Source organism: Taibaiella soli, from assembly GCF_003236175.1.
Lineage (GTDB): Bacteria > Bacteroidota > Bacteroidia > Chitinophagales > Chitinophagaceae > QKTW01.
In genome coordinates, this window is the sequence record NZ_QKTW01000016.1 from 66,482 (window position 1) to 124,152 (window position 57,671).

Genomic DNA, 57,671 nt, shown 5'->3' on the forward strand with positions numbered 1-57,671 from the left:
TTCTCGGGATGGGTCACAAACCTCGCAGGTCATTCCGAGGAGGTACGACGTGGGAATCTGATTTCGCGTTGTGTTTATCCAAATGAGTTTAGGAAAACGACATTGAATCATCAAGGTAAAAAGTAAAATGTCAAACGATAAAATTTACGTAGTTCTACAATAACGTATTTACGACCCCAAAAAAATCGCGCTGTAACAATCTTTAGAGATGGGGCATATGCATTATCAATAAAAAAATGACGTTTTTATTTTAATAAATATCACGCTATGCTTCGATTTCGGAGCGGTTTTTGATTTGACAGATTAAAATCTATTTATTTATGGCACAATCAAATCAAATTTCTGCCGCTATTTCAAACGAAACAAAGAGCGCTGTCGACAACGGACTGAACACAGTAGCCACCGCTCTGAAAGACATGCTGATCTTTAATCTCACACCAGACCAGCGTGCCGGCATGCTGAAAATGGGTGACAAAACACTGGCTTTTGTAGATAAGTCACTCGAGTACGCTCGCCAAAATCCGGCATTAGTACCACAATTCGTAGATATTGCAGAAGCAGAAAAAGACCTGACACTCACCCGCGATCTGTTCCATATCTACCAGAAACTTACAGCACTTACACGCTCAGTAGAAGACGCGATGATGGTGGCGGGCGGTGAAGCTTACGAAGCTTCTCTGATTTTTTACAATTCAGTAAAAGCCGCCAGCCGCAGTAATTCTGCCGGCAGCCAGGCCATTTATGAAGAAATGAGCAAACGTTTTCCCGGCCGCGGCAAAAAAGCGGTAGCAAACACAGACGAAAGCGCTAACTCATAACTGAAACTATTAGAAACAGACTTACAATCCCGGCCCTTGTGCCGGGATTTTTTATTCCCCTCGCTAATTACAGCTCTGAGCTAGAAAAAGCTAGCTTAAAGCTGAAACATTGCACCTCAAAGCAGAAAAAAGGTACCTCAGAGCAGGAACATTGCACCCCTGAGGTAGCAAAAGCTAGCTCAAAGCTGAAACATTGCACCTCGGAGCTAGAAAAAGGTACCTCCAGGCAGGAACATTGCAGCTTTGAGGTACAAAAAGCTAGCTCAGAGCTGCAAATTGCTGCTCAAAGCAGGAAAAAGAGATTAAGCACTGCCCAGGCGCTTATTTTTTTGACTGAAAATCCGGCGTCAAAAATCAGCCATTCCGAGACCATGATATAAACTATTTTTACATTTATCCAAACCAGGCCAATATGGCTCATCTTCAGTTACTTATCACAAAATGTTGGGAGACGATTTCCGTTTTTCATCAGTAAAAAAATACCGTCTAATAACCCGGTTTTTCAATTAATCACTCCCATACCTTTAGTCTTCAATGTGATAGCTACGCATAATCATCCTATTTATCCTGTCATTTCTTTATTGATCGTAAGCAGATTCCAATTTTTTGAAGCCCTTGGCATTTTGCAGTCGCGAAGCAAAACGCCGTTCCTCCCAAACAACCATTTTTAACAATGGCAGGTGCTCTTGTTCCTGCATTAATACCCTTTTTAAAAATTATGAAATACACACATTCAAAACTATCGCGGTTACTTAAAGCCGCCGGACTAATGCTATTGTATTTATCCACCCCAAATCATTTAAAGGCTCAAAATAGCGGATCGGTTTCCACGACTGAGATAATGACCATCAGTCGTTCCTTTGATGGTTATTCAGAGACGCTTAATTGTAATAATGACCCAAGTGTAAATGCCTGCGCAAAAACCTTCGTCTTTAATCTCTATGAAGATGACACTTTAAATATTGACTGGGATTTTTCTGGTTCTTTAAATTATTATGTGATATCACAAAGAGAATACCAAATGTGGCTGGTAAGGCCGGGCCAGGTCGATAGTCTGGTAAGGCCTGATTTTTTCTTGGGAACACCACCTTACTACCCACAAATAAGAATTCCGATGAGCAGTTTGGGCACAGGAAATTTTAGAATTCGGTTTGATTATTTTGATGTGAGCTGGGTTCCTGAAATATTCATCGATTTTAACGTGGTAAAACACATTGATAAAGTTTGGGTGGAAGCGCCTTCTATCTGCCTGAATGATTTTATTAATGCGCACCAGGACTACCACTTTAACATCCAGACCTCTCCAAATTCCGTAAACGATTTCATGTCCAATTTACCCAAAGCAAACTGGTATGTAAATGGCCAAGGTTTTTGCATTGGTCGGGAACAAAAGGAGATCATTATGGAATCACAAACTTTTGGTCCTTTGCTACACGGAGTAACGGATTTGATAGGTAGTACCTTTGATCCTGCCACTGCTGCCAATCCGGTAGACCATTACATTACGTACAATGATCTGTTGCCTTATCTTAATGCCGGGAACCCATCGCTTCCGCTTAACATTCACTACAATGATGGCATCCGGGATTTCACATTTTCTGCTCCGATTATTTTCAATAATAATTCGTCTGGAGGCACTGTTAACTCGCCATCTGCGGCCTATCACTACTATGACTACACAGTGCAGGGCAATGAAACCTGGGATCCGCAACACAACCCAGCCTATGGCGCCGGCAATACACTGCGCATCGAGCATCGTCTGTATATACCGGCCGGGGCTACGCTCAACATCGGCAATATGAATATTGAATTCGGCCCTGATGCAGATGTGTGGATAGACGCAGCAGGCGACCCAACACAGCGTGGCGGTTACCTGAATCTTGAGGGCACCACATTAACGGCCTTTGCACCTTGTGATGCACCACAAAGTAACTGGAAAGGTATAGTAGCAGTGGGTAACAACAATTACGACCAGGCAGGCAACCACTATCCGCTCTTCTCTTATCTACAGGGGCGTGTACGGTTGTACAACAGTACCATTTCCTATGCAACGGAAGCATTCCGCAATGGTGACCCTGCCGATCCTGTGCACAAAAACGGCGGTATACTTTATGCCTACAATTCCCATTTCTACAACAACGAGCATTCAGCCCGCTTTATGCCGTACCTGTATAGTCCTCAATCAGGGCTTTACGACTCCTATGCCGGCACCTTTAGTAACTGCGACTTCACGGTAGACCAGGGCAACTTTGGTGGATTTATTTACGGACAGGAAGTACGCGGACTGGATATCTCCGGATGTTCTTTTACAGCGCCTAACACCAGCTGGCAGCTGGCCAATGGTATTGAAGGGGTAGACTTTGGTGTGATTGTACACGAATATACAGGAGTGCCAGGTGCGCATACACCCTGCTCTTTCAACAACCTGAACAACGCCATTTCTATCGGGCAGACCAACCCAATGTATACCCTTATGCGTGTAACAAACGCCAGCTTCAACAATAACAAAATTGGCGTGCTGGCACAAAACATCACAGCGCCTATGATTCAGTACAACCAATTCTACATTCCTCAGGGATCAGCAGGCCCGCATACCAATGCCTGCGGTGTAGAAGTATTTGGCGGCAGTGGCTACCATGTATCTGAAAACAAAATGCAGGGTATGGGTTTTGGCAACGCTTATAATATTGGTGCATTAGCCTGGGCTACGGGCAGTGGTGACAATGTCATTAAGCGGAATAATTATACGGGACTGGGTACGGCGAGTTTGAGTAACTATGCGAATACGAACAATAACGTAAACAACCCGCATGGACTTCAATTTCTTTGTAACCAGAACAGTGGCAATACCAATGACATCGCCGCTAGAGGCAGCAATACAGCAACAGACGGTATGGCGCCGAATCAAGGTGCAATTAATTTTGCCGCTGGCAATACATTTTCTCATACATCAGGTGGCTGGGATATTTATAATCCGGCTACTGAGGTTGGTGCTATTAAATATTATTATGCGAATGGTGGCATACCAACCACATACTCAGGTGGGGTTTCCAGAACCTACGTGAGTAATAATGGCAATACCTGTCCTGAAGATATTATTCCAAGCGGAACAGTTAGCTCAGACAATGGGCAGTTTAGTCCGCTGGACCGGACGATCCGCAACCTTCAGTTCTACCAGTTCAACGATAAGGGCCAACTGGACCTAACCAATCTGAGAGCAACCCTGGCGCAATGGAGCGACCCGCATGCCGACCTGACAACTGCTGATCTGATGATAGAAACAGGCCAGTGGGAAGAAGCCAATAATCTGTATAACCAGATTGTTACTAAATATGGCTTGCAAGGTCAAGAAGCCAATGAATTCAGTACCTTCGGACGTCAACTGTTAGACCTCCGAATTCGCCAGGTGCAAAATGGGCAGTCCTCTACCCAGCTTGAAAAAGCAGATATAGACCTATTGCAAACCGTTGCTGCTAATTCTGCGATGTGGCCAAAATTACGCGCGCAAAGCTGGCTGCAGAAATACGATGGCCGCGTAATACAGAATACAGTGCTATACCCTGACCAGGCGAGCAATCCCGACTTGGTTGTGACACCATATCGTACCGTAGAAGCAACAGCAGATGTCAATACCGTGTACCCTAACCCTGCTACAGATATGCTAATGGTACAATACACAGCTGTAGGAACAGATGCTCCAGTATTTGAACTTATGACTGTTGATGGTAAAACAGTACGTAGTGCTGAACTCATTGGTTGCAATCAGCAGGTGTCTCTACAAGGACTTGCCGCTGGCCTGTATCAATACCGTGTACTGGAAAACGGCAAGACGATGATGCAAGGCAAAATCACCAAACAATAAGCAGGTTTTATTTTTAACTTTAGAAGCGAGTGGCGAACATTTATCCGTTCGCACTCGTTTCTTTCAATACAGGGTAATGAAAAGATTTTTTCTGGCATTGTTAATACTGCTGATAAGTGCTACAAATATGTACGCGCAGTACTTTAACGTACGCGATCCGTTTCATTCCGTCGCTACCATTGTTACATCTGTAGTGCCTTATCATGATAAGTACTATTGTACAGGTATTGCATTAGATAGCATGAATACTTTTGGCAATAATCAGACATGGAACAGATGGGGTATCAAATTTGCTATTTTCGATAACTATGGCAATAAACTAAAAGACACTATTTATCAGCGCAATGACAAATTCAGTTTTGATAGCTGGAGTAACAATCTGAAGCCAATGCCCGGTGGTCGTTTCTTGCTAATGACCGAAAGCCAGGACACAGCCACAGGCGCTAATTACACTCCTTACGATTTTCATTCTAACTTATTTGTTTTTGATAGTTTAGGCCACGTACTGTGGCAAACAGAATATAACTTACCGGTTAGCTGCGCAGTGTTTTTTAATGCCGTAGATTTTAAGCCGGATAGCAATGGCAACTGGCTGCTGCTATCTACAATATCCTGCAACGGTGGCCACAACCAGATGAATCTTATGAAACTAGACAGCGGATTTCATTTGTTGTGGAACAAACAATATGGAAGTAATATCAGCGATGTCGCAACCAAAATTTTAGTAGATAAAGACGGCGGCTATATTTTGGCTGGAGCAAGAAATGATGTACCCTTAATTTCCAAAAACTTTACCGCCCATGCCTTACTAATAAAAACCGATACAGGAGGAAATAAACTCTGGGAATATACGAGTGCTTATGGACAACTAACTGGAGCAGCTAATGATATAATCCGTACACAAGACGGGGGATACCTATATTGTGGCACAGGTAACGGATATGAATACCTTTCCGCCGATGGCTCATCATCCCAAGTAATGTGGCGTGGTTGGGTAGAAAAAATGGATAGCAATCGGCACGTACTTTGGAATCATGTATTCGGTTTCATGAATACAAATGCAGGCACAAACGACCAAAATGTGTTGCGTGAGCTACCTAATAAAGATATCATGATAGCAGGCACGATCATCGCTCCTATTTGGTTAGCAGGTGCCGATACAGCAGGTGTAGCCAATGGCTCTCTAATAAAAATGGACGCCAATGGTAATGTTTTATGGCAGCACAAATACCAAACGCCGCAAACTGATACTTTTTTTTATTTTGCCATCTACGATATGAAGCCTACACCAGACGGTGGTTTCATTATGGTGGGTCAAGCAAATGATTATCGAAGCATCTACGGCAGCCCCACTCAACAAGGCTGGATTATCAAAGTAGACAGCAATGGCTGCAGTGGTCCTAATGATCCGCAATGCTGGCCGCTGGCGGTTTCTAATACTATAAAAAACTGTCAGGACGTTACATTATATCCTAATCCCGTCAATGATATTTTGCAGATCAATAGTCCGCTTACATCTACTGCAACAATACAACTCACAGATATCACCGGCAAAATTTTACTACAACAAACTTTACCAAAAGGCCATTCAGAAATTTCACTGCAATCATTTCCACCCAGCATCTTCCTTTACAGAATTATAGGTATTGATGGTTATTTGCAGCAAGGGAAATTGGTGAAACAATAGTGTCGTGAATGGTGAATGACAAGTGGTAAATGTTCATATTATAAAGCTGAACACTCGCGCTGGTAGTCCTCCTCCTTCGGAGGAGCTAGAGGAGGCCGTTATGATGCAGGGCAAGATTAATAAGCAATAGTCTATTTGCTTAATTTTAAAACAACAGATGGGAACGGATATGACATTCGTCCCATCTGTTTCAATAATCGCTTATGAGAAAAAGCACACTACTGGTAGCGGTTTTATTAACAGTATTTACTGCGTACGGACAATACTTTAATATACGTGATCCATTTCACTCATTTGCCACAATATTAACTTCTGTAGTCCCTTATAACGGAAATTACTACTGCACTGGCATTGCATGGGACAGTAGCAACTATTTAGGAAATGGACAAGGAGCAAATAAATGGGGTATCAAGTTTACAATTTTCAATGGCAATGGCGATAAATTAAAAGATACGATCTACCAGCGAGACGATAAATTTAATCTTGATGGCTGGAGCAATAACTTAAAACCAATGCCAGGTGGCCATTTTTTATTAATGACAGGAAGTAAAGACACTGCATATTCTGCTTATAACCTTCACTCAAATCTGTTTCTTTTTGACAGCTCCGGAAAGGTACTTTGGCAAACAGAATATAACTTACCGGTTAGCTGCGCAGTTTTTTTTAATGCCGTAGATTTTAAGCCGGACAGCAATGGCAACTGGCTACTGCTGTCTACTATTTCTTGCAACGGTGGCCACAACCAGATGAATCTTATGAAACTAGACAGCGGCTTTCATCTGTTGTGGAACAAACAATATGGAAGCAACGTCAGCGATGCAGCAACCAAAATTTTAGTAGATAAAGATGGTGGTTATATTTTGGCTGGCACGCGTAGTAATATTCCATTGATTTACCAAAATTTTAGTTCCTATGCTTGCTAATCAAAACTGATACTTCGGGCAATAAACTTTGGGAATATACAAGTGCATATGGGAAACTAACCGGAGCTGCTAACGATATTATCCGAACACAAGACGGAGGCTATGTGTACTGCGGTAGTGGCGCAGGAAGAGAGGATATCAATCCAGACTTAACCTCTTCCACCCTTTCCTTTAAGGGATGGGTGGAAAAGATAGATGGCAACCAACATGTGGTATGGAACCACGCTATCGGCCTCATGAACTTGACCTCTAATGCAAACGATCAAAATATTTTAAAAGAACTACCGAACGGTGATATAGCAATGGCTGGAAACATTGTGGGGCCGGTTTGGCTAGCAGGGACAGACACTGCAGGCATTGCCAACGGCTCACTTATAAAAATGGATGCTAATGGTAATATCTTATGGCAACATACATACCATACACCACAATCTGATTCATTTTTTTCTTATGGCATTTACGACATGAAGCCTACACCAGATGGCGGTTTTGTTATGGTGGGTCAGGCCACCGATTATAGAAATACATTTGGTGACCCTGTACAACAAGGTTGGATTATCAAAGTAGACAGCAATGGCTGCAGTGGCCCTGATGACCCGCAATGCTGGCCGCTGGCGGTTTCCAATATCATAAAAAACAGTCAGGACGTTACATTATATCCGAATCCCGTCAATGATATTTTGCAGATCAATAGTCCGCTTACATCTACTGCAACAATACAACTCACAGATATCACCGGCAAAATTTTACTACACCAAACTTTACCAAAAGGCCATTCAGAAATTTCACTGCAATCATTTCCCCCCGGCATCTTCCTTTACAGAATTATAGGTATTGAGGGCTATTTGCAGCAAGGGAAATTGGTGAAGCAATAGTGTCGTGAATGGTAAATGGTAAGTGCCACCGACAATCAAAAGAGAATGACAGCTAATTAGTTCATGTCACCGCGGGATCCTTCTTTCATCAGGATGCCAAACCTGATAAAATCCAATGCGAGTCACTGTCAATTGAGTTAAATGTCATTTCGACGAAGGAGAAATCCCGCGAAAAAATAGACCTACCGCTGGAAGTTCTCCTCCTTTGGAGGAGTTAGAGTAGGCTTTCAGCGACTCAATTTCTTCTCGCCCCAAAACCTGATCCCCAAACCTTCCCGTCCACTGATCTTTACCACACCGTTATCATAAGTAAGTCCTTCCGCTACGTTTTCCTTGAGCAATAACGGACCATCAATATCCATTTCATCCAGTACGGGTGCCATGTTCGCTACTGCCGCTGCGCCGATCGTACTTTCATTCATTGAGCCCATCATTACTTTAAGGCCGGTCTTGCGTGCTTCACCAATCATACGGATAGCTGGTGTAATGCCGCCGCATTTGGTCAGCTTAATATTGATACCATGAAACGCATCCACACATTTCGCTACATCGTGTTCTTCCACACAACTTTCATCTGCAAATAACGGGATAGACGACAGTTGTTTCAATTCCTTCATGGCGTCCCATTCTGTTTTCGCCAGCGGCTGTTCCAAAAACGTTACACCTAGTTCCTTTAATTCGGGCAGTAATTTCTTTGCATCATCAAATGCCAGCGCCTCATTCGCATCTACCCGGAACGGCGCTTCGGTATGCCCCCGCAACGTACGTATCAGGTCAATATCATCGGCCTTGCCGATCTTTATTTTATACATCGGCCAGGGATGTGCCTGCATTTTGGCCACCATTTTCTCCGGCGTATCGATGCCTAATGTATAGTCGGTAACCGGCAGTTTGGTAAAATTCATCTGCAGCAAACGGTACAACGGCATTCTTCTGATTTGCGCAAAAAGATCCCAGCCGGCAATATCCAGCGCCGCAATCAAAAAGTTTTCTCCCGGAATAAGATGATGCAGAAAATGCCAGAAACGCATCGGGTCGGTAAGTGCATAGCGCTCTATCATACCACGTTTTTCATCCAGCACCGCCTGCATATGCTCCACGGTCACATTATAATAACTAATCGCGGTGGCTTCGCCGAAACCAACCAGCCGGGGCCCAACACCAAGCGAAACGATTAATGTGGGCTGATGTGTTTTAGTGCCTTTGGCTATCGTGAAAGGGTATTCAAATTCCAGATCAAACGAATATGATTTTAATTGCAGCATACGTTAAAATTGCAACTATTTTTGCTACTGGAAAATTTCATTATGCCAAAAGTCCCAGCCTGGGTATTCGTACTCTTAGCCATATTGCTGTTCTCTGCCGTTCGTGTTGATATCATGGACATCGATGCCGCGCAGTATTCTGAAATCAGCAGAGAAATGATGCATAGCGGCGATTACCTGCATATATATGATCGCGGTGCCAATTATCTCGACAAGCCGCCTTTCTTATTTTGGGTAAGTTCGCTGAGCATGAAATTTTTCGGCGCTACGAATTTTGGCTATCGGCTGCCTTCTATATTATTTGCGCTCTGGGCCATGTTTGCTACATACAAGCTGGCCAAGAAGCTATATGATGAAAATACCGGACGGATGGCTGCGCTCATTCTCGGCTGTTGTCAGGGCATGTTTCTGATGACGAATGATGTGCGCTGCGATACAATTCTCATGAGCTGGGTGATCACCGCGGTATGGATGATCAAAGAAGCGACCGACCAACGAAAATGGTATTATGTGCTCGGCGGCACGCTCAGCATCGCCTGCGGCATGATGACGAAAGGGCCGATTGCGCTGATGGTGCCACTGTTCTGTTTTGGTAGTGAATGGGTGATTAAACGTCAATGGAAAAACATTTTTAACCCTCGTCATATTATCGACATTGTATTGATCGGGCTCTTTCTGATACCGATGTGTATTGGCTTGTACCAGCAATATGATATTCATCCGGAGAAATGGATTGATGGAAAACAAGGAACCAGTGGTCTGCGTTTCTTCTTCTGGACACAAAGCTTTGGTCGTATCACCGGTGAAAATACCTGGGAAAACGGCGCCGATATTTCATTTCTGCTGGTGAATATGCTCTGGTCATTCCTCCCGTGGATTTTCCTGTTTCTGCCGGCATTGTTTGTCAATGTCCGCGAACTGATCCTGCAAAAATTCCGCCTCCGCCCCGATCAGGAATTTATTACTACCGGAGGTTTTATTCTGGCTTATCTCGCATTGGGAATGTCGCACTACCAGCTGCCACACTATATTTTCGTGGCGTTTCCGCTGGCCGCGATTATGACGGCTAAGTTGCTGCGCGATTTTCTGGCTTTAGGGAAATATCAAAAGCTATACAAAGTAATGCGCACATTCATGTTTGTGGTTGGCGCCCTGCTTTGGGTAGGCGTGCTCTTGATTCTCACGGTTACGTTCCCTGCGGGATGGATCGGCATTGCGGCCTGGGTGATCAGCGTGGGTATCTGGCTGTATATCGCACTAAAAAAGCAGTTGCAGGGCAAAATATTATACGCCACCACTGCATCAATTATGCTGGTGAATATTTTCCTTACGCATCATTTTTATTACACATTGTTGCATTATCAGGTAGGCACTGTGGTAGGAAATTATATTCAGGAACATGATATTCCGCAGGATAAAATCATGACTTACCGGGTGCATGATCCGCTCAATTCACTGCATTTTTACGCAGGCAGAGTAATCCGCATTTTTGAAAACGGCTATCTGCCGGCTCAGAGCGGTGATTACATACTCACGCAAGACGATGGACTGAAAGACCTACAACAGCGCGGTTATCAATACAGTGTTGCGCTAGAAGGACAACTGTTTAAAGTAAGTGAACTAACACCTGATTTCTTAGGCAAAAGCAGCAGACATAAAGCGACTTCAGCATACTATCTGGTAAAAATAAATTAGTGTGAGTGGTGTGTTGTCAATTGTGAGCGACCAAAATTAATGGGCAGCCCATACTATCTTAAAGGTTTCACGCAAAGCTTTTCTTATCATGCTGAGCGGAGTCGAAGCATCTCACGGCGATCACAACGGCGCAAAGCCTTTCCTGTCATGCAGAGCGGAGTCGAAGCATCTCACGACGCTCGCAGCGGCACAAAGTTTGTAGTGCTCACGAAAATCCACAACGGACCACACATTACTTATCAAACTTCTTGCAATAATACTTATACACCCCATCGTCAAAGATCAGCTCCGTACCGTCACATTTCAATACTTTGAGCGTACGGTCGTCTTTCCCTTTGCAGTAGATCGTGCTGTTTTCAAACTTGTCAATAAACCATGACGGGGCACTTTCCGCGTCATTTGCCGCGTACACGAAACCTTTTTTACCGTCCTGACTATTGGCAGGAATTACAATCATCTTTATGATTCGGGAGTAATCTACATCCTTCACAGCGCCTTCTCTTTTATAATTCTGCCAGCGGCCTTTCAGCACGTTAAAGTCCGTAACATCGGCGTAGTTTTCCTTCGTCAGCAATCGCGCACCGCCTTGTGCCTTACTGTCATCCTCTTTCAGGGACGCTTCTGTAAAACGTACAAATTTGTAGATCTTATCTTCTGTTTTCAGCGTCATGCTGTCATGATTATACTGTTGTACATCAAATGCAATCATGCCCAGATCAATTGTTTTTTTGTTTGCAGTGTAATACCCACGCATGCCGAGACCATCCCCTTTTTTCCAGACATACTCAGTTGGCGATGTAAATTTCATTACAATCGTATCGGTAAAGGCAAGTGGCTGCTTGCTGAGATTCATCTCTTTTACTTCCTTCCAATTTCCGGTGATATTAATTGACGTATTTTTATCGTCGCTAAACGCTTTCAATGAAAGCAAAAGGCAGCCGAAGATCAATAGAGGTTTCATATGCATTCGTTTATATTATAAAATAAATTTACCAAATTTTCTGGTTGCAATTTCTATGCCAGATTTCAAAATTCAAGTTCATCCATGCTCTATATAAGTCTCATTCAGCCAAATATTATTTGGGAAGACAAAGCCGCAAATCTGGCCGAGTACGAGAAAACGATTGAAGGCATCGCTGCCAAGAAAGAAGTAATCATCCTTCCGGAAATGTTCAGCACAGGATTTAGTATGGCGCCAGAACGGTTAGCAGAAACGATGGATGGCCCTACAGTAGCCTGGATGAAAAATATGTCGCGAAAACATCGTTGTATTATTACAGGCAGTCTTATCATTGAAGAAAACGGACATTATTACAACCGGTTAATCTGGATGCAGCCTGATGGAAATTTCGGCATCTATGACAAACGCCATCTTTTCGGATATGCCAAAGAAAATGATCATTACAGTCCGGGCGAGAAAAGATTGATTGCACAGGTAAAAGGAATCCGCATCTGTCTGCAGGTTTGCTATGACCTGCGATTTCCTGTTTGGGCGCGCAACCAGGGCGATGAATATGATGTGCTCATTTATGTGGCCAACTGGCCGGAGCGCCGCAATCTTGCCTGGAAAACGCTACTGCAGGCACGCGCTATTGAAAATCTCAGTTACGTGATTGGGGTAAACAGGGTCGGGGAAGACGGCAATGGCATTTACCACAGTGGCGATAGCAGTGTTTTTGGTCCTACCGGCGAACTGATCTGGCAGGAAGCTCATGAAGCGACTGTCTTTTCTTTTATCGTGGATAAGGAAGTCGTACAAAATACACGGGAGCATTTTCCTTTCTTAAACGATGCTGATAAGTTTTTATTTCTAGATTAATTCGATCAAAAATGCGGCTGCCAACGTTCCCAATCCTTATTACATTAATATTATTTTTTTCACTTTCTTCATGCAAATCAAAAAAGGATAGCCATGCTTGTCCGACAATGATTCCGGCCGTCGACAATTTACGTTTCCGACTAGTCGACAAACAATCCGGAAAGGATTTATTATTGGACAGTATGAGTACCAGCTATTACAATCCAGACTCCATAAAAGCATCACAACCTTGCAGCGGCAGCAGCAACGCAGCCTCAAAATATGTTGTTTACAAGATTCCAGGCGAGGGTTACTATGCCTGTTGCTTCTGGTTTCCTTCACTTGGCAATCCAGATCAATATGCCAGTTCCGATTGCTTTCAGGTTTTCCTGCACTGGAACAAACAGGACATGGATACCTTGCAATGGCAATATTATACCGATCTGGCCGATCCTTGCAAACCCCAGATCATGCTTTCAGTGAGTTTTAATGGCACGGTTTTGCCCAAACCTAACTACGACGGCGCGTATCAATATTACCTGCTACAGAAGTAAGTGGGCATTATTCGTTACTTTTGCCGCCATATTTCGTTATAAATCATGTGGCATAAAATAGCAACCTTCGTTATTAAGTTTCGCGTAGCTCTATTACTGATTCTGTTGGTGGCAACAGGTGTAATGGGTTACTTCGCCAGCAAGGTGGAACTTAGTTATGAATTCACCAACGCAATTCCTACCGACAATCCTAAATACATTGAATATCAGAATTTCAGGAAACAGTTTGGCGAGGATGGCAATATGATGGTGGTCGGCGTGCAGACCGATAAATTCTTCGAACAGGGATTTTTCAATGATTATACCGCGCTTTCGCAAGATCTTTCCAAGGTAAAAGGCGTTATCAATATCCTGAGTGTTCCTAATGCAATCAACCTGGTAAAAGATACAGCTACTGGTCAGCTAAAGGCTGAAAAGCTAGTTACTCCCGGCAGCGTTCCGAATGTAGATAGCGTTAAAAATGTTTTTTACAATCTTCCGTTCTATCGTGGCCTCCTCTACAATCCAGCTACCAATACTTATTTAATGGCGGTGAGCATCGATAAACAAATGCTCAATTCCAAACACCGCACTGATGTAGTATTCGGCATCACAAAACTCGGCGATGCTTTTGGACAGAAGCACAATGTAGAAATGCATTATTCCGGTCTTCCGTTTATCCGGACTAATATGGCCACTAGTGTGCAGTCTGAGATGAAGTTGTTCTTGATCTTATCATTCGTGCTCACCGCGGTGATCCTGATGCTGTTCTTCCGTTCATTGACTGCGGTACTGGCTTCGATGCTTGTAGTGGCTGTGGGCGTAGTTTGGTCAATGGCAACTATTGTACTCCTTGGTTATAAAATCACTTTGCTAACGGCATTGATTCCGCCATTGATCGTAGTTATCGGTATTCCAAACTGTGTTTACTTCCTCAATAAATATCACGCAGAATACAATCATCATCAGAATAAACCGAAATCATTGTTGCTGATGGTAGAGCGTATGGGTGTTGTGACTTTGTTTACCAACCTTACGGCTGCTATCGGTTTTGGCGTATTCTTCTTTACAAAAAGTGCTTTGCTGAAAGAGTTTGGTCTCGTTGCCGGACTTAATATCATGGCAATCTTCTTTATTTCGCTCATTTTCATTCCAGCTTTATTTAGCTATCTGCCTGCACCAAAAGGAAAGCACACCAGCTACCTCGATTCCCCGTGGATGCACAAATTGCTGAACGTACTCACCTCTTGGGTGTTTAGCCACAGACTCTGGATTTATTTAGCCACCATCGTCGCTTGCGCTGTTTCTGTAATGGGCGTGATGCGTTTGAAAAACGTGGGCCATATCGTAGATGATCTTCCGAAGTCAGATAAGGTGTACCAGGATCTGAAATTTTTTGAAAAGAATTTTAAGGGGGTAATGCCGCTTGAGATTGTCATAGATACAAAACGTAAAAACGGAGCGGTTTCGCTGCCAGTACTGCAGAAGATGGACGAGCTGATCAACTATATGGAACAGTATCCAGAAATCGGACATTCGCTGTCTATTGTAAATGGCATCAAATTTGCAAAACAAGCTTATTATGATGGTGACAGTACCAACTATGCCGTTCCAAATATGTTTGATGGCGCATTTATTCAGCCGTATCTGCGTGCGAAAGGTGGCGACAAATCAAGTATGATGAGTAAGCTGGTTAATTCATTTATGGATAGTACGCGTCAGAAAACGCGCATCAGCATCAACATGGCTGACGTTGGTTCTGTGCGTCTGCCGCAGTTACTCGATAGCATTCGTCCAAAAGCAAATGCATTATTCGACAGTACGAAATATAACATCACTTACACCGGTACCAGCATTGTGTTCCTTGAAGGCTCCAAATTCATAATCAATAGTCTTCGAGACAGCTTGATCCTAGCCTTCATCATGATCTTCGGCTGTATGATATTCCTGTTCCGTTCCTGGCGCATTTTGTTGATCTCGGTAGTCGTAAATATTGTTCCGCTGCTGATCACTGCCGGCATTATGGGTTGGGCAAATATTCCAATCAAACCATCAACTGTACTGGTATTTAGTGTGGCACTGGGCATAACCATTGACGTAACGATCCGTTTCCTGGTGAATTTCAAACAAGAGCTGAGCCGTCACGAAGAAGATGTGGCCGTTACCGTACGTCGTACCATTCATGATACAGGCCTGAGCATTATTTACACCTCATTGATTCTCATTGCCGGTTTTGGTGTGTTCGCACTTTCAAAATTCGACGGTACAAAATCTCTGGGTTACCTGACTTCTATAACGCTTTTCCTTGCCATGATCACCAACCTCACATTGCAACCAGCGCTCCTGTTGTGGATGGATAAAATTTTAAAAAAGACAAAAACACCGGAATGGCTGCAAGAGGAATCTGATGAGGAAAAATGAAAAGATTAATTATCTTTAATTGTATCCGAAAGACCGACTACTATGCATTTTGAAAAAATTAAGAACAAAGGACAGGCACGCTTATTTAAGAGTGATTACATGGAGATGATGACCAAAACACATCCCGTTGTTATCTATAGCATTTATCTTCCTGTAATTGGCTTTATGCTGTATTACGGCGCTTCTTACAAAGGACTTAGTATTGGTTGGGAAATCTTGTTATTTGCGTTGGGTGCTCTTAGCTGGTCCTTATTTGAATACATCATGCACAGAAAGCTTTTTCACATGATTGTGGAAAGCCCGAAAGCGCAAAAATTCGTATATACCATGCACGGCGTGCACCATGAATATCCGCGCGACAAAGAACGTCTGTTTATGCCGCCGGTACCAAGTTTAGTGGTGGCTACCATCATATTCATGATCATGCGCTTGTCGATGGGCTGGAACGCGCTTGCTTTTTTTCCGGGCTTTTTATTTGGCTACCTGATGTATGGTTCCATGCACTTCGCCATCCATGCATTTGCACCGCCGAAAATGATGAAAGCACTTTGGCGCAATCACCATCTGCATCACTACAAAACTGACCACATGGGCTTCGGCGTTAGCTCCACCCTCTGGGATCGTATATTCGGCACCATGTTTGATCTCAAAAACGAAAAAGACGATAAAGAAAAAGCGAAGGAGCTAATGTTTTAAGATGTGGCAATGTGAAAATGTGAGGAACGTAATCAATACGCTTTTCAACGTTACCAATAAAAGGAAAAGAGCAATCGGAACACCGATTGCTCTTTTCCTTTCCAATATTTTTTGTGTCATTACACGAAAGAAAACACATTCCCCACATTAATCGCATTCCCAAATTTCATTAATCACATTACCCAAATTACCGCGTTATCGCATCATTCCACACAGCCTCCAACTCTGACAACATCATCGCTGTAGCGCCCCAGATAATGGGCTTGCCCGCTAATTGATACGCCGGCACCTCAAGCACCAGATCTGGCCTTGACGAAGGTCGCACTTCTGTTTTTATTTTAGCGGAAGGAGCAAATAACTCAGCCAACGGAACTTCCAGGACAGAAGCCACTTCCCGCTCACTCAAAATATACGTTGCTGGTGGCGCACTCAAGCCCACGAATGGGTACACGTTGAAATTACTTACTGGAATATACAAACAGGAAAGCGCACCCAGCACTTCAATTGTATCACTGCCAATACCAATCTCTTCTTTGGTTTCGCGGAGTGCCGTTGCCTCAAGATCCTTATCTGTTTGTTCATAACGGCCACCGGGAAATGCTACCTGCCCGCTGTGCTTGCCACCATCAATCGCTCGTTCAATGAGCAAAAGATTCAACTCCTCCTGTTTGGGAAACAACAATGCCAATACTCCACTCGATCGCGCATTTTTAGGAATTTCATCCGGCATTGGCAATACACGCGCTGCCATTAATTCCTGGAAACTTCTTCCCGGCAATGGTTCCTGCAGGCGTTTTTTTAATCGTTCTATCTGTTCTGAATAAGTCAATTTTAATGTCTGATTTTCTGATCACTGATGCCTGATTTGTACTCGTTTGTTGCCCTGACTAATTATTCCACTCCGTGGCTTAGACGGTCCCTTGATTGAGCTTTATTGCTACTGTGCTGCCAAACTAAGAGCCTTGAAATTGAACTCATTTCCTAAATGTGTCATTGGCACGTAGGAAGGGTCCCGCGTAATATGGATTTATTCGCGTTGGGAATTCTCTTCCTTCAGAAGAGTTAGAGGATGCTTACAGATCATCCTTAAAACCAACACGGACATGACTGCCGTCGCAAAATGGTTTGTTGTGCGATTGTCCGCAACGACAAAAAGCAGTCACCCTGTTTTTCTTTTCTTCATGACCTTTGTGATCGCGAACGGTAATATTCCCATACACCATCAGCGGGCCATTTTTCATTGTTTCTACGATAGTATCCACTTCTGTCTCTACATGTTCTGCCTGCCCTTTTGTTTCATTCATTATGTAACTCAGCGCACCGGACGGACAGCGATCTACTTGTTTCATTATTGCTTCGCTTTCCGCACCAGAAATAGTAACCCAAGGCTTTTTCCTCGGATCAAAAACAGTAGATAATCCACGCCAGCAAATGGTTGAATGAATACACTTACCAGGTTGCCAGATCACCGTTATATCATCATTGCTGTATCGCTTTTCTATGTTATTTAAGTCCATCGTATTACTATTTCAAAAGTTTTCAATTGACAGTGGACAGCGCCCACATTAATCACATTTCCCCATTCATTATCGCATAAAAAACACATTCCTCACATTCAATCACATTGCCCACATTAACCTTTTACCCCATTACCATTACTCCCGTTCGCCTTCTTCTGAATCTGCTCAATAAAATCAATCTGAATCATCATCATTTCCATCATATGCTGATGTTGATGCGAAAGAATATGATCCAGCTTATCGTGCAACAAACGAATTTCCGTTTCCGCCTTCATATTCACCTTAAAATCGTATTCGGCATGCTCCCTGTCCTTATCTTCCTGCCGGTTCTGGCTCATCATAATAATTGGCGCCTGTATCGCCGCAAGACAAGATAAGATCAGATTAAGCAAGATATACGGATAAGGATCAAAGGCTGCTTTTTTCAGGATAAATGAATTGAAGAACATCCATATGACCAGAAAAATAAGAAACATCGAAATAAACGGCCAGCTTCCGCCAAACGCGGCAATAGCGTCTGCGAGCTGTTCCCCCAGTGTTCTTCTATGATCTGGATTTACAACATGAAGTGGCTTGAGTGTCTCATCCGTCTTCATCTGCTTTTTCACTTTTTCCTCCAGATGCTTATGTTCCTTTAATTCTTCTGCCGCAACACTGGCAATGTATTTTTTCATTACATCGTTGAACGCCTGATAGGAGATAAAACTGTCTTCATTCCAGTCAACTTCCATTTTTTTTAGAAACCGTTGTAAAGACGGGCGCAGACTATTCCACATAACGCCTTCCGTGTCCGGGTACATTTGCCCATTGATGCTGCATTTCCGTTGCATACCTAAAAATACGAAAGTCCGGCTATCAATTACCTCACCGGCACTTCCAGCAGCAGCAAATCAGAGGCGCCTAATGCTTCAATATGAATCGTGTCAGTATCTGTAATACCAAATCCATCTCTGGTGCGCATTTCCTGACCGTTTATTTTTACATTACCATTTATCAGAAATGCATAAAGGCCGCTTTCAGGACGTTTCAGCGTTAAGTCAATCGCTTTTCCTGCATCCAGATCCGTACGGTAAATCCATGCATTTTGATGAATTTTCAAACCATTGTCGTCATTATGAACAGGCGAGACCAACGTCTGCAATTGATTTTTCCTCTCGGCAGCATCAAACATCTTTTGGTCGTAGCGTGGCGTTACATTGCGTTCATCAGGGAATATCCAGATCTGAAGAAATTTGACTTTCCGGTCTTTGTTGTGGTTGTACTCGCTGTGTGCTACACCCGTTCCGGCGCTCATTACCTGCACTTCGCCAGCAGGCATTGCCTGTGTATTTCCCATAGAATCCTTGTGTTCCAATGCGCCATCCAGCACAATCGAAATGATTTCCATATTATCATGCGGATGACGTCCAAAACCTTCACCACCGCTTACTGTATCATCATTTAATACGCGAAGCGCACCAAAATGTACCCGCTCCGGATTGTGATAACCAGCAAAGCTGAATGTGTGAAAACTATCTAACCAGCCGTGGCTCGCATGACCGCGCGTGGTTGCTTCGTGAAAAATATTCTGACTCATAATTGATTCCCTTAAAGGTTATTATGCTTAGTACAACAAATATGCCGATGCGTTCACCTGACAAAAAAGCGGTCGAAATGGCATAGAAAAGATGTGGTTATAAAAAATCAATAAAATGGTAATTTGGGGGTGAAATATTTTGAGCAAGATGTCTATTATAAAAAACAGTCTTTTTATCTGTTCCCTTTTTCTCTTTTCTGAAGCAAATGCACAAACGAAAGTAGATACACTTCGCAGGAAAGATGCAGGAGGATGGGAATTTGTACAGGTTCGCGATCAAAAACATGTAATCAGCGAAGCCTACTATCACGATGGCAAACTGGATGGCGTATACACTATGTACCGCGATAATGGCTTTCCGATGTCGATGGTTACCTACCGTGAAGGCAAACGTGACGGATTAACCATTGAATACACGTCTACAGGCTTTACTTCCATGATTGAAAATTATAAAAACGATGAGCTGAATGGCCCCCGCAGATTATATGCACCAAGCCAGATGCTTATGGAAGAAGCTTATTATTCCGACGGAAAAAAACACGGCAGTTATGTCCATTTTTTTAACAGCGGCATCAAACAAGAAGAAAGCAATTACAACAACGACCAGCGCGACGGAAGAACAATCTGGTATTATGAAAACGGCAAAAAAGCTGCAGACTATATGTATCGCAGCGGGCAGATAGACGGAGATGCAACCGTATTTCATAACACAGGCGAAGTAGCAGAAATGGGTCAATACAAAATGGGAATCCAGACAGGTATGTGGCGCGAGTTTTATCCGACAGGTCAGCTAAGAGCAGAAGGGAAGTATGATAATGGCGAAAAAGAAGGTGCGTGGAAAGAATATGACAAAGACGGAAAAAACCCTAAAACGGTAAAATATCACAAAGGCGAATTAGTCAGCAAATAGTTAACGGTCCGTTATCATTACCGATAAATAAAATTTTAGGCACAATTATTGCGAAGTCGTCTATAGAAATTTAAGTGAATAAGATTTAGCATGGCAAAAACAATACTCGTAATCGACGACGAAAAAGCAATCAGAAGCACACTGTCTGAAATCCTTAGTTTTGAGGGATTTGTGATAGAAGAAGCTACTGACGGGATGGAAGGTGCAAAAAAGATAAAGGAAAACAATTACGATTGTATCCTTTGCGACATCAAAATGCCCAAAATGGATGGCCTTGAGGTATTGGAAGTTGTACGTGAATTTAAACCCGACACGCCCTTTATTCTCATCTCCGGCCACGGCAATATAGAAACTGCAGTCGAAGCGGTGAAAAAAGGCGCTTTTGACTATATTTCCAAACCACCGGATCTCAATCGCTTATTGATTACGATCCGTAACGCAATGGAAAAGAAATCGCTTGTAACAGAAACAAAACATCTGCGCAAGCGCATCTCTAAAGGTCTGGAAATGATCGGCACTTCAGAAGGGATGAGCAAGATCAATGAAACGATCGCGAAGGTTGCACCAACTGATGCACGCGTACTCATTACCGGCGAAAATGGTGTTGGTAAAGAACTCGTTGCCCGTCGTATTCATGAGCTAAGCAACCGTAGCAACGGCCCGCTAATTGAAGTAAACTGCGCAGCAATACCGTCTGAATTAATTGAAAGTGAGCTTTTTGGTCACGAAAAAGGTTCTTTTACTTCAGCAATCAAGCAACGCATCGGCAAGTTTGAACAGGCAAGCGGCGGCACATTGTTTCTAGACGAGATTGGCGACATGAGTCTGGAAGCACAGGCGAAAGTGTTACGGGCATTACAGGAGGGGAAAATCACTCGCGTCGGTGGCGAAAAAGAAATCAAAGTAGATGTGCGCGTCATTGCGGCAACAAACAAAGATCTGATGGAAGAGGTAAATGCTAAGAAATTCCGCCTCGACTTATATCACAGACTGGGTGTTATTCTTATCCATGTACCGTCACTCAATAATCGCAGAGCTGATATACCCATGTTGATCGATCACTTCCTGAATGAAATCAGCCAGGACTACAATCAGCCGGTGAAGCCAATTGATAAAGACGCAATCACTGCGTTACAGGAATACAACTGGACTGGTAACATTCGCGAGCTGCGTAACGTAGTAGAACGACTGGTGATTCTTTCAGATAAAAAGATTTCCAAAAACGATGTAGAGAGCTACATTATTATGAAATAGTTCAAGATCGCCGATGTGTGATTTCATCTAAAATAAACAGAAACGGGCTTGAGTTTTTCAAGCCCGTTTTCATTTAAAGTATATGATGAATATTGTACACTCGCATTTGCCCCTCGGCACAGCCCACCCACAACTCGCAAAAATCAGCAATCAGCCATCTACACGTGTTCTTTCACGATCTGCTGCAATTGTTTTGCAGGTACTACGCCGGCCTGACGCCAAAGCACCTTGCCGTTTTTAAACAATATAAGTGTAGGAATACTCTGAATACCTAATGACTGGGCTGCATCCGGATTGCGATCTACATCCACTTTCAGAATCGTCAATTCATCTTTCATTTCGCCTTTTACCTCTTCCAGTATCGGCTTCATCATTTTACAAGGACCACACCAGTCTGCATAAAAATCGACGAGCACCGGTTTGTCTGATTGTATTATTTCTTGAAAGCTAGCCATAATCTTACCTTTTTATATAATAGTTCAATAACTGTGCCGTCACACACAACTGTCAGTAAAGCGTATTTTTGACTGTTAATAAAACACTAAAACGTCAATTATTCAGTTCTTAAAACACATTCCGTCACAAAATATACACTGCCACGTGTGGAATTGAATATGTTTTTGAATCCTGTTTATGAAATCAATCATTTTAACGATGAACCGATACCTGCTTTTGCTATTCATGTGCCTGCCATTCGCAGTGCACGCCCAAACAAACACCCGTTCCGAAATGAAAAACAACTATGAAAAACAATGGCACAAAGCCGATTCACTCATGAGCCGGTCGTTGCCACAATCTGCAGAGAAAATAATCAAGACTATTTACGAGGATGCATTAAAAAATGGCAATCAGGTTCAAGTTTTAAAATCTGAGATTTATTTTCTGAAGATCAATACACAGACAAAAGAAAATTCGGAACAAGAAAATATCCTTACTGCCGAAGAAGAAATCAAAAAAACATCATTCCCGAATAAAGCCGTATGGCAAAGCCTTTGCGCAGAGCTTTACTGGAATTATTATACCAACAACCGCTGGCAGATTCTAAATAGAACTACAGTAGCAAATCAAACATCTGATGATTTTGAAGCCTGGGATGCCAACCATTTTTACAAAAAAGTAACAGATTTGTATCTAGCTTCCATTGCAGATAAAGAAGCACTAAAAAAAATAAAGATCAACGAGTTCAATGCGGTCTTGCAAAAAGGTAATACCGACAAATTGCGCCCTACATTGTACGATTTGCTTGTGTTTCGCGCCATTGATCATTTCACCAACGAAGAAAAAGAATTGACGCAACCGGCTTATCAGTTTCAGATAAAAGAAGCGCAGGCCTTTGCTGCTGCTAGTGAATTTGCAGCTTACCGCTTTGAGTCAAAAGACAGTATGTCATTGCAATTGCAGGCGTTAAAACTGTACCAGCAGATTATTGCATTTCATTTGCAGGATGCGAGCCCGGACGCATTAATAGATGCAGATATTCAACGGTTGAATTTTGTTTATCGCAAAAGCATCGCTCCAAATAAAAAACAACTGTACCTCGACGCACTGCATCATATCTCGTCAAAATATGCCAGCAGTCCGGCTTCTGCAGAAGCGAGCTATCTATATTATACCACACAGTATGATGCGCCGCAAACAGATTATTCCTACAGAAGAAAAATCGTCGGGCCATCGGTAAAAAAACCTGATGTCAATTATCCGTTGCTAAAAGAGAAGCTGGAAGAAATTGTAAAACATTTTCCAGAGAGCGAAGGTGGCATACACGCACAAAACAGAATTACGCAACTGGAAATTCCACTGCTGAATGTCCAGGCAGAAGAAAACATTTTGCCAAACGAAGCTTCCAAAGTCCTGGTTACTTACACGAATACTCCGAATGCCTATTTCAGAGTGTATTCTGTAACCATGAAAGAATACAACAACGGACGCAATTTTTACGATACAGGTTTCATCAATAAACTGCTGCGCAAAAAACCATTGCAAAGCTGGAGCGAAAAACTACCTGGAACAGAAGATTATGAACAACACAGCGCTGAAGTAAAAGTAGATGCGTTACCGGAAGGCCATTATTGGATTTTGACCAGTACCGATGAAAAATTCGCAACAGAAAAGAATTTACTTGTAGCGACAAAACTGCAGGTAACTCATATCGCTTTCATCGATCTTGCAAGCAATAATGATGTGCCTAAAGGGTATATGCTAGATCGCCAAAGCGGCCAGCCGCTGACGAATGCTAAGGTAGATTTGATGGCTGTTACGGGAAATGAGGATCGTTATACCGTGTTGCGTAATACAACAACCGCCGCAGATGGGTCTTTCAACCTGGATAAAGACGAACGCTTCGCTGGCATCGCTGTTCATCACGATGGACAAGACGCATTTTTTTCCTGGTATTATTACAATTATGCAAACAATCGTACGCCAAAAGAAACACGTACTATATTTTTTACTGACCGCTCCATCTATCGCCCGGGACAAACGGTCTACTTCAAAGCAATTCGTTTTAACTCCGATAGCAACAGACGAAAAAATACCGTAGTTCCAAACCAATCCATACAAATAACATTCTTCGACGTTAACGGTCAAGAGATCGCATCACAAACATTAACCACGAATGAGTTTGGTTCGGTACAAGGATCATTTAAAGCGCCAGAAAGCGGCCTCACAGGACAAATGCGCCTATCAGACGGCGTTGGCGATGCCTATGTTTCCGTAGAAGAATACAAACGGCCCAAATTCTTTGTTCAGTTTGATACGTTGAAGTCGAACTATGCACTCAATGAAACAATCCACTTAAAAGGCAAAGCGCAGGCTTATGCGGGCAGCAACATTGACGGCGCAACCGTAAAATACCGCGTAATACGAAACACCATCTTCCCATATTCATGGCGCAGCTTTTATTGGGGATACCCGAGTTCGTCAACCAAAGAAATGGGCAATGGAACTGCAACAACAGATGCTAATGGAAATTTCACTGTAGATTTTCAGGCAGCCCCGGATGAAACAGTCAATAAAGAAACAGATCCGGTGTTCACCTATAATGTTTATGCCGACGTAACCGATATCAACGGCGAAACGCACAGTGGTACCCAGTCTGTCAGCGTGGGTTATCATTCTTTTAAAATAACAGCTGATATTCCAACTCATTCAGCCGCTGAACGACTAGACTCATTGCAGATCACCACCGAAAATCTAAACAATCAATTTATCCCGAGAGAAATTAACGTACGGGTTTCATTGCTGAAATCGCCGCCAGTCGTCTATCGCAAACGTATATGGGATACTCCGGATCAATTCGTCATGGACGAAGCAACCTTTCACAAATACTTACCGCTCGATGAATACAAAAACGAAAGCGATCCGACCCAATGGCCGGTAGCCGCACAAGTATTCAATCAAGCTTTTACCACAATCGTTAATGGCAAGATTGCTGTACCGGCTAAAACCTGGACGCAAACAGGATACTACGAAATTTTAATCACCGCAAAAGACAAAAACGGCGACACCATTACCGAGAAAAAATATGTGCTGGTTTGGAACAAAGCGAGTCAAAACGCAATTCCTGCATCCGACATTGTAATAGACGAAAACAAAAATTACGAGCCGGGCAATACGGCATCAGTGTATTTGCTTTCCGGTTTGGGCAAAACCAACTGGATGCAGATTGAAAAATCAGCCGATGAAAAAACAATATTTAGTAATCACGCAGCTGGTAGCGATTTAACCTGGACAAAAAACATTACGGACAAAGACATCGGAACAACAGAACTGGATTGGATTACGGTAAAAGACAACCGGTTTTACCACGCCACAGCTTCCATCAATGTACCTGCGCAAAATAACCTGGACATTAGCTGGGAAACGCATCGTGATAAATTGATGCCAGGCCAGAAAGAAAGCTGGACAATGATTGTACGCGGACCTAAAAAAGAAAAGCTGGCTGCGGAAATGGTGGCAACACTATATGATGCTTCGCTGGATGCATTGAATATGCATGACTGGAGCGGCACGGCGAATATGCTCAGGGAAATTTACACCAGTTACCTACAATCCAATGCCGTTGGTTTTGGCCCAATTGGAGGCGTTTCGCTTGCAAGTCGCCAATCTCTGGCATATCTAAGCTTTGTAAAAGTTTATGATCAACTCCTGAATTCTAATTCATACGAAAGATACTATGCGATGGAAGATAGAGTGATGGCGAGTAGTGCTCCATCTCCGGGTAAATTAAATATTGCCGGAGGACGTGCCAGCGGCAAACTTTATGAGGTGAGCAACATGGCTCCGCCTTTTCCGAATTTAAGAAAAGAAGAAAGCGCTAATGATGAGCAACATCAAAATGACTCCTCAGAAGGAATTACTTCTACAGCGAATAGAGAAACAGCGCCACCTATCCGCAAAAACTTACAAGAAACAGCCTTCTTCTATCCGCAACTAAAAACAGATGCAGAAGGTAATATCCGCATTCAATTTACGATCCCGGAAGCACTGACAGAATGGAAACTCATGGCTTTTGCGCACACCAAAGATTTGAAATTCGGACAGCTGCAGGGAAAAGTAAAAACGCAGAAAGACCTGATGGTGGTACCGGGCTTGCCACGTTTCTTCCGTCAGGGTGACGATATTACTATCACCGCGAAAATCAATAACCTCAGTGATCATGATCTGAAAGGAACTGCGAAACTCGAAATCGTAGATGCGCAAACAGAGAAAGATCAGAATCTTCCGTTCCGCATTGAAAATGCAAGCACTACTTTTGAAGTAGTAAAAGGTCAAAGCACTGTTGCAACCTGGAAGATTCACATACCGGAAAGTCGCTACGAACCAGTACTGGCACGCATTTCAGCACAGGCAGGAAACTTTACCGATGGCGAAGAGAATATGATGCCAGTGATTACCAATCGCATGCTTGTTACGGAAACATTGCCTTTCTGGATGAATGGTAACGGCACTAAAGAATATCATTTCGATAAGCTCCTGCATTCCGATAGCAGCAAAACATTAGCACAGCACCGCCTTACTTTGGAATATACAGGTAATCCTGCATGGTATGCGGTACAATCGCTGCCTTATCTGATGGAATATCCGTACGAATGTGCAGAGCAAACATTCAACCGTTATTATGCGAATTCACTCGCTGCACACATCCTGAAAAATGCACCGAAAGTAAAAGCCATCTTCGATAAATGGCAGACGACTGATACAACAGCATTGCTTTCTAACCTCGAGAAAAATCAGGAGTTAAAATCTGCATTGCTCGAAGAAACACCTTGGGTAATGGCAGCGCAAAATGAGACAGAACAAAAGCATCGCATCGCAATGTTGTTTGAAACCAATAAGCTGAGTAACAGCCTCACAAAGGCGATGAATAAACTCAATGATATGGTTTTACCAGAAGGTGGCTTCCCTTGGTTTAAAGGTGGTGAATCTGATCGTTACATTACGCAATACATTACTACCGGCCTTGGTCGTTTGCATCATCTCGGCGTGATTGAAGAAGGAAACGCACAAAATAATCTGCTGAATAAAACGCTTCCATATCTTGATCGCAAGCTGAAAGAGGATTATGATCAACTGGTAAAAAGCAAAGCAGATCTTACTGCGCAAAACATCAGCTATTTCGAAATTCAGTATCTCTATATGCGCAGCTTCTTCATCGGCAGAGATGCAGACGCTGGCGTTACCAAAGCAATCGATTACTATCGCGGCCAGGCAGCGAAATACTGGCCTTCGTTCAATGCTTATATGAAGGGTATGATTGCATTAGACGCTTTCAGAAACGGCGATAAAAAGACTGCAAATGAAATTTTGCAATCGCTTCGCGAAACGGCGCAACACAAAGAAGAAATGGGTATGTACTGGACTAAAAATGGTGGCAGCTACTGGTGGTACGATGCGCCTGTGGAAACACAATCTTTGATGATCGAATGTTTTAAAGAAGTAGCCAACGATACAAAGAGTGTAGATGAAATGAAACGCTGGTTGCTGAAACAAAAACAAACACAAAATTGGGCTACTACTAAATCTACTGCCGATGCTTGTTATGCACTCCTATTGCAAGGAACGCAATGGCTGAATGAAGAACCACAAGTAACAATCAAAGTCGGCGATAAAACCATTCGTAACACCGATCAGAAAGCAGAAGCGGGCACTGGTTATTTCAAAACCAATTTCACAGGAAAGGATATCAAACCAGAAATGGGTAATATTTCATTGAACGTTGCTTCGTCCAACAGCAGCGCACCGTCATGGGGCGCGGTTTACTGGCAGTACTTTGAAAACCTCGACAAAATTACCGCCGCGGCAACTCCACTCTCTATCAAAAAGCAATTATTTGTGGAACACAATGGCGACCGCGGACCAGAACTGGTAGCAATTACAGAAAACAGTCCGCTGCAGGTTGGTGATAAAGTAAAAATCCGCATTGAGCTTTCCGTAGATCGTGATATGGAATATGTGCACCTGAAAGATATGCGTGGCGCCTGTTTCGAGCCGCAGAATGTACTGAGCGGCTATCGCTGGCAAGGTGGTTTAGGTTATTACGAAAGCACAAAAGATGTTTCTTCCAATTTCTTCTTTAGCTATCTACCGAAAGGAAAATATGTGTTTGAATATCCTGTTTTCGTAACGAATAAAGGTTCTTTCTCGAATGGCATCGCAACGATTCAGTGTATGTATGCGCCTGAGTTCAGCGCGCATAGTGAAGGTATTCGTGTAATGGTAAAATAATTAATAACTGGCGCAGGAGCGCTACACTAACTCCTGCGTCTATTATGTGGCCAGTCTGTGACTGGCGAGTCGTCAGTCACAGACTGACAACTTATCTAAACACGAGTCACCCTTCGGAAGACTTACGCCGAAAAGAAACAGCGGAGCGTGATCTTTCAGATCACGCTCCGCTTAGAATATAAAAGCAAAACTTTTGACTTTTGACTTTTGACTTTTGACTTTAAAAAAATAAAACCGGCTTTCACCGGTTTTATTTTTTTAAACACCTACCATCAGTGGCATCAGCAACATCAGCACATCCTCATGCTCCACTTTCTCTACCGGCCTGAAGATACCGGCCCGTGTTGGTGTACTCAATTCGATATTCAATTCGCCGCCGTCCATGTTATTCACCATTTCAATCATCAATTTCGCGTTAAAAGCGATCTTCATGTCTTCACCAGTGTATTGGCAGCTCAGCATTTCTTTACCTTCAAAAGAAAAGTCAATATCCTGGGCGCTCAACTGTAATGCATTCCCATTAATATCAAGAACAACCTGGTTGGTTGTTTTGTTGGCGAAAATGCTCACACGACGCAGCGCGCTGATAAAATCAGCTCGGTTAATCGTGAGGCGGTATGGATTGTCTGCAGGAATTACTGCTTTGTAATCAGGGAAACGAGCGTCGATCAGACGGCAACTCATGCTCAGACGATTGTTCGTCACGAACAGGTGGCTACCATTGTAGCTCAGTTCAAGGCGTGTTTCATCTGCAGAAAGCGTAGAACGCAATTGCTGCAGCGGCTTTTTAGGCACTACGAAACCATCTTGTTGCGGACAGCTAACATCTTCGCGGCGGAAACGTACGAGGCGGTGTGCATCTGTAGACACCAGCGTAATGCTGTCCGTCATCAATTCAAAATAAACACCCGTCATCGCCGGACGCAGCGTATCGTTACTTACAGCAAATAAAGTTTTGTTGATACTTTCTATCAGTGCTATCGAAGACATGCTGAATGAAGTAGTATCACCCGGAGCTGGTTCTTTCGGAAAATCATCCGCTTTTTCACCGCCGATCTTGTATTTACCTACATCGCTCGACATTTCAATAGAAAGGTCTTGCTCATTGATGCTGAAAGTGATCGGTTGTTCCGGCAGGTTTTTCAGATAATCCAGCAGAATTTTAGAAGGAATACAAATGCGACCGTCGCCCTGAGCGTCATTCACATCCAACTGCACGCGCATCATGGTTTCCAGATCGGTGGCAGTAAGCGTCAATGTGTTCCCTTTCAGCTCAAACAGGAAATCTTCCAGCACAGAGAGTACAGTATTGGCGCTAATTACGCCGCTGATTTGCTGTAGGTTTTTAAGAAGTGCAGTAGAGGTTACTATAAAACGCATCGGATTAAAGTATTTGGCTCCAAAGATAATCGTTTAACCCATTTAGCATCATAGAAAAAATACCTAATTCGCCCCGCTGTGGAAAAGATTTCAAACCTTGTTAATACTCATAAAAATGACAAGGATTAAATTTTAAACAACCACGTAGTACCTTTGCTTTTCAAAATTTATCAAAATGGGTTTACAAGATAAACTGCGTGACATGATGGGTCAAAAAGCAGAAGAAGGCAAAAAATTCCTGGAAGAAAATGGCAAACGCCCAGAAGTGGTAACGCTTCCTTCAGGTCTGCAATATGAAATCCTTACTGAGGGTGAAGGTCCGAAACCCGGCCCTACCAGCATGGTAACCGTACATTACGAAGGTCGCCTGACAAATGGTAACGTGTTTGACAGTTCTTACAAACGCAACCAGCCAGCTACTTTTGGTGTTCATCAGGTTATTTCAGGCTGGACAGAAGGTCTGCAACTCATGTCTAAAGGTTCAAAATGGCGTTTGTACATCCCTTCTGAACTCGGTTACGGTTCACGCGGTGCAGGTGGTGCTATTCCGCCGCACTCGGCGCTGATCTTCGATGTAGAACTGATCGATTTCCGCTAGTAAATAAAATCACTCCTAAAAGAAAAGCTCCTCCCGCACAATCAAGCGGGGAGGAGCTTTTACTTTAAATGTCTTTCGTATTACAGCTTTATCAGATCATCCGTTTTCAGATCATAAAACTGGTATTGCGTCATCGGCATATCGGTGTTAGATACCACTTTCAACTTCATTTTATACGTTCTCGACCATTTCGCCTGAATCGAGTTGAAGAAGAAACCTTTAGTGAGATAAGCTTCCAGAATCGGATGCACATGTAGTGCCAGATGTCTGTGGCCCTGGTTCACCAGGTATCTCAGGTCTTTTTCGATATCATCGGCCAGCAAAATAGATGGTCCGATTTTTCCGGTGCCTTTACACGTTGGGCAAACTTCAGCTGTTGAAATGTTCAGCTCAGGACGCAGACGTTGGCGGGTAATCTGCATCAGCCCAAATTTGGAAATCGGGAGAATGGTATGCCGCGCGCGGTCATTGGTCATAAAACCTTCCATTGCATCCAGCAATTTCTTTTTATTATCCGGCAACTTCATATCAATGAAGTCGATGATAATGATACCGCCCAGATCGCGTAATCGCATCTGGCGGGCAATTTCTTTTGCAGCTTCCAGGTTGGTGGCAAGTGCGTTTTGCTCTTGTCCTATATCTGCACTTCTTGTTCCGCTGTTTACATCAATCACGTGCAGGGCTTCCGTATGCTCAATGATGAGATACGCGCCGCTGTCGAGATTGACCGTTTTGCCAAATGAAGCTTTTACCTGTTTGCTGATACCGTATGTATCGAAAATCGCCTGGTTTGCGCTATGAAACGAAACGATCTCTTGCTGTTCAGGTGCAATTCTTCCAATGTATTCACGCGTTTCGGTCGCCAGTTTTTTATCGTTTACAACAATACGCTGAAAACTTTCACTGAGCAAATCACGCAGAATAGAGGTCGTCTTGTCCTGTTCGCTTAATACAATCTTTGGCGCTTTGGCGCCTTTCAGATTCTGCTGAATATTTTGCCACATTTTGGCAAGATCCAGCATATCGGTATGCAGTTCCTCTGTGTTTTTCCCTTCTGCCGCGGTTCTTACAATTACACCGAAGTTTTTCGGTTTAATGCTTTCCACGATGCGCTGCAAACGTTTGCGTTCATCTGCCGAATGTATTTTCCGGGAGATTGCAACGACATCATTGAAAGGCGTAAGTACCAGAAAACGGCCTGGCAGGGAGATTTCACAACTGAGGCGCGGTCCTTTGGAAGAAATGGGTTCTTTCAGAATCTGGACCAGCACTTCGGGCCGCTGATTGAGGACTTCCGTGATTTTGCCGGTCTTTACGATCTCGGCTTCATTCGGAAATTTCCCAAAATCAGATCCCCAGGTAATATTGCCATCAATGGCAAGTCTTGTAAATTTCAGCAAAGAACGGAAGTACGGACTCAGATCAGTATAGTGCAGGAAAGCATCTTTTTCGTAGCCAACATCTACAAAGGCAGCATTAAGGCCTGGCATCAGTTTTTTAACCTTACCAAGATATAAGTCACCTACCGCAAATTCATTCTGGCCCGTTTCATAATGCAACTCCACTAACTGCTTGTCTTCGAGCAGGGCAATTTCTACACCTTCTCCTGAAGCATTAATTATGAGTTCTTTGTTCATTCTACCGTCTTTTATCCAAACTACACTGGTTGACACACAAATCTCGTGGATGTCAAAAACAAATCATCTTCAAATCAAACTTACATCCAGCAATGACGAAATCCCACACCTTTTGCCAGCATTACACTGCACTGCAAAAGGTGTAAGGATTGCCAACACTATAAGATAAGCAGGCCGAGACCAGCTTAGTTCTTATCTATTTTTTTTCTTATGACGGTTCTTTCTAAGACGTTTTTTACGTTTGTGCGTAGCAATTTTATGTCTTTTTCTCTTCTTACCACAAGGCATAATTCGAGTGTTTTATTTGTTATTTAAAAGAATTAATATACTGATCTACATCCTTACTAAAGTCCGGTTTGTTTACTAACTCTTTACATTTTGTAAGGAGCTCAATAGCCTTTTGCTTATCGCCTTTATTTTTATACGCTTCCGCCAGGAAATACATGGCTTCAGTATTGTTTGGCTCTACGCTCAGCACTTTTTCAAAACGGCTGACGGCTTTATCAAACTGTCCGGATTGCAAGGACATTTTACCCAACATCAGGTTTGCAGGAATATTATCCGGTTTTTCCGCTACAATTCCTCTCAGAATCGTTACACCTTGCATCAACTCACCGGTACCTTCTATATAACCTGCGGCCATTGCCAGTTTTACTGTATCGTTCTTTGGATTTATCTCCAGCGAACGCTCAAAACAAGCAATTGCCTGCTGACCTTCCCAGACCTGCACACCGGACGACCCGGCATCATGCAATTGGTCCAAAAATAATTGGCCTGCAAAATTGAGCTTTTTTTCGGAATTATCCAATTTTGCCGATTTCGCATAATAAAAAGCTGCAATAGGCAGCTGTTTATGCTGTTGCCATTCCTTAGCCAGATCTGCATACAATGGCGCCATTGCAGCGGAATCTTTTGTTTCGGAAATCTTTTTTTCGATTGCGCCAATTTCGGCGCGCGCATGATCCGGCAATTGTTTGCGTGATGCAACAAGAATAGAATCAAAGGAGGCCGGTTCAGCCATTGGTGTAGAAGGCATACCTCCTGCCATAGGCGGAGTCGATCCCGCGCCGGCAGCCATAGGCGGCTTGGCGGGAGGTATGGTATTTACACCCTTATAAAGAAGTATTATCAGCAGAAGAGCTACGGCAATCGTGATATAATGTACTAAACGCAAGGAATTTCAAATTTCCGTGCAAAGGTAGGCCAAAATCAGATTAGCCGGCCTGATTAATCGTGTTCTTCCTCGTTGCCGCTGTGTTCTGCCAGCTTATGCTTAGATTCTTTTACCGCCTGAACAAACTCTTTTGCGGGTTTGAATGCAGGAATGTAGTGTTCCGGAATTTCTACAGCAATGTTCTTTTTAATGTTGCGCCCTATTTTCGCAGCTCTTTTTTTCAGGATAAAACTACCAAAACCACGCACATACACAGGTTCCCCCTCTACCAATGATGTTTTTACTTCTTTAAAAAACGCTTCGAGCGCCACCAGGATGTCGACTTTGGGAATTCCTGTTTTTTCAGCAATGCTGCTTACTACGTCTGCTTTTCTCATATTGGTTAGCTTTTTGAAAAATTATTTTTATTGCTTTCAAAAAATGTTGCTAGATCTTATCAATCAACCATCAAATAACAACAATCATCTATATCAAATGGGCGCCTTTTTTTACCACTATTTAGTCTAAAAAAATCGCGTTCCAGGCTGCATTGCGGCCGTTTTCTAACTATTGCAATTTTCGTACCAATTTCCTAACAAAAATAATTTCTAAATGAATATATATACTTACTGTTGAAGCAAATATACCATTTTGTCGTAAAAACAAGTGTTATATGATGTATTTTAAATGAAATTTATTCAGAATATTTTACCTTATTAAAAACAATTAAATCCCAATAAATATAAGAAATTTATCTTTTTACCACAAATTTGCACCCCTGTGGGGCATTTTTTGCACAAATTGCCTGGGTTGCAATCACTTAGATTTTTTTTGCCTTATCTGTGAAATTTGATTGTCCTGCATAAAGATTTCCCTCAATCGTGGCGTAAACGGCCCGATGCCGTACTTTTGTGCCCAAATTGAAAATTTGTGCAGTCCCAGACTATTTTTTCCGGCCAAAACACTGGTTTTGATGCATTAGAACGCAGAAAGAAAAAAGCTGTAGCTTATTGGCTGCTGGCGGGTGTTATAATGATCATGATACAGGTTTTGCTCGGCGGCATTACACGACTTACAGGTTCTGGTCTTTCTATAGCCGAATGGAACCCGATCCTTGGTGCTGTACCGCCAATGAACGGAAAACAATGGGATGCCGCCTTCGAATTATATAAACAAAAAGCTGCGGGACAATTTGTTTTCCAAAACAGCGACTTTACACTTAGCGATTTTAAATCTATCTATTTCTGGGAATGGCTACACAGGGAATGGGCCCGATTGATGGGCGGCGTTTTCGTAGTTGGCTTCGTTTATTTTCTATTAAAAAAGGCGTTTGACAAACAAATGATCGTGCCATTTGTGATTCTTTTTGTGTTAGGAGGACTGCAAGGTGGCGTAGGGTGGATTATGGTCGCTAGTGGCTTAAACCCCGAAGACACGCACGTAAGCCACATTAAACTGGCATTGCACTTCATGGCGGCATTAATCTTATTGTGCTATGTACTTTGGTTTGCGTTGCAATTATTGATTCCAAAAGATAACCTGGTTCGCGATAATCATTTACATCGCTATACGATCGTTACAATCGGTTTGCTTGTTATTCAATTAATGTACGGTGCATTTATGGCTGGCTTGAAAGCCGCACCTGCAGCACCAACATGGCCAAAGATCAACGGTAGCTGGCTGCCGCAAAATCTAGAAACTTACGCTGGCAATTCTTATTCAGGCGTTCATCTCATCGCAGATCAGCCTATTATGATCCACCTTATTCACCGAACCCTGGCTTATACATTGTTTTTTGTGATCATTGTATGGGGTGCATGGGCGTTGAAAGTAGCGGCAAAAAGTAATTCTTCTTTACTGAAAAAAGCAAGCTACTGGCCGGTTGTTCTTGTTTTACTCCAGGTATTGCTCGGCATCTTTACAGTGCTGAATGCGCCATTGATGACACAAAATAAATTCGGGCGCTTTGAAATTATCGCCGAGATGCATCAGCTTGTTGCCATGTTTTTACTGATGTCGCTGATGGTGAATATCTACATCATTCGCAGGCAAAAAGCCTAGACATGTATTAGATTATTTTTTTGAGCATAAGGAGGCAAGGCAGGATTTTTTTAGTAGCTTAAAGTAATAAACTGATCTTGACCCACATGCACCGCATCCTGAAAGGAATTTTCCGGTTTCTGCCTGTACAGCTGCTGTTTTTACATTTTCGTAAATATCAGTTGCTACTAATCTTTTGGGTCATTATCCTTGCCACCGTTACGGGAAATTTTGCCGCACATTTTGGTGCAGTGTCCCTTTTTCTCGCACCTGAATACCTCGGCGAAATCAATTTCGTCAGTATGTTTTTGCTTGGTGGTTCAATTGCAGTCTTTGTAATGGCCTGGCACATTACCACTTTTATTATCCACAGCCACCGCATCCCATTTATGGGTGCTTTACGACAGGCATTCCTTAAGTATTGTATCAACAACTCTATTTTACCGCTTGCGTTCCTGATTTTTTATTCTGTTGTAAGTATCAGGTATCAATGGATTAACGAACATGCACCGGGTACTAAAATTCTCCGGCTGCAACTTGGCTTTTACCTTGGCTTTCTGCTGTTGATTTTTCTTTCGTTTGCCTATTTTTTCCGTGTAGACAGAGATCTACTGAAGACCGTAATTTCGAAAATTACCAATCCTTCCCGCATCCGTGAAATCATCCCGTATGATACACTTGACTATGAATATGATCTGATCAGGGCTGACACTTATGTAACAGAAACCTTTAGCATCGAGCACCTCAGCAAACTTGAAACTTATCCACCGAGACTGCTGCGCACTGTACTAAGGCGTCATCACAGAAATGCAATCACCGCTACGTTATTCGCATATATCACGCTCTTGCTGCTTGGTATCTTTATGGAAGAACCAATCCTGCGTATTCCTGCAGGAGCTGGCTTTTTGATTTTGTTTGCAGTAGCAATGGGGCTTGTTGGTGCGATTAAATATTTTCTGAAAAGCTGGGAGCTGATCGGCTGGATGTGTATCGCTCTGATTGGTGCAATGTTGGTTAACTATAAGGTGATTGATCTTCGCAGCATTGCTTATGGTCTCAATTACCATTTACCGGAAAAAGACCGGCCGCAATACAACTATCGCTACCTGCGTCATGTTTTTAGTCAGCAACGATATTATGATGATAAGCGACTGGGTGAGCAGCGACTGAATAACTGGAAGAAGAAAAAATCTTTGGGCGGAGCAACAAAGCCACCGTTAATCTTGCTTTGCATCAGCGGTGGCGGCTCGCGTGCGGCATATTGGACATTCAGAAGCCTGCAGTATATCGACAGCACGTCTAAAGGCAGCTTGTTTAATCATACAGTGCTGATCAGCGGCGCTTCGGGCGGTATGCTCGGAGCCAGCTACTGGCGGGCAGTACATGATGCTTATCAGCAGGGAAAAATTCCAGACCCTTATGCGGCGCGTTACCAGGACAACATTGGCAAGGACTTACTGAATGCGATTATTTTTTCTTTCGTGAGTGTGGATTTGATTTCTCCTTTTAACAAGATTTCCATCGGCGGCTATAACTACACCAAAGACCGCGGCTATGCCATGGAGCAGGAATTGATCAGAAACACAGAAGGCTTGCTCGACCAAAAAATCGGCGATTACCGTCAGGCAGAATGGGAAGGCTCTATACCGCAGCTGATCGTAAGCGGCACCATTGTAAATGATGGCCGCAAACTTATGGTATCTGCCCAGCCAATTACCTTCATGACGCAACCGGAGTATTCATCTAAAGACTCCATGCATGCGCCGATCGACGCGATCGACTTCGCAACATTTTTCTCCAAACAGAATCCCTACAACATGCGGCTGACATCAGCCCTGCGCATGAATGCTACATTTCCATACGTATTACCTGTTGTAAAATTACCATCGGTTCCGGCGATGAATGTCATGGATGCAGGTATGCGCGATAATTTTGGCATGGATATCACGCTCCGATATTTGTTTGTATTCCGGGAATGGCTAAAGGAAAACGTCGGTGATGTGATCGTATTGCAGGTCCGGGACACGAAAGAGTCCAATATATCTAGCCCGACGGACCAGAACAGTCTTCCGAAAATGCTTAGCGACCCTTTGTTTGTCATTCAAACCAAATGGGAAGCTTTTCAATCGTATACACAGACTTACCTGAAAGACTACGCACCTAATTTCATCTCAAACAAAATGCATTTTATCACGCTGCAGTATATTCCGCAACAGGCGGGCAACGCCGCAGCTCTTAATTTCCACCTGACAGAAAAAGAAAAAACCGACCTCTACCAATCGATCTATAACCCGCTGAATCAGCGCCAGATTGATACATTAGCTCATTTGCTGCAATAGTCGCTTCCAATCGGGAATAACCGGAATCCAGCGTTTACGGCGCATCTTGTTCCATCCATTACGATTTTGGTAGAAACTGCATTTGTCCTGCATCGGTGCATGCCACTGTATCAGTTCGGTATGTTTCACCAAATCGCTCCAGGAATCCTTTTCAAAAAATTGGAAGAAAGAAGAAAGGTAGTTGCGCATTTCCTTAAAGTGCCAGTAATGGAATATTTCTCTGGCCGCGCTGTGAATGAAAGATGTATTCTGAAAATAAAAAGAGAAAGCAAACTGCTCTACCACATGTTTGTGGAATTGCGTGTACACATCATCCGTAAACTGCAAAACTTGATCCAGCAGATGTGCATACTTTGTATGAAAACCAAGCACCCCGGCATTCCACATCACGGATTCGGTAGAAACATTCAACGGTTTGCCGTTTACCTGCAAAGGATTATTCTTTACCAGGAATTTATGCAGCTTCGCAAAAACAGGATTGCCATCGTCTTTGATAACACTTTCCTGAATGTGCATATATAATTTACCCGCCTGGATTTCCTGCAGCATATGCATTACAGGATTCAAAAACCAGACGTCAGTATCAAGGTATAAAATGGCGCCGGAAACGGTTTTCGCCATATCGCGCAATACTTCAATTTTTACACGATGTACGAAATCAATTTCGCCGCGCCATTTTTTTAAATCATCACCATTTATAGTACGAAACTTCAGGGGCAGGCTGCTGCCTTTACATTTGTCCCGGAACCATTTTTCCTGATCGGTATAAATGTATATTTCCACGTCAGCCAATTCAGCTGCAATGTGTTGTTTTGAAATAGACAGCAAGGCAAAAAGGCATTCCTGAAGAATACTTTCATTGCCATAAGCCTGAAAAACTATAAATGAAGATGCTTGCATTACTTATTGATCCAATTTGCAGGGTCTTGGTTTAAAAATTGTTCCGCAATTATAAGATCATCGTGCAAAATCCGGTCTTTATCCATGAAAGAAACCTTGCTGCGCAGATCACTCCACAGTTGTTCCAGCGCTGGAGACGATTTTTCCGGATGACGGAAATCCAAAGCCTGAGCGGCCGTAAGTAACTCAATGCCGAGCACGCGCTGCACGTTTTGCAACACACGACGCAGTTTGGTAGCGGCATTAGCGCCCATGCTCACGTGATCTTCCTGACCATTGCTACTCACGATGCTATCTACGGAAGCCGGCATACACAGTTGTTTATTCTGACTTACAATAGAAGCTGCGGTATATTGAGCGATCATAAAGCCACTGTTCAAACCCGCATCAGGAGCCAGGAACGGAGGTAAATTACGCTGCCCGCTAATCAACAGGTAAGTTCTTCTTTCTGAAATATTTGCCAGTTCTGCCATTGCAATCGCTAAAAAGTCGAGGTGCAAAGCCAGCGGCTGACCGTGGAAATTACCGCCACTCACAATCGCATCTTCATCATGGAATACAATTGGATTGTCCGTAACAGAATTAATTTCTACTTCTACTACATTAGTCACAGTATCGATCACATCTTTCGTAGCGCCATGTACTTGTGGCATGCAACGGAAAGAGTACGGATCCTGAACCTGTTGTTTGGGCAAAGCCTGAATGGCGCTGCCTTGCAGATAGCTCAAAATATTTTGTGCCGTTGCGATTTGACCTTTATGCGGTCTTACACGATGAATCGGATGTCCAAATGGCTCATTTTTAGCCATAAATGCATCCGCAGAAAGTGCACCGATAAGATCAGCCCACTGAGATAATTTTTTTGATTGCAGCAAAGACCAGGTTGCATAACTACTCATAAACTGAGTACCGTTCAACAGCGCCAGTCCTTCTTTTGCAGCCAGTGGCAATGGTTCCAAGCCATTTTCTTTCAACACGGAAGCTGCATCACGCTTTTCACCTTTGTAATGAACAAGTCCTTTACCGAAAATGGGCAGCGATAAATGCGCCAGTGGGGCAAGGTCGCCTGAAGCGCCCAGAGAGCCTTGTTCATACACAACAGGAATAATACCGAGGTTGTAAAAATCCACCAGGCGTTGTACAATCTCTTTACGAACACCACTATATCCCTGACTCAATCCATGCACTTTCAACAAAAGCATCCAACGTACAATTTCGACGGGCACTTCATCGCCCATACCACAAGCATGTGAACATACAAGGTTTTCCTGCAGTTGCGACAGTTCATTGTCTTCAATACGCACATTACAAAGCGAACCAAACCCTGTGTTGATGCCATAATAAGTATCTCCTTTCTTCAGGATATCATCAAGATAAGCTCTGTTGTGTGCAATACGTTGTACAGCGTCGCCCGAAAGAGCAAGCGCTTCATTGTTCCAACTCTTCAGGTATTCGATAGAAATATGTTCTGGCAATTCCATAAGACTCGTTTAATTAAGCCCGCAAACCTACAAGAAAAAGCTGAGACCCCTAGTCTTTCAGGTCATAGGGCAAGTGATTATAATATTACAAAAAGCACACTTTCTATAATATTGGCACGTTTTAAGCGTTGTTTATTATATTTATTACCTCTTTTAAAACTTGTATTTCGATGAAATTCCAAAAATTCCTGATCCCCTGTTTTGCGGTTCCGCTACTGATGGGCGGCCTCGCAGCGCAGGCCCAAAAGAAATCCGCTACTCCTTCAAAAGCTACGAAACCGGCAGCCGGCGCTCCCGTTAAAGTTACCAGCGTAGAAGGTATTACTGAATACCGCCTCCCGAATGGGCTGCGTGTATTGCTGTTTCCAGATCCATCGAAACCAAAAATAACGGTAAACATTACCTACCTCGTAGGCTCCCGTATGGAAGGCTATGGGGAAACGGGCATGGCGCACCTTTTGGAACATATGATGTTTAAAGGGTCAACCAAACACACGAATGTACCTCAGGAACTGACCACACACGGTGCATCACCAAACGGTACTACTTCCTATGATCGTACTAACTATTTCGAATCATTTACAGCTACAGACGAAAATCTGAATTGGGCGCTCGATCTGGAATCTGATCGTATGCTGAATTCTTTCATCGCCGATAAAGACCTGAAAAGTGAATTCAGTGTAGTGCGCAATGAGTTTGAATCCGGAGAAAATAGCCCATCAAATGTATTGATGGAACGCGTGTTGTCTTCAGCTTATTTATGGCATAACTATGGTAAATCAACCATCGGATCTAAAGAGGATATTGAACGCGTGCCGATCAAAAATCTGCAGGCATTTTATAAAAAATACTACCAACCCGACAATGCAATCTTACTTGTTGCCGGTAAAATTGATGAAGCAAAAACATTGGCTTTAGTCAACAAATATTTCGGCGGCCTGGCAAAACCTACCCGTGTTATTGATCCTACTTACACGGTAGAACCAACACAGGACGGCGAACGCACGGTAGAGCTGCGCCGCGTTGGCGACGTACAATCAATGGCGGTAGCTTACCACATGGTTTCTGGCTCACACCCCGATTATGCAACCTTCGATTTCCTGAATGAAATTCTGACCAACGAACCAAACGGACGTTTGTATCAGGCATTGGTGAAACCGGGCAAAGCAAGCAGCCTCTGGGCTTATGATCCGGGATTGAAGGACCCAAGCTTCTTTTACATCAACGCAGATGTGCCGAAAGAACGCTCTCTGGACAGCGCACAGGACATCATGTACAAGGTGATCGATGAACTGAAAACGAAACCAGTGACCGCTGATGAAGTAGAGAAGGCGCGCGCCAAGCTTCTGAAAAACTATGATGAAGTTTATCGAAATACAGAATACACAGGTCTTACATTGAGTGAGTTTATGGCCGCCGGCGACTGGAGACTGGCATTCATCTACCGCGATAATCTGAAAAAAGTAACGGCTGATGATGTAAATCGTGTAGTGAAAAATTACATCATGAAATCGAACCGCACAGCGGGCGTTTTCATCCCTTCAACAAATCCGAAACGTGCTGAAATTCCTGCATCTCCGAATGTAGACAGCATGGTGCAAAACTACAAAGGTCAAGAAGCGCTCGCAACAGCTGAAGCTTTTGATCCAACACCGGCTAACATCGAAAAACGTGTAGTACGTGGCGAAATCGCCGGCGGAGCTAAATATGCGATGTTGTCTAAAACAACGCGTGGCAATACCGTGGAAGCGCGCATCACACTGCGCATGGGCGATGAAAAATCGCTGACTGGCAAATCCACCGTTGCTTCTATGACTGCTGATATGCTGAAACGTGGCACGAAGAATAAGTCTATGGCGCAGATCAATGAAACGCTCGACAAGCTTTCTTCTTCCCTGAATATTTACAGCACTGGTCAAGTCGTGGTATTGATGATTCAGTCTACCAAACAAAATCTTCCTCAGGTACTGGATCTTGTTGATGAAATCCTCCACCAGCCTGCATTCCCGGATGCTGAGTTTGCAACGCTTTCTACAGAACGTCTCACGGGTTTCGACCAGGAACGTTCCGAACCACAATCTATCGCAGGACGCGAATTCAACAAAGTAGAAAATCCTTTCCCTAAAGATGATTTCCACTATGTGATGACGTTGGATGAAGAAGTAGCGGCAACAAAAGCAACTACGGTAAACGATGTAAAACAATTCTACAAAGACTATTACAACGGTGTTAATGCTACTGCAGGTCTTGTAGGTGATATGGACGAAGCAGCAGTAAAAGAAAAGTTGAATAAAATGCTCGGCAACTGGACTGCACCTAAAAGCTATACACGCGTTCCGGAAAAATATGTAGACGTAACACCGGCAGATAAAGAATATAAAACGCCGGATAAGAAAAACGCTATGCTGATGGCGGGCATGAACCTGAAGCTGCGCGATGATAATCCTGATTATCCGGCGCTGATGATGGGCGACTTTATCTTCGGCGGAGGCTTCCTGAACTCACGTCTGGCAACACGTATCCGTCAGAAAGAAGGTATCAGCTATGGTGTCGGCTCATGGCTGCAGGCTGAAAGCTGGGATGAAAGCGGTTCTTTCGGTTCTTATGCAATCTACAATCCGGAAAATAAAGACAAGCTGATTGCTGCTTATAAAGATGAAATGACGAAGATGCTGACGAATGGTTTCACTGAAGACGAACTGAAACAAGCGAAAAGCGGTATCGTTCAATATCGTCAGAACAGTCGTACGAATGATGGCAATCTGGCCGGCAAACTGGCAAGCTATCTGCGTCTTGATCGTACGATGGCTTGGGATCAATCTTTTGACGACAAACTGCAAAAACTCACTGTTGCAGACGTAAATGCAGCGATGAAAAAATACCTCGACGTGAACAAAATTTCGTTCATTAAAGCAGGCGATTTTAAATAGGCTTTCAGACAAAGGCAAATATCAAAAAACCCCAACAGTACTGTTGGGGTTTTATTTTTGCCGCGTAGCAACATGAGCCGGCGAATGCAAATACAATAGATAAAATGAGAAGATCGTATTACCTATAACCAACAACACTAGCAGCCAAACAATCAACGTACCGGTGTTATTCTTCCTTCTCGGCCATTTATCAAATTCACGGAAATATTTTCGCCAGAGTTTTTTGTTTCTGAAGCAGACAATGTTGAATACAAATATGGATAGACCAACGCCTATAAAAATTAGAAAAAAACAATCATCTCCTAACGAAGTATCGGTGAGTATTGCGTAATGCATAAACAGCGAAAACAGCGCAAGCATTTCTAGCATTGCAATACTCGAAGCGGCGTTTATATCTGGATATTGTTTGCGAAAACCGAGATCTGTTATTACGAAGAATCTATACAGTTTATAAAACAAATAGTAATAGGCTTTTCTGATGGTCATGACTTAAATTTTTGCCAGCCTAGATGCGCCCAAACCTGACGTACAAAAAATAAATGGACACAATGAGATTCACCAAAATCAGAACTATGCCAGACCATACAATCAAACCACCCAATCGATTCTTTTTCGGAGGCCATTTTTCAAATTCGCGAACATGTTTTTTCCAATCTCCATTCCGATCAAAAGCAAAATAGTTTACTGCAAAAACGACAACCAAGGGAATGAACATATATGGCTTAGTCAACATTATCGGCGTTTTCGCCTTTGTTATTCCCACATAATAACTGACCCGAGAGAAGTAAAACCAGATTTCGAGCGCTCCGATAGAAATAATTGCTTTCTGATCACTCATCCAAACAGAAGGTCCGGCCTCATAAAAACGGTATAGTTTGTAGAACAGGTAGTAGTAAGCCCGTTTCATAGCCATCTTTTGTCCCTAAGTTTGATAAAACAAATAAATAACAAAAACCAAATTTGCCGCAATCATTAAAATTGAAGCCCATACGATTATTCCACCTATTCTATTTTTTCTTTTAGGCCACTGTTCAAATTCATGCACATATTTTCTCGATACGTCGCTTCTGCCGAAAGCAAAATATTTGACACACAGAATAACCACCAATATACTATAGGTCCATACCCCACCTAATACCGATTCTGAGTTCTGAGGATTAACAATCGCTACATAATACCCTAGCAACGTAAAGAAAAACCAAATTTCAAGGACGATGAGAGAGAGAATTGCCTTCCAATCGCTCATCCGTACATCTGGACAATTTTCGTAAAATTTGTACAGCTTATAGAATAAATAATAGTAGACCCCTGGGATCGTCATTCTCGAATGCATATTTACTATATCATTTAGCACCAAAAGGAATTAATCTTATCATATTCGGTCCTGCATTCGAAATTTGATCTATTTCATGTTGAAAAGTCGTCTCATCCATAAAAAATCCGGGATGTTCTGCGTCTCCAAACAACCCACCAGGGTAAAATGCGTCTACGCCAAAATATACCAAACCGACAGGCGAACAAATTGCCAAAGCATACAGGCTTACCCCAGTGTTAATCGAAGCTTTAATTGGCGTCACCGCATTCGGATCATTCGGATGATGCCGCCAAATTATTACCCCTCGAATATCTGCGATGACACCAATTCCGATGCCAGTCCATCCTGCCAATTTCCCGATGTTACTCACATTAAAGGTCTTGATCCTAGCGGTACTGCCACCTCGCCAAGCTGAGGAATACCATTTAGGGCTAAAGTTCGTAAACGTTCTACCCCCATAAAATGCTCCTTTAAATAGTCTAAAGGATGCCTTAGTTGCTTCCCCTATAGATGCCACAGTCCCAAAAACAGCATTAGCTTTTCCCAGTGGTCCATACCAGTTCAAGCTGTCATTTTTAACCTTGCCGCCAATATTGCCTCCAAAAGATTTATCCATTCCAAAGCCCAGTTGCATATGTGGAATCATTCTTCTGCTCTGATCCATGGCATATAGCTGCAATGGTCCGCTGAGATAAGAAGGAAGGGCATGAGTTTTCTTCACGGGCTTATGTTGCTGCACAGAATGCTTTGGCGTTAATTTTTGCAATGCAGCTGCTCTTTCTGCTTCATCCAGTCGATTACGTTCTTCAAAAAAATTGGCGACACAACAGATATTGCGCAGAATCGCCTCTTGAACGAGGTCGTCCAGTGTGCTGTTATTTCGATACATAGGGCTGTGGCTTATTGTTGCGTAGATACACCGTTCAGACTCAACGTCCGCGCACTGATGACGAATGAAGAGATCAAAGCCCCCGACTGATGTTGCTCACCATCAAACGTATTGCAGAAATGCACGCAAAATGCTTCTGTAAATTCCAATACCTGATGGGTTCCCACACTGCTGTTTACTTCATAGAAGCGCACCTCACCATCTTTTCTGTCATTAGGATTAGCTACCCATTGCAGGATTTCTTTGGGCGCCGGATTTTCTAATATCAACGAAACAATACCACCCAAAACTGCGGATTTAGGACGACCGTCATCATTTATATTTTGCCGGCATTCGAAAGAACAGTGTCTCAGACGATACACTTGTCCGTCAATAATAAGTTCTGCATTAAAGGAACTCATAGTATGTACTTGCTTTTAGTGTTTACAAAACATCTTTTCGTTTAAAACAAGACATCGGGGCTTATAGCTATGAGATAGCCAGCAAGTCTAAACACATTTTCCGGTTTCAGCAAAAATTATTCTGTTGAAACTATTACCAGCACTGCATTTCAACTTAATAAAAACATTCAGGAGTCGCCATTATAGCCACACTCGAAGATTAACAAATGACAGTTTAAATTAAAAGAACGGACAAAAAAAATGGTCCCAACAATACTGTTGAGACCATTCTAAATTTTATACTTTAAGAAGCAGCGATAATCAGCCATCTATTTGCCTGAAGCCGCTTCCTGTTTTTCTATATCAGGCTGAATGATATTTACCAGATCTTTTTCTACAGATTTCTTTGTCAGCTCTACAATACGGCCAATTTCCATGTGATTGCGATACACAATAACCGTTGGCACTTTATCAAGCTTGTACAACTTATGCTCTACATATTTTGCAGTTTTAGCACGATCCACGCCATACATTGAGTAGAGGTTCATCGGATAACCTGTTACCTGGAGTACTTTGTACAGCTTTGGAATCATGATATGCGAATCATCGCACCAGGTACCCATCAACACTACAATCTCATAATTCGGCAGATTTTTTTTCAGATACTTTATCGCCACAGAATCCGGCGTATAAGCATCCGCGCCGCGTTTCACCCAATCGAAACTAGGTTCTTTGGCCAAATCTGCAAAAGTGATCTGACCTTTATAAACGACTGCACCATTCTCTTTGTCTTTTGATACATCATAATCAGATTGTGCAAATGTATTTACACTGATTAGTAAGGCTAGCGCCAAAAGCATTTTTTTCATTCCTTGAAGATTGTTTAGGCAAGCTGATTGCGGATAAGCAGCAACTGATTGCGCAGGTGTAATAATGATTCTTTGAGATCTAACGCTACTACAGACAATACCGGACCATCCTTTAGTTTGGTTTTGGCGCCGCTAATAGTGAATCCCCTCTCTTTTACAAGATGGTATATAGCACGCAACTCTTTTATATCATCCGGAGCATAGAGCCGGTCGCCCTTTTTAGTGGTGCGGACTTTGAGCTCAAATTCATTTGTCCAGAAACGTATATGTGATGTTTTTACTTTAAAAAGCTCTGCTACTTCCCCGATCGAGTAATACTGTTTATCGGCTTCCCAACCGCGCAGAATCTGTGGTTCCACATCTTTGGGCGCCGCCTTCGGAGCCTTTGCCTCTTTGGGTTTCGCTTCTTTGGCTTTCTTTTTGGGAGCACGCACTTTACCCGCAGTATTCAACTGCTCAGGCACCACTTCTTCACCAAATAATGTCAGGATTACAGCACTCATCGAAGCCCCAAGTTAGTTAAAATAGGCGATTGAAGCCTTTTGCAGGTTGTGAAAAATATTCGAAAATCTTCAAACAGTTGATTCTACACCGGCCGAAGGTTTTATTTATACCCATAGAAGGCTTTTTATGCTAAATTTGTGCTTCCAAATATTATCATTTCATGCAATTAGCAGAACTGTATGAACGCGCACTGCGGTTTGAGTTTTTAAGTGTAGAAGAAGGCGTGTTCCTTTTCAAAAATGCCCCGCTTACAGAGCTGATGTATGTGGCGAATGAGCTACGCAAAGTACAGGTTCCGCACGGTAAAGTTACCTGGATCATTGACCGCAATATGAACACGACCAATGTTTGTCTTGCCAACTGTAAATTCTGTAATTTCTACCGCATTCCAGGCCATGCCGAAGCTTATATAACGGATATCGAAACTTACAAACGTAAGATTGAGGAAACATTCCGCTATGGCGGCGAACAGCTCTTGTTGCAAGGTGGCCACCACCCTGAATTAGGTCTTGCTTATTATGTAGATCTCTTCAAACAGCTGAAAGAACTTTATCCAAATCTGAAACTCCATGCGCTCGGTCCACCAGAAGTAGCGCATATCTGTAAAATCTCAGGCGTTACGCACCGCGAGGCTTTGCTGGCGCTGAAAGAAGCTGGTATGGACAGCATGCCTGGTCCCGGTGCTGAAATCCTCGACGACCGTGTACGCCGCCTGATCTCTAAAGGAAAATGTGGTGCACAGGAATGGCTGGATATCATGCACGAAGCGCATAAAATCGGACTGACCACAACGGCTACGATGATGTTTGGTCACGTAGAAACACTTGAAGAACGCTTTGAGCACCTTGTGAAAATCCGTGAAGTGCAGGCGAAAAAACCGGAAGGATCAAAAGGCTTTATTGCTTTTATCCCGTGGACATTCCAGGATGTAGATACATTGCTCCGTCGTATTCGTGGCACTAAAAACATGACGACTGCCGAGGAGTATATCCGCATGATTGCCATGAGCCGCATCATGTTGCCAAACGTGAAAAACGTAGCAGCATCATGGCTCACCGTTGGTAAACAAGTGGCGCAACTTTGTATGCACGCCGGCGCCAACGATTTCGGTTCTATCATGATCGAAGAAAACGTAGTAAGCGCTGCAGGTGCACCACACCGGTTTACGGCAAGTGGTATTCAGGCTGCCATCCGCGAAGCCGGTTTCGAGCCGCAGCTTCGTAATCAACAATATGAATTCCGTGCGATGCCGGAAGTAATGGAAGAACAAGTCATCAATTACTAAGCTTATCTTTTTATAACAAAGACCTCGTCGTTTCGCGAGGTCTTTGTTTTTTTATAAATTACGTGTCGGACTCACGTTGAGAATCCTCCTCCTTTGGAGGAGTTAGAGGAGGCTTGTATGACATTACTATTATCGCTTTGTTTCTTTGCTTTCCTCGCCGGTTTCGTAGACGCGATTGTTGGCGGCGGCGGACTCGTACAACTTCCTGCATTCTTTATATTACAGCCGCAGCTTGCATTAGCACAAACATTAGCAACCAACAAAACAGCTTCTTTTCTCGGCACTTCCGTCGCAGCAGTACGCTATCTCAAGCGTGTGAAGATGGATTGGAAACATTTACTGCCAGCAATCATTGCTGCGTTGGTTGGCGCATTTAGCGGTGCACTGCTTGTTAGTTTCATACACAAGGAACAGTTTATGCCGGTGATCATTACGGCGCTGGTCCTGGTGCTTATTTACACGTTATTCAAAAAAGAATTGGGCTTACACCACGTAGAGAAAAACCTTACCGCGCGCAAAGCCTTTATCTATTCGTTACTCACCGGCGGCTTCATTGGCTTCTACGATGGATTAATCGGACCCGGAACGGGTTCCTTTCTGATCTTCGCTTACGTCGTTGTATTTGGTTATGATTTTCTGCGTTCTTCCGCGAATGCCAAGCTAATTAACTGCGTCACGAATATCTCCGCGTTGTCGTTCTTTCTGGCAAAAGGTTTTATCGTCTGGAAACTCGCCGTACCGGTTGGCGCGGCAAATATGCTCGGAAACTATGCGGGCTCGCATCTGGCACTAAAGAAAGGTAGTGGTTTTGTACGAACGGCATTCATCGTTATTGTCCTCGCATTGATCGCGAAGCTTGCTTATGACTATTTTTTAAAAAACTAAAAGCTTAACGCCTAAAGCAGAAAGCTTTCCCACGCGAGGGGTTTACCTCTCGCAACGACACAAAGACACAGTGTTTTTCGCAAAGGCACAAAATTTCATTTACACAGCACTAAGTTTTAAAGACGCCCTAAAAAACAATCAGACGACTCAAAGCCGTCCAATTATTTGTAGCGCCGTAGTGCCTCCGCGAGAAAACCTCTTGCTCGCGTTTTAGCTCCCCTTCAGGGGTTGGGCTGAAATGTCCCAATCTCTGCGAGCTTCTCCACTGCGCTGCTCAGCGTTTCTTCTTTTTTCGCGAAGCAAAAACGAATTAGTTTATCATCTTTCCGGTTACTGTAAAATGCGCTTACAGGAATAGTCGCGACACCGTATTCTTTCGTAAGCCACTGGGCGAATTCTGTGTCCGGCAAGTCAGAAATATTTTCGTAGCTGGCGAGCTGAAAATAACTGCCACCTGCAGGTTGTAAAATTGTAAAAGGTGTTTCCTTCATCAATCCCAGAAAGTAATCGCGCTTGCTTTGCAACATGATATTTACCGGCTCCTGTATGCCATTCTCCAAATAGGCTGCCAGTGCATATTGCGCCGGAGTATTAATTGAAAAAGCAACGAACTGATGCAGCTTTCTAAATGCTTGTGTGAATGCTGGCGGAGCAATGCAATACCCAATCTTCCAGCCGGTATTATGAAATACTTTCCCGAAAGAATACAATGCAAAACTACGCTCGCGCAATTCGGGATGCTGCAATACCGAGTAGTGTGGCTTACCGTCATAAACCAGTTGCTCATACACTTCATCAGACAGAATAATAATGTCTGTATTACGAACAATTTCCGCCAGCGCGTCCCAGTCTTCCTTATTCCAGGTCGCTCCGGTCGGGTTGTGCGGCGTGTTAACTATAATTGCTTTTGTCTTTGCTGTAATCGCTGCTTTTACTAAATCCCAATCTACTTCGAATGTCGGCGCTTTCAATGCCACAGGCACTACTTTACCTCCGTTCATTTCAATGTTAGGAATATAACTATCGTAGGCAGGCTCCAAAACAATCACTTCGTCGCCCGGCTGCAAAATAGCCGTAAACGCGGTATAGATCGCATAAGTGGCGCCAGGCGTAATTGTAATTTCCGTATCAGGATTAATGTCTATTCCGTGGCGCTGCTGGAAATTTTTTGCAACAGCATTGCGCAACATCGGTAAGCCAGGCATTGGCGCATACTGATTCCAGCCATTTTGCGCAGCCTCTGACAAATAATTTCCAAGTTGCGCATCAATCGGAAAATCAGGAAATCCCTGCGAAAGATTAATAGCATTGTATTGTTGTGCCAATGCCGACATGACTGTAAAAATGGTCGTATCTGCGGCACTGTGTTTCTTTGGCAGATTCATGCTTACAGGTATTTTTCGCCTTTGTTACGTTTTACTTCTGCCACGTATTCTTTGATCTGTTGCTCACGGCTGCGTTCGCACACTAGCAACACGTCTGGCGTATCAATTACTATAAAGTTTTCCAAACCCTGCAGCAAGACCAGTTTGTCGTTCGGTGCTTTGATCATGCATTCTGTTGCGTCGATCACCATTACATTATCGCCATAAACAGCGTTGCCCAGATAATCTTTATTTGAATTTTCATAGGCAGATTCCCAGGTTCCAAGATCACACCAGCCGAAGTACGATGGGATGACGAATACATTTTTCGCTTTCTCCATAATGCCGTAATCAATAGAAATATTGGTACAAAGCGGATACAGCTGACTGATCATACTGTATTCCTGCGGCGTATTGTATGCGTCTTTCGCTTGCAAAAACACTTCGTGCATTTCCGGCAGATACTTCGCCAGCGCTTCCATAATTGTTTTTACATTCCAAACAAAAATCCCAGAATTCCAGAGGAAATCGCCGCTTTTCAAAAATGTTCTCGCTAATTCCAACGATGGCTTTTCTGTAAATGTTTTTACGCGGTATACTTTGTCGAGCTCTTCTTCTACATCGTATTGAATATAACCGTAGCCAGTATCAGGCCGTGTCGGTTTAATACCCAATGTGAGCAATGCATCGTGATGTGCTACAAAATCAAGCGCGTCATAGCAGGTACGTTCAAAAGCACGCTCATCCATAATCAGGTGATCTGCCGGCGACATAATGATGTTTGCTTTCGGATTCAGCTGACTGATTTTATGCGCGAAATAAGCAGCACAGGGCGCTGTGTTTTTCCGAGAAGGCTCACTGATTATATTTGCCTCATCTACTTCCGGAATCTGTTCTTTCAGCGTACTGATATAACTCTGGTTGGTGATGAAGTATATGTTTTCCTTCGGACAAATATTTTTGAAACGGAAGTATGTCCACTGAATCAGCGAACGGCCCGTGCCGAGGATATCTAAAAACTGTTTCGGATACTGGGTACGGCTGATTGGCCAGAAACGGCTACCAATGCCGCCTGCCATAATTACCACATAATTATCTTGAATGCTCATGACAAAAATCGAAAGGTTCGGAAAGAGTGGTGCTAAAGATAAACAAAACAAAAGCATCCGCGATGAACGGATGCTTTATAAAAATTTGAATGATTTGTTTGAATTATTCTGACTCAGCCACAACTTCTTTCACTTCCGGAATCATACGCTTCATCATACCTTCAATACCTGCTTTCAGCGTAATCATAGAAGATGGGCAACCGGAGCAAGAACCTTGCATCATCAGGGATACTACGCCATCATTATAACCACGGAAACTAATAGCGCCGCCATCCATTTCTACAGCTGGTTTTACATAATTTTCGAGCAGTTCTTTGATGCGTTTTACCACATCGCTATCATCTGCATTTACAGTATTATCAGCAGGTTTTACTACGATTTCACTTTCGTTGATCACAGTTTTACCTTCTTCGAGATATTGTTTTAAAAATTCGCGGATGCTAGGAATTACTTCATCCCATTGTGTATCCGATGTTTTGGTAAGCGTCACAAAATTGCTGGCGATAAAAACGCTGCGGATAAATGGAAATGCGAATAATTCTTTAGCCAAAGGTGAAGGGGTTGCGCTCGCTTCATCCGGAAAATCAATGCTTTTGCCTGGATACAAAAGTTTGTTTGCCACAAACTTCATCGTTTCCGGGTTGGGCGTCATTTCCGTATAAATACTCACGATGGTATTTCCTGTTTTCAGCATTTTCTCAATTTTGCACAAAAATACTTAATTATCATCCAACCGCGAATCAATTCCCTAAATATTGCCAGAAATGAAAACAATAGGCACATCGCCCTTCTCTATTGGCACATTTTTTTAATTACTATGGGTAAAAACCATACTTTATGAAAAAGCTAGTTCAATACTGCCTGCTTATAATGAGTATTTTCTTATATACAGTCAATGTTGCCGGTGCACAGCAACCAAGCAGCAAAAAGCATAGCCACATGAAATCGCATTCCCCTTCAAAATCCAAAACACCGCCTGCAAAATCTGAAGATGACGGCACCACGGGTGTGATGGGAAAAGACACTGTTAAATTAAACGGAAAAGGGATGGAACGGAATCTGAATGCGAATACCGGCGTTCCGTTACCACCGAATTCGGGAAGCGGGACGAAGAAATAATGGCTGATTTTGTGAGTGGTGAGTTGTGAGTGCCCATGTTCTTCTATAACTGATTTTCTGATGTCACCCTCTGGGCGGAGTCGAAGGGTGAGTGCCCGCACGATTTGTGCATTGACCGTTCACCATTCACCATTGACCATTCACAACATAAATCTGCCATCGACCATAAAAAAGCGGCCCACACAGATAAATGTGAAGGCCGCTTTTGTCTTTTTATACGGTTCTTAACCTAAACTGCGAAGCTTTCTCCGCATCCGCAGGAGCGGCTCGCATTAGGATTAATGAAGTGGAATCCTTTACCGTTGAGTCCGTCAGAAAAATCTAACGTAGTGTCACAGAGATACAGAAAGCTTTTCAGGTCAGTGACCAGTTTTACTCCCTTATCTTCAAATACCTGATCGTTTGGCTGCTCTTCATTGTCGAAATCCAATTTATAGGAAAGACCTGAACAACCGCCACCCACAACGCTTACTCGCAAAAAATAGTCATCTGTAAGATTCGAATCTCTTTTGAGCTTAGCAACTTTCTCTACCGCTTTATCACTGATATATATCATACACAACACCTTTATGCAAGGTCCTCTTTTTTACTTCAAAAATTATTTTCCCCGAATATATATTTAGTGTTTCTTGCCTTCGAGTTCCAGTTCAGGCATGCCGTTTTTTACACGGTAGTCATTGATCGCTGCTTTGATCGCATCTTCAGCCAATACAGAGCAGTGAATTTTTACAGGAGGCAGATTCAGTTCTTCTACGATATCCATATTGTCAATTGCCAGCGCCTGATCAACTGTCTTACCTTTCAGCCATTCTGTGGCCAGAGAAGAAGAAGCGATTGCAGAACCACAACCGAATGTTTTGAATTTGGCATCGCTGATAAGACCTGTAGCTTCATCAACCTCAATCTGGAGACGCATTACGTCACCACACTCAGGAGCGCCCACCAGGCCGGTTCCTACGTTTGTTTTTGATTTATCAAGCGTACCAACATTCTTCGGATGCTGATAATGGTCAATGAGTTTTTCTGAATATGACATTTCTAAATAATTTGATAATTAGTTAATTCGGCAAAGCCGGTTTTAATTTTGGCTAATCTGAAATTAAGTAAGTGGGTAGCATTATCGCATTCCTCACATTACCGCATGCTCACATCAGACTAGTGGTGCGCCCACTCAATTGCGTTCAAATCGATACCTTCTTTGAACATTTCCCACAGCGGGCTCATTTCACGCAGTTTAATCACTGTTTCAGAAACCGCTTTGATGGTATAATCAATTTGTTCTTCTGTAGTGAAACGACCCAGACCGAAACGCAGGGAGCTATGTGCGAGATCATCGCCCAGACCCAGTGCTTTCAGGACATAAGATGGTTCCAGAGAAGCTGAAGTACAAGCAGAACCACTTGAAAGCGCGATGTTCTTGTTGAAGCCCATCATCAAACCTTCACCTTCTACGTATTTGAAAGAGATATTCGCAACGTGCGGCAGACGATGTTCGATGCTACCATTAACGTAAGCTTCTTCCAGTGCCATCAAACCGTTTTGCAGTTTGTCGCGGAGAATGCTCAGGCGTTTACCTTCTTCTTCCATTTCATTCATGCAGATTTCGCAAGCCTTACCCAGACCAACAATACCCGGAACGTTGAGGGTACCACTGCGCATACCGCGTTCGTGGCCACCGCCGTCCATTTGAGCAGTTACTTTTACACGTGGATTTTTACGACGCACGTACAGAGCACCAACACCTTTAGGACCGTACATCTTGTGACCGCTGAATGTCATCAGATCAATTCCGTCAGCCAGTACATCCACAGGGATTTTACCTACAGCCTGCGTAGCATCTGTAAAGAACAGAACACCATGTTTGCGGGCGATAGCGCTGATTTCACGAACCGGTTGAATAACACCAACTTCATTATTTCCGTACATGATTGCGATCAGGATCGTTTTTGACGTAATTGCTTTTTCCAGCTCAGCCAGATCAACCAGACCGTTTTCCTGTACCGGCAGGTAAGTTACCTCACCGCCTTGTTTTTCGATATGTTTGCAAGTGTCGAGTACTGCTTTATGCTCAGTAACACAAGTAATGATGTGGTTACCTTTTGAAGCGTACATTTCGAAAACACCTTTAATTGCCAGGTTATCACCTTCTGTGGCGCCAGACGTAAAAATGATTTCTTTAGGATCGGCGTTGATCAGTTTAGCAACCTGCTCACGAGCATAGTCAACGGCTTCTTCTGCAGCCCAGCCAAATGCGTGGCTACGGCTGGCAGCATTACCAAATTTTTCAGTAAAATAAGGTAGCATAGCTTCCAGCACGCGCGGATCCATCGGCGTGGTCGCATTGTTGTCGAGATATATCGGCAATTTCAATTCCATACGAGTTCTACAAAAAACTTTAATAAGTGTTTTTCGGCCACAAAGTTATATCAAATGTGCTACTTTAGCGACTTTTAGCCTCATTATAGCTTTAAATATTGTCATTTATAAAACTTATTCATACATGCTGAAAATCGAGCACTTAGGTATAGCGGTAAAAAAATTACAAGATTCTGTCCCTTTATTTGAACAATTACTGAACACTCCTTGCTATAAAACCGAGGGAGTGGAGAGTGAGGGCGTAATGACCGCATTCTTTCAAACCGGTGATTCTAAGATAGAATTGCTGGAAGCAACCAAACCGGAAAGTCCGATTGCCAAATTCGTAGAGAAAAAAGGTGAGGGTATTCATCATATTGCCTTCGAAGTGGAAAATATCGAGGCGGAAATGAAGCGTCTGGCAGCTTTGGGTTTTGAACTACTCAATGAAGTGCCGAAAAATGGCGCAGATAATAAACTGGTTTGTTTTTTACATCCCAAAACGACCAATGGGGTGTTAATTGAGTTGTGCCAGGAGAAGCGTGGCTAATTCAAAAGTCAAAATTAAAAAGTCAAAAGCTCATATTTTTATTCATTTTCAATACATTAAAAAGCCCGCCGTCTGATTTCGGTGGGCTTTTTGAATTTTTACTTTTGAATTTTGACTTTATCAAAACCATTTTTTCCTTTTAAAATAAACCAGCATCAGTATTGGAATCACAAACATCGCCGCCACAGAAACGATAAATCCGTCGCGATTATGTAGCCCCGGAATGGCATCAAAGTTCATCCCAAAAATGCCACCGATTACTGTTGCTGGCGCCAGCAGCAAAGCCACCATTGTAAAAATTTTCATCACTTCATTCATCCGCAGATTAATCTGGTTCATGTACAGATCCTGCAGGTTCATGAGCATGTCACGAAGGTTTTCACAGTATTCATTAGCCTGAATAATGTGATCGGAAACATCCTTGAAATATTTCACATCGCGTTCATCCACTAGCTTATGATCGGTTTTAATAAAATGGTTGATCAATTCGCGCACCGGACCAATAGTGCGTTTCATGATCATTACTTCGCGGCGCAAGGTTGCTATGCGCGCTAACGCGCCATCTTCCACCCGGGCAATCAGGTCATCTTCCAGTTTTTCAATGTGTGAACGGAGATGATCGATAATATTAAAATAACTGTCGACAATTTCATCCAGCAGCGAATAACAGAGATAGTCGGACCCACTGACGCGCAAACGGCTGTTGTTGCCACGCAGTCTATCACGGACCGGATCAAAAACGTCACGCTCCGGGTCTTCCTGAAACGAAATAAGAAATTGCGGCCCTACCACAATACTTACCTGCTCTGACTCCACTTCTACCGTTTCTTCATTGAAATAGAGCATGGATAAAAGACAGAAAATAATATCGCCGACTTCGTCCACCTTTGCGCGCTGCCCTACGGTAAGAATATCTTCTACCAGCAGCGGGTGTACATTGTATTGCTGACAGAGTTTTTCTACTTCGGTTTTATTCAACCCATCCACATTAATCCAGGTCATATGGCCAGTTTCCCGGAAGACCGCACATTTTGATTCTTCTACGAATTTATGTTCCGCAACCGTGTTTTCGTTGTAATCAAAAACAGCATAGACCGGCTGGGCTGTTTCTTTAAGCTGATCTATGCCCCGCGACGGATTGTATGGCGTTACCGGCTCCTTTCGCACAATCCAATGTGGAATATAACGAGAGAGGCGTTTTCTAGTTTTCCCCATGAAGTATTTTTCTCGCGGCTAAATTATAGCTTTTGAAGATCTGTGCACCTATCCTGCTCCGCCAAAAAAAGGTTAATACATAACGGCTTCTGCCTTAATTTTGATGCATCCACAAAAAATATTTTCCCGTTATGACATCGTACGAGCAAATTTTTGAAAACAATAAAAAATGGGTGGCTGATAATAAAGCTGCCGATCCGGATTTCTTTAACAAGCTCGCCCAGGACCAGAATCCGGACTACTTATATATCGGCTGTTCTGATAGTCGCGTACCGGCCAACGAAATTATGGGTCTTGCCCCAGGCGAAGTATTTGTGCATCGCAATATCGCCAATATGGTGGTGAGTACAGATCTCAACGTGATGTCGGTGATCAATTACGCAGTAGTACATCTGAAAGTAAAACACATCATTGTTTGTGGCCACTACGATTGCGGCGGCGTGAAAGCTGCGATGCAACCTAAAGACATGGGCATTCTGAACCCATGGCTGCGCCAAATCCGTGACGTGTATCGTTTTCACCACGAAGAACTGAATGCAATTGAAGATGAAAGAGCCCGCTACAACCGTCTTGTAGAGCTAAATGTGCAAGAGCAGTGTGTGAACGTAATTAAGATTGCGGACGTACAGAAAGCTTACCTTAAAGATGGCTTCCCACAAGTACACGGTTGGGTATTCTCATTGCGTGATGGTCTGCTGAATGATCTGAACATTCAGTTTGAATCTATTCTTAAAGACATCCAGCGCATCTATGATTTGTCCGACAACAGTATGTTTGGACATTAATTAAAGATCTTTTTACATTATCTTATACAG

General features: G+C 43.1%; 50 protein-coding genes. 23 read left to right on the top strand and 27 right to left on the bottom strand.

All coding sequences use genetic code 11. From position 1 onward, the window contains the following. The first annotated feature begins 320 nt into the window (after positions 1-320). The 6 genes from DN068_RS10385 (at position 321) to DN068_RS10405 (ending at position 8,165) form a co-directional block, all read left to right on the top strand. On the top strand, positions 321-818 hold the full coding sequence (locus DN068_RS10385; protein ID WP_110998849.1) for a hypothetical protein: 498 nt from the start codon (positions 321-323) through the stop codon (positions 816-818). Between the two features lie 38 nt (positions 819-856). Next, entirely contained in the window at positions 857-1,198 is a 342-nt protein-coding gene (locus DN068_RS21960) for a hypothetical protein (protein WP_123985306.1), read from the top strand. 461 nt (positions 1,199-1,659) lie between these two features. Continuing rightward, on the top strand, positions 1,660-4,680 hold the full coding sequence (locus DN068_RS10390; protein ID WP_165836355.1) for a T9SS type A sorting domain-containing protein: 3,021 nt from the start codon (positions 1,660-1,662) through the stop codon (positions 4,678-4,680). Positions 4,681-4,756: 76 nt separating this feature from the next. Beyond that, entirely contained in the window at positions 4,757-6,367 is a 1,611-nt protein-coding gene (locus DN068_RS10395; protein WP_110998851.1) for a T9SS type A sorting domain-containing protein, read from the top strand. 203 nt (positions 6,368-6,570) lie between these two features. Next, positions 6,571-7,290: a hypothetical protein gene (locus tag DN068_RS10400; RefSeq protein ID WP_110998852.1), complete on the top strand. Its 720-nt coding sequence runs from the start codon at positions 6,571-6,573 to the stop codon at positions 7,288-7,290. Then, the gene (locus DN068_RS10405) at positions 7,284-8,165 is read left to right on the top strand and encodes a T9SS type A sorting domain-containing protein (protein WP_110998853.1); all 882 of its coding nucleotides are present in this window, start codon (positions 7,284-7,286) and stop codon (positions 8,163-8,165) included. Before DN068_RS10400 ends, DN068_RS10405 begins: the two co-directional genes overlap by 7 nt. A gap of 227 nt (positions 8,166-8,392) precedes the next feature. Here the strand turns inward: DN068_RS10405 and DN068_RS10410 are convergent, their stop codons facing one another. Then, complete coding sequence (locus tag DN068_RS10410; RefSeq protein WP_243630209.1) at positions 8,393-9,430, bottom strand: dipeptide epimerase; 1,038 nt, start codon at positions 9,428-9,430, stop codon at positions 8,393-8,395. A 42-nt stretch (positions 9,431-9,472) separates the two neighbouring features. Here DN068_RS10410 and DN068_RS10415 point away from each other — a divergent pair, with 42 nt between their 5' ends. After that, the gene (locus DN068_RS10415; RefSeq protein ID WP_110998854.1) at positions 9,473-11,125 is read left to right on the top strand and encodes an ArnT family glycosyltransferase; all 1,653 of its coding nucleotides are present in this window, start codon (positions 9,473-9,475) and stop codon (positions 11,123-11,125) included. A 232-nt stretch (positions 11,126-11,357) separates the two neighbouring features. On the opposite strand, the gene DN068_RS10420 is transcribed toward DN068_RS10415, so the two are convergent. Continuing rightward, positions 11,358-12,086: a hypothetical protein gene (locus DN068_RS10420; protein ID WP_110998855.1), complete on the bottom strand. Its 729-nt coding sequence runs from the start codon at positions 12,084-12,086 to the stop codon at positions 11,358-11,360. Between the two features lie 84 nt (positions 12,087-12,170). On the opposite strand from DN068_RS10420, the gene DN068_RS10425 reads away from it, so the two are divergent. The 4 genes from DN068_RS10425 (at position 12,171) to DN068_RS10440 (ending at position 16,573) form a co-directional block, all read left to right on the top strand. Further along, positions 12,171-12,944, top strand: a complete 774-nt coding sequence (locus DN068_RS10425) for an amidohydrolase (RefSeq protein ID WP_110998856.1) — start codon at positions 12,171-12,173, stop codon at positions 12,942-12,944. A 182-nt stretch (positions 12,945-13,126) separates the two neighbouring features. Continuing rightward, positions 13,127-13,477, top strand: a complete 351-nt coding sequence (locus tag DN068_RS10430) for a hypothetical protein (protein WP_110998857.1) — start codon at positions 13,127-13,129, stop codon at positions 13,475-13,477. 45 nt (positions 13,478-13,522) lie between these two features. Continuing rightward, complete coding sequence (locus DN068_RS10435; protein WP_110998858.1) at positions 13,523-15,877, top strand: efflux RND transporter permease subunit; 2,355 nt, start codon at positions 13,523-13,525, stop codon at positions 15,875-15,877. Positions 15,878-15,919: 42 nt separating this feature from the next. Next, positions 15,920-16,573: a sterol desaturase family protein gene (locus DN068_RS10440; RefSeq protein WP_110998859.1), complete on the top strand. Its 654-nt coding sequence runs from the start codon at positions 15,920-15,922 to the stop codon at positions 16,571-16,573. Between the two features lie 187 nt (positions 16,574-16,760). Here the strand turns inward: DN068_RS10440 and DN068_RS10445 are convergent, their stop codons facing one another. The 4 genes from DN068_RS10445 to DN068_RS10460 all read right to left on the bottom strand — a co-directional run bounded on the left by DN068_RS10445 (position 16,761) and on the right by DN068_RS10460 (position 19,669). Next, on the bottom strand, positions 16,761-17,402 hold the full coding sequence (locus DN068_RS10445; RefSeq protein ID WP_123985307.1) for an NUDIX hydrolase: 642 nt from the start codon (positions 17,400-17,402) through the stop codon (positions 16,761-16,763). A 244-nt stretch (positions 17,403-17,646) separates the two neighbouring features. Further along, positions 17,647-18,090 (bottom strand): (4Fe-4S)-binding protein, encoded by a 444-nt coding sequence (locus DN068_RS10450; RefSeq protein ID WP_110998861.1) that lies wholly within the window; start codon positions 18,088-18,090, stop codon positions 17,647-17,649. Positions 18,091-18,206: 116 nt separating this feature from the next. Next, a complete protein-coding gene (locus DN068_RS10455) occupies positions 18,207-18,923 on the bottom strand; it encodes a DUF1003 domain-containing protein (RefSeq protein WP_110998862.1) in 717 nt (238 codons plus the stop codon). A gap of 29 nt (positions 18,924-18,952) precedes the next feature. Further along, complete coding sequence (locus DN068_RS10460; protein WP_110998863.1) at positions 18,953-19,669, bottom strand: pirin family protein; 717 nt, start codon at positions 19,667-19,669, stop codon at positions 18,953-18,955. 148 nt (positions 19,670-19,817) lie between these two features. Here DN068_RS10460 and DN068_RS10465 point away from each other — a divergent pair, with 148 nt between their 5' ends. Next, entirely contained in the window at positions 19,818-20,579 is a 762-nt protein-coding gene (locus tag DN068_RS10465) for a toxin-antitoxin system YwqK family antitoxin (protein WP_110998864.1), read from the top strand. Between the two features lie 90 nt (positions 20,580-20,669). After that, positions 20,670-21,833, top strand: coding sequence for a sigma-54-dependent transcriptional regulator (locus DN068_RS10470; protein ID WP_110998865.1), 1,164 nt, complete (start codon positions 20,670-20,672; stop codon positions 21,831-21,833). Positions 21,834-21,991: 158 nt separating this feature from the next. Here DN068_RS10470 and trxA read toward each other — a convergent pair whose 3' ends face one another. Next, positions 21,992-22,288 (bottom strand): thioredoxin, encoded by a 297-nt coding sequence (trxA, locus tag DN068_RS10475; protein ID WP_110998866.1) that lies wholly within the window; start codon positions 22,286-22,288, stop codon positions 21,992-21,994. A gap of 178 nt (positions 22,289-22,466) precedes the next feature. Here trxA and DN068_RS10480 point away from each other — a divergent pair, with 178 nt between their 5' ends. Beyond that, positions 22,467-28,559: an alpha-2-macroglobulin family protein gene (locus DN068_RS10480; protein WP_110998867.1), complete on the top strand. Its 6,093-nt coding sequence runs from the start codon at positions 22,467-22,469 to the stop codon at positions 28,557-28,559. Positions 28,560-28,817: 258 nt separating this feature from the next. Here DN068_RS10480 and dnaN read toward each other — a convergent pair whose 3' ends face one another. Then, positions 28,818-29,939 (bottom strand): DNA polymerase III subunit beta, encoded by a 1,122-nt coding sequence (dnaN, locus tag DN068_RS10485; protein ID WP_110998868.1) that lies wholly within the window; start codon positions 29,937-29,939, stop codon positions 28,818-28,820. Between the two features lie 175 nt (positions 29,940-30,114). On the opposite strand from dnaN, the gene DN068_RS10490 reads away from it, so the two are divergent. Continuing rightward, complete coding sequence (locus tag DN068_RS10490; RefSeq protein ID WP_110998869.1) at positions 30,115-30,537, top strand: FKBP-type peptidyl-prolyl cis-trans isomerase; 423 nt, start codon at positions 30,115-30,117, stop codon at positions 30,535-30,537. A gap of 80 nt (positions 30,538-30,617) precedes the next feature. Here DN068_RS10490 and DN068_RS10495 read toward each other — a convergent pair whose 3' ends face one another. The 3 genes from DN068_RS10495 to DN068_RS10505 form a co-directional block, all read right to left on the bottom strand. Next, a complete protein-coding gene (locus DN068_RS10495) occupies positions 30,618-32,174 on the bottom strand; it encodes an Rne/Rng family ribonuclease (protein WP_110999063.1) in 1,557 nt (518 codons plus the stop codon). A gap of 307 nt (positions 32,175-32,481) precedes the next feature. Then, a complete protein-coding gene (locus DN068_RS10500) occupies positions 32,482-33,348 on the bottom strand; it encodes a tetratricopeptide repeat protein (RefSeq protein WP_110998870.1) in 867 nt (288 codons plus the stop codon). Positions 33,349-33,401: 53 nt separating this feature from the next. Further along, positions 33,402-33,725, bottom strand: coding sequence for an HU family DNA-binding protein (locus DN068_RS10505; RefSeq protein ID WP_110998871.1), 324 nt, complete (start codon positions 33,723-33,725; stop codon positions 33,402-33,404). A gap of 532 nt (positions 33,726-34,257) precedes the next feature. Here DN068_RS10505 and DN068_RS10510 point away from each other — a divergent pair. Next, positions 34,258-35,388, top strand: a complete 1,131-nt coding sequence (locus DN068_RS10510) for a COX15/CtaA family protein (protein WP_243630211.1) — start codon at positions 34,258-34,260, stop codon at positions 35,386-35,388. Positions 35,389-35,474: 86 nt separating this feature from the next. Then, positions 35,475-37,706, top strand: coding sequence for a patatin-like phospholipase domain-containing protein (locus tag DN068_RS10515; protein WP_110998872.1), 2,232 nt, complete (start codon positions 35,475-35,477; stop codon positions 37,704-37,706). Here the strand turns inward: DN068_RS10515 and DN068_RS10520 are convergent. Together DN068_RS10520 and hutH are read right to left on the bottom strand one after the other, a co-directional pair. After that, complete coding sequence (locus tag DN068_RS10520; protein WP_110998873.1) at positions 37,686-38,606, bottom strand: hypothetical protein; 921 nt, start codon at positions 38,604-38,606, stop codon at positions 37,686-37,688. The genes DN068_RS10515 and DN068_RS10520 overlap by 21 nt on opposite strands. After that, positions 38,606-40,087 (bottom strand): histidine ammonia-lyase, encoded by a 1,482-nt coding sequence (gene hutH, locus DN068_RS10525; protein WP_110998874.1) that lies wholly within the window; start codon positions 40,085-40,087, stop codon positions 38,606-38,608. Before hutH ends, DN068_RS10520 begins: the two co-directional genes overlap by 1 nt. Positions 40,088-40,257: 170 nt before the next feature. Between hutH and DN068_RS10530 the strand changes: the two genes are divergently transcribed. Further along, positions 40,258-43,017, top strand: a complete 2,760-nt coding sequence (locus tag DN068_RS10530; protein ID WP_110998875.1) for a M16 family metallopeptidase — start codon at positions 40,258-40,260, stop codon at positions 43,015-43,017. Between the two features lie 51 nt (positions 43,018-43,068). Here DN068_RS10530 and DN068_RS10535 read toward each other — a convergent pair whose 3' ends face one another. From DN068_RS10535 to DN068_RS10565, 7 genes are all read right to left on the bottom strand, one after another. After that, positions 43,069-43,503: a hypothetical protein gene (locus DN068_RS10535; RefSeq protein ID WP_110998876.1), complete on the bottom strand. Its 435-nt coding sequence runs from the start codon at positions 43,501-43,503 to the stop codon at positions 43,069-43,071. Positions 43,504-43,522: 19 nt separating this feature from the next. Next, a complete protein-coding gene (locus DN068_RS10540; RefSeq protein WP_123985308.1) occupies positions 43,523-43,924 on the bottom strand; it encodes a hypothetical protein in 402 nt (133 codons plus the stop codon). A gap of 15 nt (positions 43,925-43,939) precedes the next feature. After that, positions 43,940-44,263 carry a hypothetical protein gene (locus DN068_RS10545; RefSeq protein ID WP_110998878.1) on the bottom strand — a complete coding sequence of 108 codons (324 nt, stop codon included), beginning with the start codon at positions 44,261-44,263 and terminating at the stop codon, positions 43,940-43,942. 97 nt (positions 44,264-44,360) lie between these two features. After that, the gene (locus DN068_RS10550; protein ID WP_110998879.1) at positions 44,361-45,221 is read right to left on the bottom strand and encodes a hypothetical protein; all 861 of its coding nucleotides are present in this window, start codon (positions 45,219-45,221) and stop codon (positions 44,361-44,363) included. Positions 45,222-45,232: 11 nt separating this feature from the next. Continuing rightward, on the bottom strand, positions 45,233-45,622 hold the full coding sequence (gene tssD, locus DN068_RS10555; protein ID WP_110998880.1) for a type VI secretion system tube protein TssD: 390 nt from the start codon (positions 45,620-45,622) through the stop codon (positions 45,233-45,235). 308 nt (positions 45,623-45,930) lie between these two features. Next, positions 45,931-46,470: a hypothetical protein gene (locus tag DN068_RS10560; protein WP_110998881.1), complete on the bottom strand. Its 540-nt coding sequence runs from the start codon at positions 46,468-46,470 to the stop codon at positions 45,931-45,933. Positions 46,471-46,484: 14 nt separating this feature from the next. Next, a complete protein-coding gene (locus DN068_RS10565; RefSeq protein ID WP_110998882.1) occupies positions 46,485-46,973 on the bottom strand; it encodes a MerR family transcriptional regulator in 489 nt (162 codons plus the stop codon). A gap of 161 nt (positions 46,974-47,134) precedes the next feature. Here DN068_RS10565 and mqnC point away from each other — a divergent pair, with 161 nt between their 5' ends. Both mqnC and DN068_RS10575 read left to right on the top strand, forming a co-directional pair. Further along, complete coding sequence (mqnC, locus tag DN068_RS10570; RefSeq protein ID WP_110998883.1) at positions 47,135-48,259, top strand: cyclic dehypoxanthinyl futalosine synthase; 1,125 nt, start codon at positions 47,135-47,137, stop codon at positions 48,257-48,259. Positions 48,260-48,376: 117 nt separating this feature from the next. Further along, positions 48,377-49,144 carry a sulfite exporter TauE/SafE family protein gene (locus DN068_RS10575; protein ID WP_110998884.1) on the top strand — a complete coding sequence of 256 codons (768 nt, stop codon included), beginning with the start codon at positions 48,377-48,379 and terminating at the stop codon, positions 49,142-49,144. Positions 49,145-49,365: 221 nt separating this feature from the next. Here the strand turns inward: DN068_RS10575 and DN068_RS10580 are convergent, their stop codons facing one another. From DN068_RS10580 to DN068_RS10590, 3 genes are all read right to left on the bottom strand, one after another. Continuing rightward, the gene (locus tag DN068_RS10580; protein WP_110998885.1) at positions 49,366-50,529 is read right to left on the bottom strand and encodes a methionine aminotransferase; all 1,164 of its coding nucleotides are present in this window, start codon (positions 50,527-50,529) and stop codon (positions 49,366-49,368) included. Between the two features lie 2 nt (positions 50,530-50,531). Then, positions 50,532-51,617, bottom strand: coding sequence for a mannose-1-phosphate guanylyltransferase (locus tag DN068_RS10585; protein WP_110998886.1), 1,086 nt, complete (start codon positions 51,615-51,617; stop codon positions 50,532-50,534). A 103-nt stretch (positions 51,618-51,720) separates the two neighbouring features. Continuing rightward, positions 51,721-52,311 carry a NifU family protein gene (locus tag DN068_RS10590; RefSeq protein ID WP_110998887.1) on the bottom strand — a complete coding sequence of 197 codons (591 nt, stop codon included), beginning with the start codon at positions 52,309-52,311 and terminating at the stop codon, positions 51,721-51,723. A gap of 143 nt (positions 52,312-52,454) precedes the next feature. On the opposite strand from DN068_RS10590, the gene DN068_RS10595 reads away from it, so the two are divergent. Beyond that, a complete protein-coding gene (locus DN068_RS10595; protein WP_123985309.1) occupies positions 52,455-52,736 on the top strand; it encodes a hypothetical protein in 282 nt (93 codons plus the stop codon). A gap of 229 nt (positions 52,737-52,965) precedes the next feature. Here the strand turns inward: DN068_RS10595 and DN068_RS10600 are convergent, their stop codons facing one another. The 3 genes from DN068_RS10600 to DN068_RS10610 all read right to left on the bottom strand — a co-directional run bounded on the left by DN068_RS10600 (position 52,966) and on the right by DN068_RS10610 (position 55,112). Next, positions 52,966-53,292: a HesB/IscA family protein gene (locus DN068_RS10600; RefSeq protein ID WP_110999065.1), complete on the bottom strand. Its 327-nt coding sequence runs from the start codon at positions 53,290-53,292 to the stop codon at positions 52,966-52,968. A 63-nt stretch (positions 53,293-53,355) separates the two neighbouring features. Beyond that, a complete protein-coding gene (gene iscU / locus DN068_RS10605; protein WP_110998889.1) occupies positions 53,356-53,772 on the bottom strand; it encodes a Fe-S cluster assembly scaffold IscU in 417 nt (138 codons plus the stop codon). Positions 53,773-53,891: 119 nt separating this feature from the next. Then, positions 53,892-55,112, bottom strand: a complete 1,221-nt coding sequence (locus DN068_RS10610) for an IscS subfamily cysteine desulfurase (protein WP_317047147.1) — start codon at positions 55,110-55,112, stop codon at positions 53,892-53,894. A gap of 124 nt (positions 55,113-55,236) precedes the next feature. On the opposite strand from DN068_RS10610, the gene mce reads away from it, so the two are divergent. Further along, positions 55,237-55,641: a methylmalonyl-CoA epimerase gene (gene mce, locus DN068_RS10615; protein ID WP_110998890.1), complete on the top strand. Its 405-nt coding sequence runs from the start codon at positions 55,237-55,239 to the stop codon at positions 55,639-55,641. Between the two features lie 120 nt (positions 55,642-55,761). Here mce and corA read toward each other — a convergent pair whose 3' ends face one another. Further along, a complete protein-coding gene (gene corA, locus DN068_RS10620) occupies positions 55,762-56,856 on the bottom strand; it encodes a magnesium/cobalt transporter CorA (protein WP_110998891.1) in 1,095 nt (364 codons plus the stop codon). 131 nt (positions 56,857-56,987) lie between these two features. On the opposite strand from corA, the gene DN068_RS10625 reads away from it, so the two are divergent. Then, a complete protein-coding gene (locus tag DN068_RS10625; RefSeq protein ID WP_110998892.1) occupies positions 56,988-57,641 on the top strand; it encodes a carbonic anhydrase in 654 nt (217 codons plus the stop codon). The last annotated feature ends 30 nt before the right edge of the window (positions 57,642-57,671 follow it).

Excerpts from the sequence above, each read along its gene's own strand:
- DN068_RS10385 (WP_110998849.1), top strand. The coding sequence starts at position 321 with ATGGCACAATCAAATCAAATTTCTGCCGCTATTTCAAACGAAACAAAG.
- DN068_RS10390 (WP_165836355.1), top strand. The coding sequence starts at position 1,660 with ATGACCATCAGTCGTTCCTTTGATGGTTATTCAGAGACGCTTAATTGT.
- DN068_RS10395 (WP_110998851.1), top strand. The coding sequence starts at position 4,757 with ATGAAAAGATTTTTTCTGGCATTGTTAATACTGCTGATAAGTGCTACA.
- DN068_RS10400 (WP_110998852.1), top strand. The coding sequence starts at position 6,571 with ATGAGAAAAAGCACACTACTGGTAGCGGTTTTATTAACAGTATTTACT.
- DN068_RS10410 (WP_243630209.1), bottom strand. The coding sequence starts at position 9,430 with ATGCTGCAATTAAAATCATATTCGTTTGATCTGGAATTTGAATACCCT.
- DN068_RS10415 (WP_110998854.1), top strand. The coding sequence starts at position 9,473 with ATGCCAAAAGTCCCAGCCTGGGTATTCGTACTCTTAGCCATATTGCTG.
- DN068_RS10420 (WP_110998855.1), bottom strand. The coding sequence starts at position 12,086 with ATGAAACCTCTATTGATCTTCGGCTGCCTTTTGCTTTCATTGAAAGCG.
- DN068_RS10425 (WP_110998856.1), top strand. The coding sequence starts at position 12,171 with ATGCTCTATATAAGTCTCATTCAGCCAAATATTATTTGGGAAGACAAA.
- DN068_RS10430 (WP_110998857.1), top strand. The coding sequence starts at position 13,127 with ATGAGTACCAGCTATTACAATCCAGACTCCATAAAAGCATCACAACCT.
- DN068_RS10435 (WP_110998858.1), top strand. The coding sequence starts at position 13,523 with ATGTGGCATAAAATAGCAACCTTCGTTATTAAGTTTCGCGTAGCTCTA.
- DN068_RS10440 (WP_110998859.1), top strand. The coding sequence starts at position 15,920 with ATGCATTTTGAAAAAATTAAGAACAAAGGACAGGCACGCTTATTTAAG.
- DN068_RS10450 (WP_110998861.1), bottom strand. The coding sequence starts at position 18,090 with ATGGACTTAAATAACATAGAAAAGCGATACAGCAATGATGATATAACG.
- DN068_RS10455 (WP_110998862.1), bottom strand. The coding sequence starts at position 18,923 with ATGCAACGGAAATGCAGCATCAATGGGCAAATGTACCCGGACACGGAA.
- DN068_RS10460 (WP_110998863.1), bottom strand. The coding sequence starts at position 19,669 with ATGAGTCAGAATATTTTTCACGAAGCAACCACGCGCGGTCATGCGAGC.
- DN068_RS10465 (WP_110998864.1), top strand. The coding sequence starts at position 19,818 with ATGTCTATTATAAAAAACAGTCTTTTTATCTGTTCCCTTTTTCTCTTT.
- DN068_RS10470 (WP_110998865.1), top strand. The coding sequence starts at position 20,670 with ATGGCAAAAACAATACTCGTAATCGACGACGAAAAAGCAATCAGAAGC.
- trxA (WP_110998866.1), bottom strand. The coding sequence starts at position 22,288 with ATGGCTAGCTTTCAAGAAATAATACAATCAGACAAACCGGTGCTCGTC.
- DN068_RS10480 (WP_110998867.1), top strand. The coding sequence starts at position 22,467 with ATGAAATCAATCATTTTAACGATGAACCGATACCTGCTTTTGCTATTC.
- dnaN (WP_110998868.1), bottom strand. The coding sequence starts at position 29,939 with ATGCGTTTTATAGTAACCTCTACTGCACTTCTTAAAAACCTACAGCAA.
- DN068_RS10490 (WP_110998869.1), top strand. The coding sequence starts at position 30,115 with ATGGGTTTACAAGATAAACTGCGTGACATGATGGGTCAAAAAGCAGAA.
- DN068_RS10495 (WP_110999063.1), bottom strand. The coding sequence starts at position 32,174 with ATGAACAAAGAACTCATAATTAATGCTTCAGGAGAAGGTGTAGAAATT.
- DN068_RS10505 (WP_110998871.1), bottom strand. The coding sequence starts at position 33,725 with ATGAGAAAAGCAGACGTAGTAAGCAGCATTGCTGAAAAAACAGGAATT.
- DN068_RS10515 (WP_110998872.1), top strand. The coding sequence starts at position 35,475 with ATGCACCGCATCCTGAAAGGAATTTTCCGGTTTCTGCCTGTACAGCTG.
- DN068_RS10520 (WP_110998873.1), bottom strand. The coding sequence starts at position 38,606 with ATGCAAGCATCTTCATTTATAGTTTTTCAGGCTTATGGCAATGAAAGT.
- hutH (WP_110998874.1), bottom strand. The coding sequence starts at position 40,087 with ATGGAATTGCCAGAACATATTTCTATCGAATACCTGAAGAGTTGGAAC.
- DN068_RS10530 (WP_110998875.1), top strand. The coding sequence starts at position 40,258 with ATGAAATTCCAAAAATTCCTGATCCCCTGTTTTGCGGTTCCGCTACTG.
- DN068_RS10535 (WP_110998876.1), bottom strand. The coding sequence starts at position 43,503 with ATGACCATCAGAAAAGCCTATTACTATTTGTTTTATAAACTGTATAGA.
- DN068_RS10540 (WP_123985308.1), bottom strand. The coding sequence starts at position 43,924 with ATGAAACGGGCTTACTACTACCTGTTCTACAAACTATACCGTTTTTAT.
- DN068_RS10545 (WP_110998878.1), bottom strand. The coding sequence starts at position 44,263 with ATGAGCGATTGGAAGGCAATTCTCTCTCTCATCGTCCTTGAAATTTGG.
- DN068_RS10550 (WP_110998879.1), bottom strand. The coding sequence starts at position 45,221 with ATGTATCGAAATAACAGCACACTGGACGACCTCGTTCAAGAGGCGATT.
- tssD (WP_110998880.1), bottom strand. The coding sequence starts at position 45,622 with ATGAGTTCCTTTAATGCAGAACTTATTATTGACGGACAAGTGTATCGT.
- DN068_RS10560 (WP_110998881.1), bottom strand. The coding sequence starts at position 46,470 with ATGAAAAAAATGCTTTTGGCGCTAGCCTTACTAATCAGTGTAAATACA.
- DN068_RS10565 (WP_110998882.1), bottom strand. The coding sequence starts at position 46,973 with ATGAGTGCTGTAATCCTGACATTATTTGGTGAAGAAGTGGTGCCTGAG.
- mqnC (WP_110998883.1), top strand. The coding sequence starts at position 47,135 with ATGCAATTAGCAGAACTGTATGAACGCGCACTGCGGTTTGAGTTTTTA.
- DN068_RS10575 (WP_110998884.1), top strand. The coding sequence starts at position 48,377 with ATGACATTACTATTATCGCTTTGTTTCTTTGCTTTCCTCGCCGGTTTC.
- DN068_RS10580 (WP_110998885.1), bottom strand. The coding sequence starts at position 50,529 with ATGAATCTGCCAAAGAAACACAGTGCCGCAGATACGACCATTTTTACA.
- DN068_RS10585 (WP_110998886.1), bottom strand. The coding sequence starts at position 51,617 with ATGAGCATTCAAGATAATTATGTGGTAATTATGGCAGGCGGCATTGGT.
- DN068_RS10590 (WP_110998887.1), bottom strand. The coding sequence starts at position 52,311 with ATGCTGAAAACAGGAAATACCATCGTGAGTATTTATACGGAAATGACG.
- DN068_RS10595 (WP_123985309.1), top strand. The coding sequence starts at position 52,455 with ATGAAAAAGCTAGTTCAATACTGCCTGCTTATAATGAGTATTTTCTTA.
- DN068_RS10600 (WP_110999065.1), bottom strand. The coding sequence starts at position 53,292 with ATGATATATATCAGTGATAAAGCGGTAGAGAAAGTTGCTAAGCTCAAA.
- iscU (WP_110998889.1), bottom strand. The coding sequence starts at position 53,772 with ATGTCATATTCAGAAAAACTCATTGACCATTATCAGCATCCGAAGAAT.
- DN068_RS10610 (WP_317047147.1), bottom strand. The coding sequence starts at position 55,112 with ATGGAATTGAAATTGCCGATATATCTCGACAACAATGCGACCACGCCG.
- mce (WP_110998890.1), top strand. The coding sequence starts at position 55,237 with ATGCTGAAAATCGAGCACTTAGGTATAGCGGTAAAAAAATTACAAGAT.
- corA (WP_110998891.1), bottom strand. The coding sequence starts at position 56,856 with ATGGGGAAAACTAGAAAACGCCTCTCTCGTTATATTCCACATTGGATT.
- DN068_RS10625 (WP_110998892.1), top strand. The coding sequence starts at position 56,988 with ATGACATCGTACGAGCAAATTTTTGAAAACAATAAAAAATGGGTGGCT.